Source organism: Mycobacterium celatum (genome assembly GCF_002101595.1).
GTDB lineage: Bacteria > Actinomycetota > Actinomycetes > Mycobacteriales > Mycobacteriaceae > Mycobacterium > Mycobacterium celatum.
The window spans coordinates 1-57109 of record NZ_LQOM01000030.1 but is presented as its reverse complement, the minus strand read 5'-3'; the positions used below and the strand labels follow the sequence as shown (position 1 = coordinate 57109).

Genomic DNA, 57109 nt, shown 5'->3' with positions numbered 1-57109 from the left:
CGAAGGCCCTGGTAAGAAGTCATAATGACCCGACGTGCGTGTTGGGCGGAGCGACGCCCTGAGGACAGCGCTCGGCCCGATTTATTGACTGACCGTACGGTCTAATGCCATAGTGGGCGTGTGGCACGGACGAGGGCGACACGGATCAACGGCGCGGGTACCGCAACTGCCCGCCTGGAATATGACGATGTGCCATGCCGCAGATCGCACCGAGACCCGTTGCACCGCAACAGTGATCGAAGAAATTGGGATGATCCCGCACTGGTCGAAAGCTCCAAGCACGCTGTGGCGCAACTGGGTTCGAGGTGCCGATGACCACCGCGGATGTGGTCGCCGTCCGCGTACTCAACCGGATCCGGCCAGGCGCCGAAGTGGTCGGCGGGTTCTTCCGGATGTGCGTGCTGACCGGCAAAGCCCTGATGAGGCCGTTCGAATGGCGTGAGTTCATCTGGAACGGCTGGTTTCTCATGCGGGTGTCGCTGTTGCCGACCATCGCGGTGTCGATCCCGGAAACCGTGCTGCTCATCTTCACGCTCAACGTCTTGCTGGCCGAGTTCGGCGCCGCCGACGTTTCGGGTGCCGGCGCCGCGATCGGTGCTGTCACCCAGCTCGGACCGATCGTGACCGTCCTGGTGGTCGCCGGTGCCGGCGCCACCGCGATCTGCGCCGACCTCGGTGCCCGCACCATCCGGGAAGAGATCGACGCAATGGAGGTGCTGGGCATCGAGCCGATCCAACGGCTGGTGGTCCCCCGCGTCGTCGCCTCGATTGTCGTCGCCGTTTTGCTCAACGGTCTCGTGGTCGCCGTCGGACTGGGGGGCGGCTACCTCTTCAGCGTGTACCTGCAGAACGTCTCGAGCGGTGCCTACCTCTCCACGCTGACGGCGCTCACCGGGCTGCCCGAGGTGGTGATCGCGAACATCAAGGCAGCGATGTTCGGCCTGATCGCCGGTCTGGTCGGCTGCTACCGGGGGCTGATCGTCCGCGGCGGGTCCAAAGGCCTGGGCACTGCTGTCAACGAGACCGTGGTGCTGTGCTTCATCGCGTTGTTCGCGGTCAATGCGGCGTTGACCACGATCGGCGTGCGATTCGGAACAGGGCGCTGACATGTCGACGGCTGTCGCACCGTTTGCCCGCTTCCCGCAGGCAGCGGCCACCTTTCGCCGATACCGACGCGCTCCGGCGGACCAACTGACCGAGCTCGGGCAGATCGTCTGGTTCGCGCTGACCGCGGTGGGGCAAATCCCCTTCGCTCTGCAGCGCTACCGCAGAGAGCTGCTGCGCCTGATTGCCCAGATGGGCATGGGTACCGGCGCGATGGCGGTGGTCGGCGGAACCGCCGCCATCGTCGGCTTCATCACCTTGTCCGCCGGTTCGCTGGTCGCCATCCAGGGTTTTGCGTCGCTGGGCAACATCGGTGTCGAGGCTTTCACCGGATTTCTGGCCGCGATGGTCAATGTGCGGTTCGTGGCGCCGGTGGCCGCCGGTCAGGCGCTGGCCGCCACGGTCGGCGCCGGGGCCACCGCCGAGTTGGGCGCGATGCGCATCAGCGAGGAGATCGACGCGCTCGAGGTGATGAGCGTCAGGTCGATCGCCTACCTGGTGTCCACCCGGGTGGTGGCGGGTTTCGTCGTCATCATCCCGCTCTACGGGCTGGCGATAACCCTGGCCTTCCTGTCCGCACAAATCACCACGGTCTTGTTCTACGGACAGTCCATCGGCACCTACGACCACTACTTCCACACGTTCCTGCGCCCCAACGACGTGGCGTGGTCGTTCGCCGAGGTGATCCTCGTCGCGCTGGTCGTGATGACCACCCACTGCTACTACGGCTACACCGCCAGCGGCGGGCCGGTCGGGGTCGGTGAAGCGGTGGGTCGGTCGATGCGGCTGTCGCTGATCACGATCGTTGTCGTGGTCGTGCTGACAGCCATGTCGGTCTACGGCAAGAACCCGAACTTCAACCTCACGGTGTAGTCGTGATGACGACGCGGGTCCAGGGCAAGGTCAACAAGCCGCGTATCCCTCCGTACAAGACGGCCGCGGTGGTCTTCTTGTTGGTCGCTGCGATGGTTCTGACGTTCGTGTGGTTGCAGTTTCGCGGCTTGCTCACACCGAAGACCAAGTTGACCATGGTGGCTCCCCGGGCGGGCCTGGTGATGGATCCGGGGTCGAAGGTCACCTACAACGGGGTGGAAATCGGCCGGGTGGCCCGTATTTCGGAGGTCCAGCGCGACGGAGCGCCAGCGGCCGAAGTCGTGATGGATGTGAATCCGAAATACCTCCCGCTGATTCCGGCCAATGTGGCCGCCAGCATCAGGGCGACGACAGTGTTCGGCAACAAGTACGTGTCGTTGACATCGCCGAAACACCCTGTGCCGCAGCGCATCAACCCACGGCGCGTGATCGATGCCATATCGGTGACGACGGAGTTCAATACCTTGTTCGAGACGCTCACCTCGATCACGGAGAAGGTGGACCCGGTCAAGGTGAACCTGACCCTGGCCGCCGCCGCGGAGGCGCTGAACGGGCTGGGCGACAAGTTCGGCCAGTCGATCGTCAACGCCAACGCCATCCTCGACGACATCAATCCTCGAATGCCGCAGGTCCGCCACGACATTGCGCAGCTGGCAGCGCTCGGCGACACGTACGCCAACGCCGCACCGGATCTGTTCGACGCCCTCAACAACGCCGTGATTACGGCGCGCACGCTGCACCGGCAGGAAGCCGACCTCGATGCAACGTTGCTGGCCGCCGCCGGGGTGGGCAACACCGGCCAAGACATCGTCGCCCGCGGCGGACCTTACCTGCAACGGGGGATCGCCGATCTGGTGCCCACCGCCGAGCTCCTCGACACCTACAGCCCCGAGATCTTTTGCATGATCCGCAATTACCACGACGCCGAACCCAAGACCTATGAGACGACGGGCGGCGGCAACGGCTACGCGCTGAAAACCATGACCGAGCTGATGTCGGGGCTGGGAGGCATCCTGACTCTTCCCGGGCTGGCCGGCGCATCAGCTACGATGGGCGCCCTCGGGCTAGCCGGGCTGGTCGGCGGAGCGCCGAATCCCTATGTCTACCCGGACAATCTGCCGAGAGTTAACGCTCGCGGCGGTCCGGGAGGCGCGCCGGGTTGCTGGCAGCCCATCACCCGGGATCTGTGGCCGGCGCCCTGGCTGGTGATGGACACCGGCGCCAGCCTTGCGCCGTATAACCACATCGAAACCGGCTCACCGTACGCAATCGAATACGTCTGGGGCCGCCAAGTGGGAGACAACACGATCAATCCATGAAAACTACCGGCAACGCAATCAAACTCGGCATCGTCTCGTTGGTGCTGCTGCTGATCACCGTGTCGATCGTCGTGGTGTTCGGTCAGATGCGGTTCAACCGCACCAACAGCTACACCGCGGAGTTCAGCAACGCAAGCGGCCTGCGCAACGGTCAGTTCGTCCGTGCCTTCGGCGTGGAGATCGGCAAGGTCAAAAAGGTGCGGCTGGTCGAGGGCGGCACGCGGGTGCGGGTGGACTTCGACGTCGACCGCTCGGTGCCGCTCTACCAGTCCACGACAGCGCAAATCCGCTACCTCAACCTGATCGGCGACCGCTACGTGGAACTCAAACGCGGCGACGGCGAGGGCGCGGACCGGATCCTGCCGGCCGGTGGATTCATCCCGCTGTCTCGGACGTCGCCTGCACTTGATCTCGACGCTCTGATTGGTGGTTTCAAGCCCCTGTTCCGTGCCCTCGATCCGGAGAAGGTCAACACCATCGCGTCGGCCATCATCACCGTGTTCCAGGGCCAGGGCGGCACTATCAACAACATCTTGGACCAAACCGCCCAAGCCACTTCGCATATCGCGCAGCGAGATCATGCGATCGGCGAGGTGATCAAGAACCTGAACGTCGTGCTCGACACCACCGTCAAGCACCGCAAGGAGTTCGACCAGACCGTCGACAACCTCGAGCGACTGATCACCGGACTGCGCAATCGCGCTGATCCGCTGGCCGCCGGCACCGCCCACATCAGCGACGCCGCCGGCACGGTCGCAGACCTGCTGGCCGACAACCGCGCCCTGCTCCACAAAGAAATCGACTACCTGCAGACTTTCCAGCAGCCCCTGATCGACCAAAGTGATCAGCTCAGCGATCTGATCCACAACTGGCCGATCGCACTCAACCTGATCGGACGCAGCATCGGCCTCTACGGCGACTGGGTCAACTTCTACGTCTGCGATGTCACGATCAATTGGAACGGACTGCAACCCGGCGGCCCGGTCCGCACCGTCAGGATCTGGCAGCAGCCCACGGGCAGGTGTACGCCGCAATGAGAACGCTCACCGAATTCAACCGCTTCCGTGCAGGGCTTACGGGCGTGGTCGTGCTGGTGCTCGTAGCCGTTGTGGGCCAAAGCTTCACCAGCGTGCCGATGCTGTTCGCCAGCCCGAGCTACTACGGGCAGTTCGCCAACACCGGTCAACTGAACAAGAACGACAAGGTGCGCATCAGCGGCGTGGACGTCGGCACGGTGCAGGCGCTCAACATCGAAGGCGACCACGTCGTGATCAAGTTCTCGATCGGCGCCAACACCATCGGCACCGAGAGCCGGCTGGCGATCAAGACCGACACCATCCTGGGCAAGAAGGTGCTCGAGATCGAACCGCGGGGAACCGAAACATTAAAAGCAGGAAGCGTTTTGCCGCTAGGTCAAAGCACCACCCCGTACCAGATCTACGACGCGGTCTTCGACGTCACCAAGGCGGCAACCGGCTGGGACGTCGACACTGTCAAGCGGTCGCTGAACGTCTTGTCGCAGACCATCGACCAGACCTACTCGCACCTGAGTCCCACCCTCGACGGGCTGACCAAACTTTCCGACACCATCGGCAAACGCGACGAAGAGGTCAAACATCTGCTGACGCAGGCCAACAAAGTTGCCAATGTGCTCGGTGACCGCAGCGAGCAGATCAACCGGCTGCTGGTCAACGCCAAGACGCTGCTGGCCGCGTTCAACGAACGCGGACGGGCCATCGACGCGCTGCTGGGCAACATTTCCGCGTTCTCGCGCCAGGTGCAGGGCGTCATCAACGACAACCCGAATCTCAATACCGTGCTGGAGCAGTTGCGCACCCTCAGCGACGTGCTGGTGGCACGCAAAGCCGATCTCGCGGAAGGCCTCAAGACCGTCGGTCAATTCGCCGCATCGCTGGGAGAATCCGTCGCGTCAGGCCCTTACTTCAAGATCGTGCTGGCCAATTTGCTGCCGTACTGGATCTTGCAGCCGTGGGTGGATGCCGCATTCAAGAAGCGCGGGATCGATCCCGAACACTTCTGGGAGACTGCGGGATTGCCCGCGTTCCGCTTCCCCGACCCCAATGGCGCCCGGTTCCCCAACGGCGCGCCGCCGCCCGCGCCGCCGGTGGCCGAGGGTACGCCCGATCACCCCGGGCCGGCCGTCCCGCCGGGATCGGCGTGTTCGTACACCCCGCCGCCGGACGCGCTGCCGCGGCCGTGGAACCCGCTGCCGTGTGCGGCCGTCGACGTTGGACCGTTCGGGGGTAGTTTCCCGTCGCCGATCGACGTCGCGACGTCGCCGCCGACCGCGAACGGTCTGCCGCCGACGCCGGGGATCCCGATCGCAGGGCGGCCAGGTGAGCCGCCTCCGGACGTTCCCGGCATACCGGTGCCGTTGCCCGCCAACGCCCCACCGGGGGCGCGCACGGAGAACCTGCAACCGGCAGGTCCGACCCCGCCGCCGTCGACGTTCGCGCCGGGGCTGCCCCCGGGGCCGCCCGCCCGTCCTGGGCCGGGGGAGCAGTTACCGGCACCGTTCATCACGCCGGGTGGAACCGGGGGCAGCGGAATCACGGGAGGTAGCCAGAATTGAGCAACATCTTCCGGACCCGCAACGCGCGGATGGCCTCGGTGATCACCGGATCGCTTGCGGCCGTGGCGATTTTGGCCGTCGGCTTCGCCGGTGTGCGGCTCTACCACAAGTTGACCAGCAACACCGTCGTCGCGTACTTCCCGGAGGCCAATGCGCTCTATTCCGGGGACAAGGTCCAGATCATGGGGATTCGCGTCGGCTCAGTCGACAAGATCGAGCCTGCCGGCGACAAGATGAAGGTGACCTTCCACTACAGCAACAAATACAAAGTGCCCGCCGACGCGTCCGCGGTGATCGTGAACCCCACCGTGGTGGCGTCGCGCAGCATCCAGTTGGAGCCTCCCTACAAAGGTGGCCCCGTGCTGACCGACAACGCGGTGATTCCGATCGAGCGCACCGCGGTGCCGACGGAATGGGACCAGCTGCGCAACGGCGTCGCCAACATCATCGACAAGCTCGGCCCGACGCCCGAGCAGCCCAAGGGGCCGTTCGGTGATCTCATCGAATCGTCCGCCGACGGGTTGGCCGGCAAGGGCAAGCAGATCAACGCCACGCTGGAGAGCCTGTCGCGGTCGCTGAACGCACTGAACGAGGGCCGCGGCGACTTCTTCGCGGTGGCACGCAGTCTTGCGATGTTCGTCAACGCGCTGCACAAAGACGACCGCCAGTTCGTCGCATTGAACGACAACCTGGCCCAGTTCACCGACAGGCTGACCGGATCCGACCGCGACCTGGCCAATGCGATACAACAATTCGACAGCCTGCTCTCCACGCTGCGCCCGTTCCTGGCCAAGAACCGCGAGGTGCTCGCGCACGACGTCGACAACCTCGCCAACCTGACCAACACCCTGGTCCAGCCCGAGCCGCTGAATGGGTTGGAGACCGGCCTGCACGTGCTGCCCACGCTGCAAGCGAACCTGGGCGGGATCTACCACCCGTCGCACGGCGCGGTCATGTCCATTCCGGCAATCCCGAACTTCACCAACCCAATGCAGTTCATTTGCAGCATGATTCAGGCCGGCAGCCGGCTCGGCTATCAAGATTCCGCCGAACTGTGTGCGCAGTACCTGGCGCCGATCCTGGATGCGATCAAGTTCAACTACTTGCCGTTCGGCCTCAACCCGTTCAGTACCGCCGAGACGCTGCCCAAGGAAGTCGCCTATTCCGAGCCGCGGCTGCAGCCGCCGCCCGGCTACAAGGACACCACGGTTCCAGGCATCTGGGTGCCCGATACCCCGTTGTCGCACCGCAACACTCAGCCCGGCTGGGTTGTGGCGCCGGGGATGCAGGGCACGCAGGTAGGTCCGGTCACGGCGAGCCTGCTGACCCCCGAATCGCTGGCCGAGCTGATGGGCGGACCCGATGCCCCGCCGCCGGCCCCGGGGTTACAAACCCCGCCGGGACCGCCGAACGCCTACGACGAGTACCCGGTGGTGCCACCCATCGGCGTGCAGGCTCCGCAGGTACCGGTCCCACCGCCACCGCCCGCACCGGGTGTGGTGGCGGGACCGGTCGCGCCGGCGCCCGCGCCGGGCCCTGCCGGGGCGCCGCTACCCGCCGAGGCCGGCTCATGAGGCGCGGGCTGGCCCTGTTGGTGGCTGCGGTCGCACTGACGTCGTGCGCGAATTGGCATGGCATTGCGAATGTTCCGATGCCCGGCGGGCCCGGCACCGGAGCCGACGCCTACACCGTCTACGTGCAGATGCCCGACACACTCGCCCTGAACGACAACAGCCGGGTGCGGGTGGCCGATGTCTTTGTCGGCACGGTCCGCGCGATCAAGCTGAAGAACTGGGTCGCCACGCTGACGCTGGGTCTGAACAAGAACGTCAAGCTCCCCAAGAACGCCACGGCCAAGATCGGGCAGACCAGCCTCCTCGGCTCTCAGCATGTGGAGTTGGCCGCCCCGCCCAACCCGTCGCCGGAGCTGCTGAAGGACGGCGACACCATCCCGCTGAAGAACTCGTCGGCGTATCCCACGACCGAACAGACGCTGGCCAGTATCGCAATCATCTTGCGCGGCGGCCACATTCCGAACCTCGAAGTGCTGCAGGACGAGATCTACAACATCGTCAACGGGCGGGCCGAGCAGATCCGTGCCTTCCTCGGCAAGCTGGACACCTTCACGGCCCGGCTCAACGAGCAACGAGATGACATCACCCATGCCATCGATTCGACCAACCGGCTGTTGGCGTACGTGCGTTCCCGCTCGGACGTCCTGGATCGCGTTCTCACCGAATTCCCGCCGCTGGTCGAACATTTCGCAGACAAACAGAACCTGCTGATCAACGCAGTCGACTCGGTGGGGCGGCTCAGCGAGCTCACCGACCAGTACCTGTCCCCTTCGCGGGGCAACCTGCACCAGGATCTGGTGTCGCTGCAGTGCCCGTTGCGGGAACTCGGCCGTGGCTCACCCTATTTGATCCGCGCGCTCAAACTGATCCTCGCCCAGCCGTTCGACGTCGACTCCGTGCCGAAATCGTTCCGCGGTGACTACTTCAACTTGTCGCTGACGGCCGACCTGACCCTCAGCGCCGTCGACAACGCGATGCTCACCGGCACCGGATTCTCCGGAGCGCTGCGAGCGCTCGAGCAGTCGTGGGGCCGTGATCCCGACACGATGATCCCCGACGTGCGCTACACGTCCAACCCGAACGACGCTCCCGGCGGGCCGCTGGTCGAAAGGGCGGACCGGCAATGCTGACTCGCTTCGAGAGGCGCCAGCTGATCCTGTTCGGCATCCTGACCGCGATCATGGCCGTCGTGCTGGGCGGGTACTACCTGCGGCTTCCCAGCGTGGTGGGAATCGGTCAGTACACGTTGAAGGCGAACCTGCCCGCGTCGGGCGGTCTGTATCCCACGGCCAACGTGACGTACCGCGGCGAAACCATCGGCAAGGTCACCGCCGTCAAACCGACCGAAACCGGTGTGCAGGCGACACTGAGTATCGCCGGCCGGTACAAGATCCCCGTCGACGCAACCGCGAACGTGCATTCCGTGTCTGCGGTCGGTGAGCAGTATCTGGACCTGGTGTCGGCGGGCCGCGCCGGCACGTACTTCTCGCCGGGACAGACGATCACCGAGGGAAGCGTGCCGACCGAGATCGGGCCGGCTCTGGACGCCGCCAACCGCGGGCTGGCCGTGCTGCCCAAGGACAAGATCGCCGCACTGCTCGACGAGACAGCCCAAGCCGTCGGCGGACTGGGGCCCGCGCTGCAACGGCTGGTCGACGCGACCCAGGCCATTGCCGGCGACTTCAAGACCAACATCGGCGACATCGACGACATCATCGAAAACTCCGCGCCAATCCTTGACAGCCAAGTCAATTCGAGCGGCGCCATCCAACGCTGGTCGCACAACCTCGACATCCTGGCCGCGCAGACGGCCGACAACGACCAGCATGTGCAAAGCATTCTGAACCAGGGACCCGCCACCGCGGATCAAGTCAACGCGGTGTTCAACGACGTCCGCGAATCACTGCCGCAGACACTGGCGAATTTCGAAATCGTGCTCGACATGCTCAAGCGCTACCACAAGAACGTCGAGCAACTGCTGGTGGCATATCCGCAGGGCGCCGCGGCCGCCCAGACGGTGACGACAGCGTTCCCGGGCTACGCCTCGCTCGACAACGCGCTGACGATCAACCAGCCGCCGCCGTGTCTGACCGGGTTCCTCCCGCCATCTCAGTGGCGATCCCCGGCGGACACCAGCCCGGCGCCGCTGCCGTCGGGAACATATTGCAAGATCCCGCAGGACACACCCGCCAACGCTGTGCGCGGGGCGCGCAACATTCCGTGCGTCGACGTCCCCGGCAAGCGCGCCGCGACGCCACGGGAGTGCCGTGACCCCAAACCCTATGTCCCACTGGGAACCAACCCGTGGTACGGCGACCCCAACCAGATCCTCAACTGCCCGGCGCCGGGGGTGCGCTGCGACCAGCCGGTGAACCCGGGTCAGGTGATACCTGCGCCGTCGGTGAACAACGGACTCAACCCGGCGCCGGCAGACAAGGTGACGGGGACGCCGCCTCCCGTCAGCGATCCGCTGCAGCGGCCGGGGTCGGGGACCGTGGAGTGCAATGGTCAGCAGCCGAACCCCTGCGTCTACATCCCCAGCTGGCCTCCCACGGCTCTCTACAGTCCGCAGAGCGGCGAGTTGACCGGGCCCGACGGGGTCAAATACGCGGTGGAAAACTCGACCAGGACAGGAGACGAGGGATGGAAGGCGATGCTGGCACCGGGCCGCTAGGTGCGTTTCGCGGAATGGTGCTGCCTGCCCGCGTGGGGGCGTTACTGTCTGCGATGGGGAACTAGCCAACCGGGCGGGGAGGGCAAATGACGGCCTATCAGACCGTGGTGGTCGGTACCGACGGCTCGCAGTCGTCGCTGCGGGCAGTCGAGCGTGCGGCGCGGATCGCCGCCGAGGCGAACGCGAAGCTGATCATTGCGACCGGGTATCTCCCGCATGAGGACGATCCGCGCGCGGCCGACATCCTCGGCGACGAGGCCTACAAGGTGCGTGGCAACGCCCCGATCTATGCGATCCTGCGCGACGCCCGTGAGCGGGCCAAGGCGGCTGGGGCGAAGAACATCGAAGAGCGGCCGATTCAGGGTGCCGCGGTAGAGGCACTGGTTGACGCTGCCGGGGCGGCTAAGGCCGACCTGCTGGTCGTCGGCAATGTGGGACTCGACGCTCGTTCTGCGATCATCGGGCGCGTGTTCTCCATCCCCGGCAGCGTCGCCAGCAAGGCCAAGGTCGACGTGCTGATCGTGCACACCACGGGCTGACCCGGCTGAGGCCTGCGGGCCAGCTTCATCGTCGCAGCGAGGCATCACGCCGTCGACCGTCACGACGACGCCAAGAAACGTCTAGACGCCTATTTGCGTGACGAGTCGGCTAGCGGGAGTAATCCCCTGGAACCGAACGAGACACCGCCGCGTCACAACCGCTATGGAAGACGTGGAATGCACCATCGCCACCGTGGTACTTGACCTGACGACGCGGCCGCCCCGATGTGCGAGCGCCGCGCCGGCTGAACAGGAACTGCTGAATGGGCGGGCCTGCCTGTGGCCCCCGTCGCCGCGTCGTCCCTGATGGGGTTCCCAGGGGAGAGTCAGCAGGTTTTGTTGTAGAAACGCAATAGGTCTGTGTTAAATCGCCTGCTCAGGCGCGTTGGGATTTTCCCAACGCCTGGATACACTGGCTCTGTGGAGGCCGACATTGGCGAACGAGTTCGCGCATGTATTCAGGCGCTACAACCGCCACGTAGTCACCGTGCCATCGCCCAGTCGGTCAACATGACGCCTGACGCCTGACGCCTTCTCGCGGTCGCTTAGGGGTGAGCGATCCTTCTCGTCGATCGAGATAGCACGGCTCGCGGATGAGCTTGGTCAGGACGTGCATTGGTTAATCACCGGTGAACCTGATCCGATGCGCCCGCGTCTAGCTGCCCGGCACTTCTACGACCAAGATGCCCGCTGCGACGCCGTGCCGGACCACGAGCAAGACGAAGCAGTACTCCTCGATATTGCGCTTGCCTACCGGCAGGCGTTTCCGGATGACACAGGCTCTGACCGATGGAAGCTACCCGCGACAGTCGAAGAGATGCGTGGCTGGTTACAGCCGTCATTTGTTCGCCTATTCATCGATCGCGTCGAGCAGAATCTCGGCGTAGACGTGGTGCGCTTGAAGGAGATAACGACCTCCTACACGATGACGATTGGCAGCCACACCGTGATTGTGATCCCTGCATCCGGGAGTTGGTTTTACGAAAATTGGTCTATCGCACATGAATTGGGACACATTGCTGCTCAAGATATGGACGTCGACCTGCCGACCACAAAGCAGCGCGAACACGAGACCCGCGCAAATGCCTTCGCGGCTGAATTGCTCCTGCCGGCTCTCGACGTGAGGTCGGTAGCCTGGTCGACAATCACCGAATATGAGCTTGCGACTTTCATCTGGAACTACGGCGTTTCCGTTGTGGCGTTGCAGAATCGCCTTGCTGCTCTTCGCCTTCGGACACCCAAACTGATCGCGCAATGGGCGGCGGCGGGTACGTTCCGCCTTCTGCGAGCGGCGGGCAAGAACCTCGACGGCAAAGACACAGACCCCGAACATCTGGTAGCAAAACGGAGCCGGGACGCGAGTGAACGACGCTTCCCAATCGGCCTGCAAGAGGCCCATATGAAGCGCATCGCCGAAGGCCAGCTCGGCAACGAGACGCTCGCGTGGATGCTCGGCGTCGACGCGGATCGGCTCGATGAGATCGAAGCACCACCCGAACCGCCAACGGTGGATGCTGGTGCGCTCGCGAAGTTGCTGGACTTCTAAGCTTGCAGAGCCGAGAGCTGTGGTCGACTTCTTCTTCGCCGACAACACCGTACTGGTGTCCTTTGCGACCATAGGCCGGATGGATCTGCTTGAACGCTGTTTCGCGGTAAGGGCCGCTGGTGCCCAACCGTGCGCGATGAATGCTTCCGGTCGGCCCGGGAGCCCGAACTTGAATCCATCGTGCAGGCGGCGGATTTCCTCGGCGATCCGGTAGCGCCAACCAAATCAGAATTACAACTGACGCGACGATTTCGTGACCAGCTCGCCAGTCCGCAAGAACGCGACCCGACAAAGCACCTTGGCGAAGCGGAGACGTTGGCGGTCATGGTGCAGCGGCACCAGTTCGACATCTTCGTCACCGACTACCGCTCGGCAAGGCGGCTGGCGGCTAGGCACAACGTCGAGGTCGTCACCACGTTGACGCTGTTGCAGATGGTTGTCAGAGTGGGGCTCGCCGCGCCGGAGGATGTGTTGCAGTACCTGCGCCTGCTGCGTCCGCGCGGCGCCCCGATCGTCCGAGACGTTACCGACCTGCGTGCTTGGGCAGGTTGTTAGCGATTCGACATTCATCCATCGGCGCGGCCCACGGCGTTGGTGCGCCTAGAGTCGCACCGCTCGCTTCCGCAAAGCAGTCAGCAACCGTCCAAAATGGTCTGCCAATTGTTCGCCGTTGTGTCGTCGAGAGGTTAGTCGAACGCAGGTTCAGCGCAGCCGACATGTATTTGTGCAGGGAGGCATCGCGTACGTACCCCCGCGTGCGGAGCCTCCTGTCAGGATTGAACTGACGACCTACGCTTTACAAGAGCGTTGCTCTACCACTGAGCTAAGGAGGCCTATCTGACGGCAGCCAGCCTAACGGGTTATTCGTCGCCTTCGACGATGCGCTCGGAACGGATCGGCTGAGGCGGATAACGGCGTGGCGTGCGCCGCCGCATCGGAATGCGCTCGGCGATGTTGCTGAGCGGGTTGACCACCATCGTCAGGGCGACGACCGCGTCCTGCAGCGTGGCGATGGCCGGCTCCAGCGCCTCCATCCCCGGCGCCAGCCGGGCGAGGGTGTCGGCGACGTCGGTCAGCTGATCGAGCGGCCCGTGCCGCGCCGTCAGCTTGTCGATCAGGCCGCCCTCGGCGAGCAGCCGGTCGGCCAGCCCGTCCTCGGCGAGCACCCGTTCGATCAGCCCGTCGTCGGCGACCAGCTGATCCACCAGCCCGCCGGGCTTCAACGCGCGCTCCAGCCCGCCGCCCTCCTCGGTCAGCCTGTCGAGCAGGCCGCCGGGCGCGGTCAGCAGGTCGACGATCCCGCCCGGCCGCAGCAACCGGTCCACCGGACCGTCGGGTGCCAGGGCACGCCCCAGCGGGGCGTCGTCGTCCAATAGCCTGGCCAGCCGGTTGGCCCTGGTGATCGCATCGTCGATGCCGAACATGTGCGCGACCGCGTTGGGCCCGGTTTGCCCGCCCGCTTCACCGAGCGTTCGGTGCGCCACGCCGAGGGCCGCGGTCGCAACACCCAATCCCGCGTCGGCCGCCGCCAAGCCGACCCGCATGGGCGTGGTTGCCAGGGTCGCCAGGCTCTTGCCGAGGTTCATTCCCCGAGTCTATGCATTCAGTCGCGCGGTTAATGCAGGTAAGACCGGACATGCCAGGTATTGGATTCACAGGAACTCCACAGGTGCTCTGGAGGTAACGTTCAACCAAGTGCGAGGGAATGAGCACATGGCATCGGCAACCAGTGACGGAAACACCCCCGAGGCGCGGATCCTCGTCGTCGACGACGAGGACAACATCGTCGAGCTGCTCTCGGTCAGCCTCAAGTTCCAGGGCTTCGAGGTCTTCACCGCGACCAACGGCCCGGCCGCCTTGGACTTGGCGCGCGAGGTCAAACCGGACGCGGTAATCCTCGACGTGATGATGCCGGGGATGGACGGCTTCGGGGTGTTGCGCCGGCTGCGCGCCGACGGCATCGATGCGCCCGCGCTGTTCCTGACCGCCCGGGACTCGCTGCAGGACAAGATCGCCGGGCTGACTCTCGGCGGCGACGACTACGTGACCAAACCGTTCAGCCTTGAAGAAGTGGTCGCGCGGTTGCGGGTGATCCTGCGACGCGCCGGTAAGGGCGTCACCGAGCACCGCAACTCCCGGCTGACCTTCGCCGACATCGAACTCGACGAGGACACCCACGAGGTGTGGAAGGCGGGCGAGCCGGTGTCGCTGTCGCCGACCGAGTTCACGCTGTTGCGCTACTTCGTGATCAACGCCGGCACGGTGCTGAGCAAGCCGAAAATCCTCGACCACGTCTGGCGGTACGACTTCGGCGGCGACGTCAACGTCGTCGAGTCCTATGTGTCGTATCTGCGGCGCAAGATCGACACCGGGGAAAAGCGGCTGCTGCACACGCTGCGCGGCGTGGGATACGTGCTGCGAGAACCCCGATGACCGATGGGTAGACACCGTCGAGGAGCCCTGCCGCTGCGGGTGAGCCTCGTCGCCGCCACCTTGGTCCTGGTGGCATGCGGGCTGGCGACGTCGGGGGTCGCCGTCACTTCCATCTTGCGGCACAGCCTGATCAACCGCGTCGACCAGAACCTGGAAGACGCGTCGCGCGGCTGGGCGCAGGCGCCGCGGCGGATCTCGCCGCACGCCAACGAGCGGCCGAACGCCGACCGGCCGCCGACCAACTTCTACGTGCGCAGCATCGGCCGCGACGGGCGCACCTGGACCGTGGTCAACGATCGCAACGCCGAGCCTGCGATCCCGGAGAACAACGACGTGGGCCCGGAGCCCACTACGGTCGGATCGGTCGATAACTCGGGTGTGCAGTGGCGGGCGGTGTCGGTGCGCGGGCCCCTGGGCCGGCTGATCACGGTCGCCTATGACCTTTCCGATGTGCAGCACACGGTGCGCGCACTGGTGTGGTTGCAGGTGGGCATCGGCGCGGCGGTGCTGCTCGTCATCGGCGTTGCGGGTTACGCGGTGGTGCACCGGAGCCTGCGGCCGCTGATCGAAGTCGAACAGATTGCGGCGGCGATCGCCGGCGGACAACTCGATCGCCGCATCCCGGAGCGGGATCCCCGCACCGAGGTGGGCCGACTTTCGTTGGCGCTCAACGGAATGCTGGCGCGACTCCAGCAAGCGGTGGCGTCGTCGGAGTCCTCGGCGGAGCAGGCGCGCACGTCGGAGGAACGGATGCGACGGTTCATCACCGACGCCAGCCACGAGCTGCGGACACCGCTGACCACGATCCGCGGCTTCGCCGAGTTGTATCGCCAGGGCGCTGCCCGCGACGTGGAGATGCTGATGTCACGGATCGAGAGCGAATCGCGCCGGATAGGCCTGTTGGTCGACGACTTGCTGCTGCTGGCCCGCCTCGACGCGCAACGACCCCTCGAGCAGCGCCGGGTCGACCTGTTGGCGCTGGCCAGCGACGCCGTGCACGACGCGCAGGCGATCGCGCCGGAACGCAGCATCGCGATGGACGTGCTCGACGGCCCCGGCACGCCGGAGGTGCTCGGCGACGAGGCCCGGCTGCGCCAGGTGTTGAGCAACCTGATGGCCAACGCGCTGCAGCACACCCCGGAAAGCGCCGACATCACCGTGCGCGTCGGCACCGACGGCGACAACGCCGTGCTCGAGGTCGCCGACGAGGGTCCCGGCATGAGCCAGGAGGACGCGGCCCGCGTATTCGAGCGGTTCTATCGCACCGACTCGTCGCGGACGCGGTCCAGCGGCGGCACCGGACTGGGGCTGTCCATCGTCGACTCGCTGGTGCACGCGCACGGCGGCACCGTCTCGGTGACCACCGCGCCGGGCGAGGGCTGCCGCTTCCGGGTCAGCCTGCCGCGGGTGGCCGAAGTGCCCGCGCATGTCGGCTGAGCGGGACAAATAAGCCGGTTCGCGGAGATACAGTCACGCAATGGCCGGTTCGATGCCGAATGACGACGACCGCGACTCGACGGCCGCACTCGCGGCGTTGTATGCGGCAGAGCGAACCGACGTGCAAAACATTCTCGGCCACGCACTGACCTTGGTGAGCGTCCTGGTGGCCTACGCCACGGTCATTGGTGCGGTCTGGGCGACGCGGCCCGATACCGTCCCGCACTATTTGATCCCGGTGATTCCGCTACCTGCATTGCTGGTCATCGCGTGGCACTCGCAGCTGAACAGTCGGGTGTGGGCGCACAATCAGGTCATCTTCATTCTCGAGCAGCGGCTCTTGGACCAGATCCCCAGCATCAAGAACCCCACCCGGCTCTGGATCGGGCACACCAGCGGACGGCTGGTCAACGAGATCCCAATCTTGTTGAAAGAGCGGCGTTTTGGGATGGCCGCAGCGAGCATTATCACCTACGGTGGCGTCCTGACAATCGTGTTGGCCCTCACGGTGTCGAGTCTGATGTTGCCTATTGTCGTCTACCAGGATTGGCAGTGGCTGGCGTGGACAATGGCGGCTGTTTACGCGATCGCACTGGTCCTATTGGCCGCCTCGTACAAGTCCACGTTCGGCGTCAACATCGAGACGATGGACGAGTGGGCGAAATCGGCCCACGCCACCTTTCCCGATCAATTCAAAACGACGCACGGCTACCGGGAAGGCAGCTGATCAGGTCAGCTCTGCCAGCGCGGCTTTGATCTTGGCCTGCGCCTCGTCGAGCGACGCCGGCGACGGGTTGCGGTCGACGTTGGCGAAGCCGAAGTCGCTGAGGCTGCGGGTGGGGAAGACGTGCACGTGCAGGTGCGGCACTTCGAGCCCGGCGATGATGACGCCGGACCGCTTCGTGTTGAAGGCGCGGCAGACCGCCCTGCCGATCAGTTGCGCCACCGTCATGATCCGGCCGAACGTCTCGCGGTCGACGTCTTGCCAGTTGTCGATCTCGGCGCGCGGCACCACCAGTGTGTGCCCCTGGGTCATCGGCTCGATGGTCAGGAACGCGACGATCTCGTCGTCCTCGTAGACGAACCGCCCGGGGATTTCGCGGTTGATGATCTTGGTGAAGACAGTGGCCATGCACCACAGCATATGAGGCGTGGATCATTACGTCGCGGTCGCGCAAGCCCCAGATCGTCATATCAAGTGATATACTCGCGGAGTGAACGACGTGCGCGACCTTCGGCTCGCGGCGGGGCTGACCCAAGACGAGTTGGCGGCACGATCCGGTGTCGCGCAACCGAACATCGCGGCATACGAAACTGGGCAGCGCACTCCGTCCGCGGCGATGCTCACGCGTCTACGCGACGCCGCCAAGCCTCGGCCGTCGGCGCTGCTCGCCAAACACCGCCATGAAATCATTGCTCTGGCTCGGCGGCACAAGGCAAGTCACGTGCGCGTGTTCGGCTCTGCGGCGCGCGGAGAGGATGTATCCGGCAGCGACATCGACTTGGTTGTGCGGTTCTCACCCGATGCCGACGTCTTCGACCTCGCCGACCTGACAGCCGCTTTGGAAGAGCTGACTGGACTGCACGTGGACGTAGTGTCGGATCGTGGACTTCGTGCGGGGCCAAACGCGATTACCGCCGAGGCGCGGCCCTTGTGAGGAAATCTTCTGAGCCACAACGAGATCGCACGGTCGCGATACTCGAGGACCTCATCCGGTTCACGGACACCGCCGCTCGGCTTGTGACGCGAGGGAAGAGCGTCTACGACTCCGACGAGGCGGTGCGGCTAGCTGCCGAGGCTATCTTGCACAAGATCGGTGAGGCGGTCGCCCGCCTGCCTGACGAATTCGTCGGCACGCACCCGGATGTGGCCTGGCGAAGCATGAAGGCCACGCGCAATATCGTTGCCCACCGATACGACCAGGTTGACTACGAAATCATCTGGAATGCGCTGGCGCGTCGGCTACCCGTCGAAGCCGACCGGATCAGGCTGATCCTCGAGAATCGCTAGCTTCGACGGTCTTGAATTAAGTCGTGCACCTCCTGCACCGACCAAGGCGGCGAGTCGTGGTGGTCCCGGTACGCGATGACGGCGGGTGCGGGCCGCGGGAATCGTCCCACGAAACCGCCTGACGCGACGAAGATTTCACCGGTCACCTGTGCGGCGAGGTCGCTGGCCAGGTACGCGTACAGCGGCGCCACGTAATCCGGTGGTGCGACGTCAAGCGACCCGTGCATGCTGACCTCGTCCAGCAGGCCTCGCCGGTGCAGGTCTTTGATGTGGGCTTCGTAGTCCGGCCCGGTCGACAGCCTGGTCCTCGCGCCGGGGCACACCACGTTGGCCCGTACCTTGTGTTGCTTGAGTTCCGCGGCGATCGCCAGTGTGAGGCTGTTGACGCCGCCCTTGCCGGCCGGATAGCCGGTGCCGCCGTAATCGCCGAGGAACGCCGACGAGCTGGTGTTGACGATGCTGCCACCGCCCTGCGCGACCATCTTTGGCGCGGCCGCCCGGCAGGTGGCGAACACGGTGCCCAGGTGTGCGTCGAGCAGTTCGCGGAACTGTGCCGGGGCGATGTCGAGAATCGACGAACCTGCCGGCTCGGCGATGCCCGCGCAGTTCACCAGGATATGGATGGCATCGAATTCGTCAATGCACCTGTCCACCAAGGCTTCTGCGACCGATTGGTCGGTCGGTGAGCCCGCGTGGGCCGCCGCGCGGCCGCCCGACTCGGTGATGGCTGCGGCGGTTTTGCGTGCCGCGTCGGGATCTCGGCCGTTGACCACCACGCCGGCGCCGTGTTGAGCCAGTAACGCTGCCACCGCCGCGCCGATCCCGCGCGACCCGCCGACCACGACCGCGCCGCGGCCGGCCAGCAGCGAACTCACTCGGCGTTGCCGAATGTCATCATGTCGAGGTTCCAGTAGCCGCGCATGTTGGTGATCAGGCCGGCGTCGTTGACCCGGTAGGTGAACACGCCACGCACACTGCTGGTGATGCCATTGTCGAACTTGCTGTCCAGCACGAGGATGTGCGCGATCTCGTTGGGGGAGCTGGACGGAAAGGTCTCCTCGCAGGTGATGGTCAGCCGGTTGGCGGCGATGTTGGTGTCGTAGAACTCCGCGACGCCGTCCTTGCCCCGCACGCCGGTGCCGTCGGGGTTGGTGACGGCCTTGCCGATCGGGTCCTCGATCACGACGTCGCTGGCCATCAGTGCAAGCCAGCCCTCCCGGTCGTGGGCCTGCACGCACCGCCACGACGCTTGTGAGGCGGCCAATGCGGGGGATTGCTGTACGGTTTCTTGCGACATCTCCAACTCCTATCTCTAGATGGCGCAGGCGGCGCGGGCGCCGTCTTCGGTGGCTTTGCGGATCAGTCCCAAACCGGTGCAGTCGCCGGCTGCGTGTATTTCGGTGTCGGGCAGGGCGGTTACCAACGCGTCGAACAACGCGGTGTCGGGTTGCGGGGTGCCGGCGACGACGACGGTGTCGGCCTGCAGGTGGCGCGTTGTCCCGCAGTCCGGCGTGAAAATTACGGCGTCGTCGGTGATTCGTTCGACGGCCGCCCGGACGTGGACCGTGACCCCGAGGCGGTCGAGACGATCCATGTGCTCGGTTCTGCGCTTGAGGCCCACTTCGGGGGCAATCGCTTTGCCGGACTCCAGGATTGCCACCAAGCGGCCGCGGGCCGCGAGAAACTCGGCCAGCTCGAGCGCGACCAGGTCGCCGCCGATGATCGCGACGCGCCGGCCGATCGGCATCCAGGCGCGGGTGGCTTTGCGCATGAGTGTCGGGCGGATCAGCCGCTGCCTGCGTCCCGCGAACAGCTCACGCAGCGCGGGTCCGGTGCGGACGTGCGGAAGTTCGGCGCCGGGTATCTCGGGGACCGCGACCTTGCCGCCGGTTGCCACGATGACGCTCTGCGGCGACAGGCCCACGACATCCTGGGCCGAAACGGCGTGATTCAGCACGACTTTCGCGTGGCTGCGGGCGATCTCATCGCGCAGGTAGCTCAGGAACGGCTCGTTCTCCGGATGCAGGACCGCGGCCCAGAGCAGCGCTCCCCCCAACTGGCCGTGGCGTTCGAACAACGTCACTCGATGCCCGCGGCCGGCTGCGACGCGGGCCGCTTCGAGACCGGCGGGCCCACCGCCGATCACCACCACCTGTTTGGGGCGCTTGGCGTGCGATGGGGTCAGTTCGCGCTCCTTGCCGGTGCGCGGGTTGACCGCGCAGTCGACGGAGAACCGCTGTTCCATTGCGTCGATGCAGTTTTCGCAGGAGATGCATTTGCGGATCCGGTGCGCCTGGCCGGTCAACAGCTTGCGTGGCAGCTCGGCGTCGGCGAGCAGCGGGCGTCCCATCGCGATGAAATCGGCGCGCCCCTCGGCCAGGATCGTTTCCGCCCGGGCCGGATCGTGGATACGCCCGACGGCGATCACCGGCACGTCGACCACTTCTTTGACCGCGGCCGCAGCGCCCACGTTGAGAGCGTCGCCGTCGTCGGCGCCGTTGACCATCTGGGTGACCAGCCGGTCGATCACTCCGCCGCTGACGTGGAAGGCATCCACTCCGGCCTTAACCAGTTCCGGTGCGACCTGGGCGGTCTCGTAGATCGGACGGCCGCCGGCGACCCGCTCGTATCCGGAAATCCGCAGGGTGATCGGCAGCGCGTCGCCGATCTCGGCGCGGATCGCGGCCAGCGTCTCCAACACGATCCGGAGGCGGCCCCGCACCGAGTCGCCGCGATAGTCGTCGGTGCGCCGGTTGCGTTGCGGGGCAAGGAAAGAGCCGAGCAGCATGTAGCCGTGCGCGGCATGCAGCTCGATGCCGTCATAGCCGGCTTCGGCGGCCCGCCGCACCGCAGCCTTGAACAAGTCGAGCACCTCGGTGAGCTGCTCGGTGGTGATCTCCGCCGACGGCCGCCCGGTCAGATACGACGGGATCACCGACGGTCCCAGCGACGTCACGCCGTGCATCTCCGGGCCCAGGCCGTCGGGTCCGGCGTGCACGATCTGCGGCTGGATCTTGGCGCCGTGCTCATGGACTGCCTCCACCAGCCTGCGGTGTGCGTCGACTGCGGCGTCGGTGCCGAGATGCAGCCCGCCGGGTGTTTCGGGGTGCCGATGGTCAATGCCGGTGGCGCCCACCGTGATCAGCCCGACCCCACCTTGGGCGCGGGCGGCGAAGTAGTCGCAGGTGCGCTGCGACGGCAGACCTTCCGGGGTGCCGTACATCGTCTCCATCGGCGACATCACTAGCCGGTTGCGCACAGTCATGGCGCCGATGCACCCGGGTTGTAGGAGGTGTGCGAACCTCTCCTGCCGAGCGGCCACTTATTGCACGCTTACTGCGAAAAGCCGTGTCATAACTGGCCACTCGGCGAGAAAAGGATCAGCGGTCGTCGTCGGTGTAGCGGATGACGCCGCGAATGTTCTTGCCGTCCAGCATGTCCTGGTAGCCGTCGTTGATCTGCTCCAGCTTGTATTGGCGGGTGATCATGTCGTCGAGGTTGAGCTTGCCCGCCTTGTACATCGCCAGCAGCTGCGGGATGTCGTACTGCGGGTTGCCGCCGCCGAAGATGGTGCCCTGCAGGTTCTTCTGCATCAGGGTGAGCATCGCGAGGTTCAGCGTGACCTGGTTGTCGATCAGGCTGCCGATGGCGGTCAGCACGCAGGTGCCGCCCTTGGCGGTCATGATCATGTAGTTCTCGACATCGGCGCCGTGGAGTTCGCCGACGGTGACGATCACCTTCTTGGCCATCAGGCCGTAGGTGACCTCCATGATGCCCGCCAGTGCGGAGTTGATGTCCGGATAGACGTGTGTGGCACCGAATTTCAACGCCTGGTCGCGCTTCCACTCCACCGGGTCGATGGCGAAGATGTAGCGGGCACCGGCGCTGACTGCGCCCTGCAGCGCGGCCATGCCGACGCCGCCGATGCCGACGATGGCCACGTCGTCGCCGGGGCGGATGTCGGCGGTCCGGGTGGCCGAGCCGTAGCCGGTGGTGACGCCGCAACCCACCAGGGCCGCCACCTCGAACGGCACCGACGGATCGATCTTCACCACCGAACTCTTGTGCACCACCATGTACGGCGAGAATGTGCCCAACAGGGTCATCGGGTAGACGTTTTGGCCGCGGGCCTGGATGCGGAAGCTGCCGTCGGAGACCGACGCGCCGTTGAGCAGCCCGGCCCCCAGATCACAGAGGTTGCGCATGCCCGCCTGACACGTCTGACATTTGCCGCAGGACGGGATGAACGACAGCACGACGTGATCGCCCACCGCGATGTCCTCGACGCCGGGGCCGACCTCCGTGACGATGCCCGCACCCTCGTGGCCACCAAGCACGGGAAAACCCGCCATGGGGATACCGCCGGTGACCAGGTGATGGTCGGAGTGGCACATCCCGGCCGCTTCCATTTGGATCTTGACCTCGTCCTTGCGCGGGTCACCGATCTCGATCTCCTCGACCGACCACGGCTGGTTGAACTCCCAGAGCAGCGCGCCCTTTGTCTTCACCGCGAACCTGCTTTCAACTAGTTGGTAGGGACCTGTGCGACAGCGTAGTGACGTGGGTCACCACAACGGAACGGGGGCCTTACCTAGCGGGTAGTAGCCCGGCAGCTTCTCACCGGCCAGGCTGCGCTCGATTCGCTTCTGCATGCCCGCCGAAAGCTTGCCGGCCTTCATCAAATCCATGTACAGCGTCTGGACGTGGCCGAAGTCGAAGAAGTCGCGTTGCCACTCGATGAGCTTGTCGGCGTTCAGCCGAAACCAGCTGCCGCCGATGCCGTAGATCTCCTGCCGCCCGCCGTCGCCGTCGACAACCACCTGCTTCCAGAAGCCGACGATCTCGCCTTGCCGGTCGTCGATGATGACCTTCTGATACGGGTACTGCCAGTTCTCCAGGCCCTGCATCTCCAAGCCGAGTGCGATCTCGCGGATCTCGTCGATCCCGACGCACATCACGTCTTCCTTGGGCCCGATGTTCCAGCCGTAGGTGGCCTCGGGGGCGTAGAAGTCGGCCAGCGGCTTCCAGTCGCCGGCCTTCTCGCACCCCTTGTTGGCCGCAAGCCAGCGCTGCACCCAGTCGTCGAGCTCTGCGCGGGGAAATGACGCCATTGTCAGTCTTCTTTCTCTTCGATGGACAGAGCCTGGGTGGGACAGGCCCACACGGCTTGCTCGATTTCTTTGCGGGCCTCTTCGGGCGGTTGGTCGTCGAGGATTTCGACCTGGCCGCGCTTGGGCACCCGGAAGTAGTCGGGCGCTTCCAGTTCGCACATCGCGTGTCCCTGGCAGAGATCCAGGTCGGCTTTCACCTTGTAACCCATCTCAGCTCCTGCGGCGGTAGCGCACCTTGGCCGGCTGGGCCAGCTGCACCACCATCTTGGAATGGTCGTTGCGGTAGCTCTCCGACGGCTGGGTCATCTCGAATTCATACTCGCGCAACAACACCGAAAAGATCGCCTTGATCTGCATGGTGGCGAACGCCGCTCCCACGCACCGATGCCGGCCCGCACCGAACGGAATCCAGGTCCACCGGTTGACCAGGTCTTCTTGCCGCGGCTCTTCGTAGCGCTCCGGCACGAAGTTGTCCGGGTCGGGAAAGTCCTCGGGGATGCGGTTGGAAATCGCCGGTGAGGCGGCGACGAAGTCGCCTTCGTGAATCGGGTAACCGCATACTTCGAATTCACCTTTGGCCACCCGCATCAGGATGATCAGCGGCGGATGCAGCCGCAGCGTCTCCTTCAGGACGTTCTCCAGCCGCGGAATCTGGCGCAGCGCATGGAAACTCACCGACTGGCCGTCGGCGTAGAGCTCTGCGAGCTCCTCGATCACCCCGGCATAGACGTCGGGGTGGCGCATCAGCTCGATCAGCGTCCACGACGCGGTGCCGGAGCTGGTGTGGTGGCCGGCGAACATCAGCGAGATGAACATGCCGGTGACCTCGTCGGCCGAGAACCGGGCGTTGCCGTCTTCGTCCTTGATCGACACCAGCACGTCGAGCATGTCGCGGTCGCTCTTGTCGGCCGGCGGGTTGGCGATGCGCTGGTTCATGATCTCCTGGACCAACGCCACCAACCCTTTTCGGGCCTCGTCGCGGCGACGGAAGCTTTCGATCGGCAGGTAGGGATCGACATAGCACAACGGGTCGGTGCCGCGCTCGAGCTCGTGGTAGAGCTGTGCGAACCGGTGGTCGAGCTGCTCACGGAATTTCGGGCCGATCAGACACGCAGTCGAGGTGTAGATGGTCAGTTCGGCGAAGAAGTCAAGCAGGTCAATTTCGCCTGTCTCGCCCCAGTTTTCGATCATTCGCCGCACTTCGCGCTCGATCGTGACGGCATGGCTTTTCATGTGCTCGCCGCGCAGCGCGGAGTTGTGCAGCATCTCCTTGCGCCGCTCCGGGCTGGCGTCGAACACCACGCCCTTGCCGAAGATCGGCGTCATGAACGGGTAGGCTTCGGCCTGGTCGAGGTCGTCGTCGCTGGACCGGAAGAAGAACTCGTTGGCTTGCGCACCGGACAGCAACACAACCTGCTTGCCGGCGAGCTGGAACCAGCCGACGTCGCCGCACTCGTCGCGGACGCGTTTCATCAGCCCGATCGGGTCGGTGCGGAATTCCTCGAGGTGGCCGTGCTCCTGCTCGCCACCGGATACCCGCGGAACTTCTTTGAGCTCTTGGCTTGTCACGATTCCTCCGGAAACTTCAGTTGCTTGCGTTCGGCGGGCGCGTTGGCCAGCGGCGCCTCGGGTTGGATCTCCATCGACGTGATGAACCCGCCGCGCGGGGTTTCGGCGACGAACGCGATCGCCCGGGCGAGGTCAGACGCGCGCAGAAAGTAGTCGTGGCGGGCCTGGCCCCATTTGGCCCAGTCCTCGAGCATCGGGCCGATGGACTCCGGCGGCAGGCTCCAGCCCATCCCGGTCTTGGTGGGGCCCGGGTGCACGATCGAGGCGCGCACACCGGTGCCTTCGAGTTCCATTTGCAGGTTTGTGACCATCGCCGTCAGCGCCGCCTTGGCCGCGCCGTAGGCACCCATGTGCGGGCGCTGGCGCAGCGCGACGTCGGACCCGACGAAGATCAGGTCGCCGCGTTGACGTTCCAGCATGCCCGGCAGCACCGCGGTGGCCAGTCGGTTAGCGCCGATCAGGTGGATCTGCACTTGCGATTCGAAGACGTCGGTGCTGATCTCGTGCAGGCGACCGAAGAACGTGTCGCCGGCGCCGGTGATCAGCAGTTCGATGTCGCCGAGTTGCTTGGTCGCTTGGTGCACAAACGATTTGACCGACTCGGGTTCGGTGACGTCGAGATGCAGCGCGACGGCCTCGCCGCCGTCGGCTTTGATTTTGTCGACCAACTCCTGGCATTTCTCGACACGGCGTGCGCCCAGTGCGACCGGGAAGCCGCGACCGGCGAGCTCGACGGCGGTCGCGGCGCCGATGCCCGACGACGCGCCGGCGACGATGGCGGGACGACGGGCCGGATGTGGTTCGAAGCGGGGCATTTACACGGTCTCCACGGTGATCGGCAGGCGGGCGAATCCGCGTACGTTGCTGGAGTGGACGCGGACGGCGTTGTCCTCGTCGACTTCGTAGCCGCGGATCCGTTGGAACAATTCGGTGAGCGCCACTCGCGCCTCCATCCGGGCAAGGTGCGCGCCCAGGCAGAAGTGTGCGCCGCTGCCGAAACTGACCAGATTCGAGCCGATGTCGCGGCCGATGCGGTACTCGTCGGGGTCGTCGAACACCCGATCGTCGCGGTTGGCCGAGCCCGGAAGCAGCAGCAGCACATCGCCTTCGGGAAGCGTGGTGCCATACAGCGTGAATTCCTGTGCGACCGAGCGGGCCAGGATCTGGCTCGACGTGTCGTAGCGCAGCGTCTCCTCCACCCACAGCGGGATCCTCGAGTGGTCGGCGTATACGGTCGCCAACTGGTCGGGATTCTTGAAGCCCCAATATGCCGCGTTGGCAAGCAGTTTGGTAGTGGTCTCGTTGCCGGCGACCACCATCAGGAACAGGAACGCCATGATTTCCTCGTCGGTGAGGCGGTCCCCGTCGATCTCGGCTTCCAGCAGCGCCGACGTCAGGTCGTCGCTGGGCTTTTTGCGGCGCTGGCTGACCATGTCGGCGTAATACACCATCAAATCGGCCGACGCCTGGATCGCGGTGGGCGGCACATCCGCCAGCCCGTCTTCGCGGTGCATGACGCCGTCGGCCAGTTCCCGGATGCGGGCCCGGTCGGGTTCGGGTACACCCATCAGCTCGGAAATGACGTCCATTGGCAGCTTGCCGGCGAATTCGGAGATGAAGTCGAAACTTTCGGATTGCAGCGCGTTGTCGAGGTGCCGGCGCGCCAGTTCGACCACCCGCGGCTCGAGTTCGCGGATCCGCCGCGGCGTGAAGCCCTTGGAGACAAGCGTGCGTAGCCGCAGATGCCCCGGGTCGTCCATCGCGAGAAACGACATCACCTTGTGCGCGTCGGGGGTGCGCGACACCGGATCCAGCGATACCCCATACGCATTGGACAGCGCGGTGCTGTTGCGGAAGCCCTGCAGCACATCGTGATGGCGCGACAAGGCCCAGAAGCTCAGCTCGTCGTTGCGGTACAGCGGAGCCTCGTCACGCAGCCGCCGGTAGTACGGGTAGGGATCTTCGTGGAAGTCGTAATCGTAAGGGTCGAGCACCAATTCGGGCGTCTCTACACTCATTTGCCTTCTCCCAGTATTAGCCCCACCACGTAGCCCAGCCGGTCGGCAATCTGGTGGTAGCTGAACGCGCCGCTGCCGGCCTGGACCAGCGCACCGAAGAACGTCATCTCGAGTGCGGCTACGGTGCGGGGATCGGCATCCGGGCCGATCGCCGACGTGACGCGGCGATGGATCTCCGCCCCGATCCGGTCGCGGACCTTGCGAACCGCCGCATCGGCGCCCCCGCCGAGCAGCGCCGTCGTGCAGGCCGCGGCGACTTCCGGTTCGTCGGCGACCACCAGCGCCAGATGCCGAAGCGCCTTGTCGACCCGGAGCGGCATCGGGTCGTTGACGTCGGTGAAGTAAGGCACCTGGCGGACCAGGTCCAGATAGACCTCGGCGATCAGGTGGTTCTTCGACGAGAAGTAGGTGTAGGCCGTCGCCGGCGCCACCTTGGCGCGGGCGGCCACCGCGCGCACGGTCAGGTCCGCGTACGACTTCTCCCGCAGGACCTGGATGCCGGCGGCCAGCACCTTGCGGAAAGTCTCTTCCTGCCTGCGGTTGCGCGGCGCCTCTCCGGTGTGGCGATCGGCGTCAGACGTGATCGCGGCCACTGCATCACTGGACACGTGTCCAGGCTAACGGAAGTCGACGAGGGCAGGCAAGCCCGCAGGAAAAATGTGGGTCACTTGCTCCGCCGACGGCCAGGCGGCTATGGTTCAACTGGACTATTCCGGACAAGTGTCCATCGCAATGAGGCGGGAGCGGAAGATGGCGTTACTGGCCGACGGGGTGAGCACGTTGCTCATTGACGGGAAGCTGGTGCCCGGCAGCGCGGGTACCTTCCCGACCGTCAACCCGGCCACCGAAGAGGTGCTCGGAACGGCCGCCGAGGGCACCGCCGACGACATGGGCCGCGCCATCGAGGCGGCGCGCCGGGCCTTCGACGAGACCGACTGGTCACGCGACACCGAGTTGCGGGTGCGCTGCGTGCGGCAGCTGCGCACCGCGATGCGCGACCATATTGAAGAACTCCGGGAACTGACAATTTCGGAAGTGGGCGCGCCGCGGATGCTCACCGCCAGCGCGCAGTTGGAAGGACCGGTCGACGACCTGGCGTTCAGCGCCGACACCGCCGAGACCTATTCGTGGAACAAGGATCTTGGCGAGGCCGCCCCACTGGGCATCCCGACTCGCCGCACGCTCGCCCGCGAAGCCGTCGGCGTCGTCGGCGCTATTACGCCATGGAACTTCCCGCATCAGATCAACCTGGCCAAGCTTGGGCCCGCGCTGGCCGCCGGCAACACCGTCGTGCTGAAACCGGCACCGGACACGCCGTGGTGCGCAGCCGTGCTCGGCGAGCTGATCGTCGAGCACACCGACTTCCCGCCCGGTGTGGTCAACATCGTCACCTCCAGCGACCACAGCGTCGGCGCGCTATTGGCCAAAGACCCTCGGGTGGACATGATTACGTTCACCGGGTCGACGGCCACCGGCCGCGCGGTGATGGCCGACGCCGCCGCCACGATCAAGAAGGTCTTCTTGGAGTTGGGCGGCAAGTCGGCATTCCTGGTGCTCGACGACGCCGACCTGAACGGCGCGGTGTCGGTATCAGCGTTCTCGGCGTGCATGCACGCCGGGCAGGGCTGCGCGATCACCACCCGGCTGGTGGTGCCGCGCTCGCGTTACGACGAAGCGGTCGACATCGCGGCGGCCACCATGTCGTCGATCAAGCCGGGCGACCCGACCGACCCGGGTACGGTGTGCGGTCCGCTGATCTCCGAGCGCCAGCGCGACCGCGTCCAGGGCTACCTGGATCTGGCTGTGGCAGAAGGTGGTTCGTTGGCATGTGGCGGCGGCCGACCGGCGGATAGGCCCTCCGGGTTTTTCATCGAGCCGACGGTGATCGCCGGGCTGGGGAACGACGCCCGCGTCGCCCGCGAGGAGATCTTCGGACCGGTGCTCACCGTGATCGCCCACGACGGCGACGACGACGCGGTGCGGATCGCCAACGACTCGCCGTATGGCTTGTCGGGCACCGTGTTTGGCGATCCGGAGCGCGCGGCAGCGGTGGCGTCGCGGTTGCGGGTGGGCACGGTCAACGTCAACGGCGGCGTGTGGTATTCGGCCGATGCGCCGTTCGGTGGTTACAAACAGTCCGGCATCGGCCGGGAGATGGGATTGCTCGGCTTCGAGGAGTATCTCGAGACGAAGGTCATCGCGACTGGCCAGTTATGACACGGCTTTTCGCTAGAAGCGTGCAATAAGTGGCCACTCGCTTGGAGAGGAAGACATGAGATTCGAAAACAAGGTCGCCGTCGTCACCGGGTCCGGCGGCGGCATCGGCCAGGCGTATGCCGAGGCGCTGGCCCGTGAAGGCGCCGCGGTGGTGGTGGCCGATATCAACGCCGAGGCGGCGGAGGGAGTGGCCAAGCAGATCACCGCCGACGGCGGCACCGCGATCAGCATTCCCGTCGACGTATCCGACCCGGCTTCCGCCAAGGCGATGGCCGACCGCACGCTGTCCGAGTTCGGCGGCATCGACTACCTGGTGAACAACGCGGCGATATTCGGCGGCATGAAGCTGGATTTCCTGCTCACCGTCGACCCCGAGTACTACAAGAAGTTCATGAGCGTCAACCTCGACGGCGCACTCTGGTGTACCCGTGCGGTGTACAAGAAGATGGCCAAGCGCGGCGGCGGCGCGATCGTCAACCAGTCCTCCACCGCGGCGTGGCTGTACGCGAACTTCTATGGACTGGCCAAGGTCGGCATCAACGGCCTGACCCAACAACTCTCGCGTGAACTGGGTGGTCAGAACATCCGGATCAACGCGATAGCGCCGGGCCCCATCGACACCGAAGCAAACCGGACCACCACCCCCAAAGAGATCGTCGACGACATCGTCAAGGATCTTCCGTTGTCCCGGATGGGAACTCCCGAAGACCTGGTCGGCATGTGCCTGTTCCTGTTGTCCGACGAGGCGTCGTGGATCACCGGCCAGATCTTCAATGTCGACGGCGGACAGATCATCCGGTCATGAGCAATGACGTGAAGCTCGGCTACGTCGGGCTGGGCAACATGGGTGCACCGATGGCCAAGCGGCTGGTCGACTGGCCGGGCGGGGTCACGGTGTTCGACGTGCGCACCGAGGCGATGACGCCGCTGGCCGAGGCCGGCGCCACCCTCGCCGACAGCGTGGCCGACGTCGCGGTCGCCGACGTCATCAGCGTCACCGTGCTCGACGACGCGCAGGTGCGCGAGGTTGTGGGCGCGTTGGCTGCTCACGCGAAACCCGGTACCGTCATCGCGATCCACTCCACGATCAGCGACACCACCGCCGTCGAACTCCCCGACGAGTGGAAACCCCAAGGCATTCACATCGTCGACGCACCTGTCAGTGGGGGCGCGGCTGCTGCCGAGAAAGGTGAACTCGCCACCATGGTCGGCGCCGAGCGGGAGGTCTACGAGAAGATCAAGCCGGCGTTCAAACAGTGGGCGTCGATGGTCATCCATGCCGGCGAGCCGGGCGCCGGTACGCGAATGAAGCTGGCGCGCAACATGTTGACGTTCACCTCGTACGTCGCGGCATGTGAAGCGATGAAGCTGGCCGAGGCGGCGGGCCTTGACCTGCAAGCGTTGGGCAGGGTGGTGCGTCACACCGATGCCCTCACCGGCGGGCCGGGGGCGATCATGGTGCGCGACGACATGAAACCCCTTGACCCGGACCACTTCCTGTACCAGCCATTCCTGCACACCCGCGAGCTGGGCGAGAAGGATCTGAGCCTGGCGCTGGCATTGGGCAAGGCGGTATCGGTGGAATTGCCGCTCGCCGAGCTCGCCAGGCAAAACCTTGCCGCCGGCCTCGGCTTGCCGCGCTCGAACGAATAGGAGAAGCCATGGACGAGTTGCGCCGCAAAGGCTTGGCGAAGATGAACGAGGTCTATGGCTGGGAGATGCCCAACGTCGAGGGCGATGCGTTCTTCGACCTGACAGTCGATCACCTGTTCGGCTCCATCTGGACCCGACCGGGGCTGTCGATGCGGGACAAGCGCATCATGACGCTGACCGCGGTGACCGCGATCGGCAATCGCGACCTGGCCGAGATCCAAATCAACGCCGCGCTTCTCAACGGCGAACTCAGCGAGACCGAACTGAAGGAGATGGCCGTCTTCCTCACCCACTATCTGGGCTTCCCGTTGGGCTCGGCGCTCAACGGCGCCGTCGACGCCGTCGTGGCAAAGCGCAAAAAGGGTGCAGGAGAAGACAAGAAGGCCAACGTCGACGCCGCTTTGAAGATGCACAGCGGTAAGGAGCGGGACTAGCCGGCCACCGCCGAGGCCACCCAGCGACGCAGATAGCGGCGCAGCTCCGCGCCTCGCCGGGGCGGGCGGCCGGGGTCGATGACGAACGACTGGATGATGCGCAACAAGTGCTCACCCAGCTCGCTCAAATCGTCGTCGGTCAAACCTGCTGTGGCCCAATCGACATCGAATCGCCGCAACATCGCGCCGGCGAATTGCAGGGCCACGTCTGATGTCACGTCCGCGGTGAACGCATTGTGGCGGTCGGGAGCAAGCAGCAGGCCGATGTGTTTGTCGTGCGGCAGCCATTCCAGCGCAGTTGCGATGCCTTCGGTCACGGCCTCCACGGGATCGGTGATCCCCGACAGGTGCACCGCCAACCGGTCGAGAAAGCCGGTCGCCGACTCGGTCGCCGCCGCGACCAGCAGGGCGTCGGTGCTGGGGAAGTAGCGGTAGACGGTCTGCCGGGTAACGCCAAGCGCGCGTGCCACGTCAGCGATGCTGATGTCGGCGCCGCGTTCGTCGATGGCCTTGCCGGCCGCGGCGAGGATGCGGGCGACGGCCTCCTCGTCGGATGCCGGGGTTGCGCCGGCCCAGCCGTGGGTGCGCACTAGCCGTGATAGGAGACTTGCAGGTCTTTGATGCCGTTGATCCAGCCGGACCGAAGTCGTTCGGGTTCCGCGAGTTTGGTGATGCTCGGCAGCTGGTCGGCGATCTCGTTGAAGATCAGCTTGATCTCCATGCGGGCCAGGTTGGCGCCGATGCAGTAGTGGGCGCCGTTGCCGCCGAAGCCCAGGTGCGGGTTCGGGTCGCGCAGAATGTTGAAGTCGAACGGCCGGTCGAAGACTTCCTCGTCGAAGTTGGCCGAGCTGTAGAACAGGCCCGCCCGCTGGCCTTCCCGGATCGTCACGCCACCGATCTCGACGTCTTTGCGGGCCGTCCGCTGGAAGCAGTGCACCGGTGTTGCCCAGCGGACGATTTCGTCGACGGCGGTCTCCGGGCGCTCGCGCTTGTAGAGCTCCCACTGGTCGGGATAGTTGGAGAACGCGTTGATGCCGTGCGTCATCGCGTTGCGGGTGGTCTCGTTGCCCGCCACGGCCAAAAGGATGACGAAGAACGCGAATTCGGTTTCGCCCAAAGATTCTCCGTCGATGTCCGCCTGCACCAGCTTGGTGACGATGTCGTCGGCCGGGCAGCGGCGACGCTCTTCGGCCATGGTGTAGGCGTAGCCCATCAATTCGGCATTGGCCGTCGTGGGGTCACTGTCGAAGTCCGGGTCGTCGGTGTTCATGATCGCGTTGGTCCACCCGAACAGCCGCTCACGGTCGGCCTCCGGTACCCCGATCAGGTCGGCGATCGCCAGCAGCGGCAGCCGCATCGCGATGTCGTCGACGAAGTTGCCGGTGTCCTTCTCTGCCGCGGCTCGCACGATGTCGCGGGCGGCCGACGCCAGCTTCTCCTCCAGGGACGCGACGGAGCGCGGTGTGAACAGCCGGGAGACCAGTTTGCGCAGCCGGGTGTGCTCGGGCGGGTCGTGGTTGATCAGCAGCGCCTTGGTGAGTTCCAGCTGCTCGGTGGTCACGCCGTCGGGCAGGCGCATCACAGCGCCCTTGGCGTTGGTGGACCACAGGTCGTTGTCCCGGGAGATCTCTTTGATGTCGCGGTGGCGGCTGATCACCCAGTATCCGCCGTCGTCGAAAATGTTGGAGCCCGGCGGCTGCTCGTTCCACCAGACTGGCGCGGTCCTGCGCAGCTGAGCGAACTCCGCCACGGGCATTCCGCGTTTGAGCAGGTCGGGGTCGGTGAAGTCGAAGCCCGCTCCGAACGGACAGGCACGCTCGGTTGTCGTCATGTGTCGCAGCCTCCCTGAGTGATCTGACACACACCTCAGTGTCTAGACCATACACCGAGCTGTCAAGTGTATGGCCGTGGGAGGCGCTATAGGCTCAGGCACGTGCGCGTCCTGGTGATCGGTTCCGGTGCCCGTGAACATGCGCTGCTGTTAGCGCTGGCCAAGGACCCGCAGGTCGATGCACTGGCCATCGCGCCGGGCAACGCCGGCACCCCGGCAGTGGCCGACCAGCATCAGGTGGACATCACGTCGGGGGACGAAGTGGTGGCCCTGGCCCGAAAGGTAAATGCAGATCTGGTCGTCATCGGCCCCGAGGTTCCGTTGGTGCTCGGGGTGGCCGATGCGGTGCGCGACGCCGGCATTGCCTGCTTCGGGCCGGGCAAGGACGCCGCCCGCATCGAAGGCTCCAAGGCATTCGCCAAGGACGTGATGGCCGCGGCCGGTGTGCGCACCGCCTCCAGCGAAATCGTCGACAGCCCGGCGCATTTGGATGCCGCACTGGATCGGTTCGGGCAGTCCGCCGGCGAGGCGGCCTGGGTGGTCAAAGACGACCGACTGGCGGCGGGCAAGGGTGTGGTGGTGACGCCGGACCGGGCTGTCGCACGTTCGCACGCCGCCGGGCTGCTGGAGGCCGGGCATCCGGTGCTCTTGGAGTCTTACCTCGACGGCCCCGAGGTGTCGTTGTTCTGTGTAGTCGACGGCAAGACGGTCGTCCCGATGCTGGCGGCCCAGGACTTCAAGCGGGTCGGCGACGGCGACACCGGTCCCAACACCGGTGGCATGGGAGCCTACGCTCCGCTGCCGTGGCTACCTGCCGACATTTACCGCGACATCGTCGGTCAGATCGTGGAACCCGTTGCGGCCGAACTAGTTCAGCGCGGCTGCCCGTTTTCCGGGCTGCTGTACTCCGGGCTGGCGATCACCTCCAACGGGCCGGCGGTCATCGAATTCAATTGCCGCTTCGGTGATCCGGAGACGCAGTCGGTGCTGGCATTGCTGGAATCGCCGCTGGGGCAGCTGCTGCACGCGGCAGCCACCGGCCGGCTGGCAGACTTCGGGGAACTGCAATGGCGCGACGGCGCCGCGGTCACTGTGGTGCTCGCGGCGGAGAACTATCCGAGTCGGCCGCGGTTGGGTGATGTCGTCGTCGGCGCCGACGCCGACGGCGTGCTCCATGCCGGGACCGCGCGTCGCGACGACGGCGCGATCGTGTCGTCGGGTGGCCGCGTGCTCTCGGTGGTGGGGACGGGCGCGGATCTGGCCTCCGCACGCGAGGCCGCATACCGCACGCTGAGTTCGATCCGCTTACCGGGCGGGCACTTTCGCAGCGATATCGCTCAGGCCGCCGCTGAAGGGAAGGTCCGGGTCTAGTCGACGTTGATTCTGCGTGTACCACGGAGTCTCCTCGAACTTTTGCGTGGTGGACGCAGAATCAGCGCGCGAAAACAACCCCGGGTCTAGAACCCTGCGGCTTGGCCGTCGCGGCGTGGGTCGCTGACCGCAAGGTAGCCCTCGTCGAGGCGCCAGATCGCCTGGCAGCTGCCGAATTGGTTATAGTCGTCGACGGCGAGCAACTCGTGGCCGCGCCGGCGGAGCTCGTCGAGCGTCGACGGCGGAAATCCTTGCTCGAAAGCGATCTGGTTGCCGTGCACCCACCGAAACCGCGGGCCGTCGCAGGCCGCCTGCGGGTTCTGCCCGTAGTCGACGACGCGCACCACCACCTGCACATGGCCCTGTGGCTGCATCGGGCCGCCCATCACGCCGAAGCTCATCACTGGCGCTCCGTCCTTGGTGATGAATCCCGGGATGATCGTGTGGTACGGCCGCTTGTTCGGTCCGACCTGGTTCGGATGACCCGGTGTCGCAACGAATTCCGCGCCGCGGTTCTGCAATGCGATCCCGGTGCCGGGCACCACCACACCGGAGCCGAATCCCCCCATGGAGTTCGACTGGATCATCGACACCATGACGCCCGACGCGTCGGCGGCGGTGAGATACACGGTGCCCCCGCGGGGTGTTCCCGCGCGGGCGGGCCTTGCCCGCTTCGGGTCGATCAGCATTGCCCGTTGCTTCAAATACCCCGCGTCGAGCAGGTGCTCCGCTGACACAGTCATGTGCCCGGCGTCGCCGACGTAGGCCGCGGCGTCGGCGAAAGCGAGCTTCAGTGCCTCGATCTGCAGGTGCACGCTATCGGCGGAATCCACTGGGAGCGAAGACATATCGAAGTGCCCGAGAATGCCGAGCGCAATCAACGCGACGATTCCCTGGCCGTTGGGCGGAATCTCGTGGATGCTATAGCTGCGGTAGTCGTGGTCGATCGTGCCAACCCAGTCGGCGCGGTGCGCGGCCAGGTCGCTGGCGCGCATGGCGCCCCCATTGGCCGCCGCATGCGCCTCAAGCTTCGTGGCTAGTTCGCCGCGATAGAACGCCTCACCGTTGGTGGCGGCGATCTCTTCCAACGTGGCTGCATGGTCGGGAAAGACCACCAGCTCACCGGGTTTGGGTGCTCGGCCGCCGGGCATGAACGTGTCGGCGAACCCGGGCTGGGATTGGAGCACTGGCACCAGCGCCGCCCATTGCTCTGCGATCGTCGGCGAGACCAGAAACCCGTTGCGGGCGTAAGTAACAGCAGGCTCGAAGAGTCGTTCGAACGGCAGCTTGCCAAACTTGGCATGCAGTTCGACCCAAGAGGACACCGCACCAGGCACGGTGACCGAATTCCAGCCCAGCGCGGGAACGTTGTTCCCGCCGAAGTAGTCCGGCGTCCACGCGGCGGGAGAGCGACCCGACGCATTCAAACCGTGCAGTTCCCGGCCATCCCAGATGACGGCGAACGCGTCGGCCCCGATGCCGTTGGAAACCGGTTCCACCACGGTGAGCGCGATGGCGGTGGCGATGGCCGCATCGACCGCGTTGCCGCCGTTGGCGAGCATCCGCAGACCTGCCTGGGCGGCAAGCGGCTGTGACGTGCAGACAACATTGCTCGCCAAAACGGGCGTCCGCGGCCAAGCGTAAGGCAGGTCCCAGGCGAACGGCGCGGTCACCGGTTGATGATAAGCCCTCCGGTTATCGTCGCCGTTACGGTAGTTGTTACTATTACTGGCCATGCCCAAGCCCGTCATCGTCAGTGCCGTCCGAACCGCAATCGGGACATCGTTCAAAGGCTCACTGGTCAACATACCGGCCGAGGTGCTGGCGACCACCGTGCTGCAGGAAGTGGTCCGGCGATCCGGTCTGGAGCCGGACGCCGTCGATGACGTGATCTTTGCCGAATCCCATTACGGCGGAGGCGATTTGGCCCGTTACGCGGCGGCCGCATCGAACATGGTGTCAGTGCCCGGGCAGGCAGTCAACCGGCATTGCGCCGGCAGCCTCACCGCCGTTGCCAATGCCGCCGCCCAGATCGGGTCCGGCGTCGAGCGCGTCGTGGTGGGTGGGGGAGTGCAGTCGCTGTCCACGGGCCCGTTGATGAACTGGCGCATCCCCGGGCCGAAGCTGGAGTTCGAAGAACGCTGGATGCCGCCCACCCATGTGGAAACCGTCGATGCGCCGACTCGCGACATGTCCATCACGGTGGGCTGGAACACCGCCCAAGCGGTCGGCATCACCCGCGAGGAGATGGACGCATGGGCGCTGCGGTCACATCAACGTGCGATCGGGGCGATCGACGCCGGCAAGTTCGTCGACGAGATCGTCCCGCTGAAAATCCAAACGCCCGACGGCGCAGTGGTGGAGTTCAGCGTCGACGAGCATCCGCGCCGCGACACCAGCATGGAGAAGCTGGCGTCACTCAAAGTGCTGCATCCCGAAATCGAGGGCTTCTCGATCACCGCCGGCAACAGCAGCGGCACCAACGACGCGGCCGCGGCGCTGACGCTGGCCGACGAGGAGTTCGCCCGCTCCGCCGGGCTCACCGTGCTGGGCGCCGTCAAGACCTGGGCATCCGTCGGCGTCGAACCGAGAGACACCGGCCTGGGCGCGGTCCGGGTGATCGGCAAGGTGCTGGAGCGGGCCGGCCTGTCGCCCGCCGACGTCGCCCTGTGGGAGATCAACGAGGCCTTCGCCTCGGTGCCGATCGCCGCGTGCCGCGAGTACGGGCTCGACGAGGATCGGGTCAACATCTACGGCAGCGGGTGCAGCCTGGGCCATCCGATCGCGGCCACCGGGGCGCGGATGCTGACCACGCTGGTGCACGAGTTGGGTCGTCGCGGCGGCGGGATCGGGGTCGCCGCGATGTGTGCCGGCGGCGGTCAGGGCGGCGCCGTCGTCGTCGAGGTCTGACCCCGCGCGCCGAGCGTGCACGTGGGGCGAAATTTTGGCCGCTTTGTCGCCCTGATTGCACGTTGGCCGAACGCGGGCTAAGCCGTGAGCAGCGGCGCCATCCAGGTCAGCTCGGCCGGCAGCTGCGAGCTCCAGAACCCTGGGTCGTGCCCGCCTGGCGGGAACCCGCCGGCCGGCGGGTGGGGCAGCTGCGCCACGAACTGCTTCGTCGCGCCGTAGAACGGGTCACCGGTGCCGCAATCCACCCGGATCGGGATGGACGCCAGCGCAGGCATGCCGAACACCGAGTTGGCCGACCAGTCGTCGGGCCCGTCGAATGCGCCGGGCGCCGCCGCCCCGGGCGAGAGCCACAGCGCCGGGCTCACCGCGCAGATCGCGGCGGTGTGGGCCGGTCCGAGCCGGCCGCCCAGCAGCAATGCGCCGTAGCCGCCCATCGACCAGCCCAGAAACGCCACCCGGGACGTGTCCAGGTTCTGCCCGCCGAGCATCGGGATGAGCTCGTCGAGCACCATCGCACCCGAGTCCTCGCCGGAAGCTCTTTTGTGCCAATAACTTCCGCCGCCGTCGACGGCAACCACCGCGAACGGCGGCAGCCCGGCGTTGACGGCCTGGGCCAGGCCCTGCTCGACACCGCCGGCCATCACCGTGGACGCGTCAGAGCCCTTGCCGTGCAGGGCGATCACCGGCCGCAGCGCCTTGGTCTGGCCGGGCGGGCGGGCGATCGCCCAGTTGGTCGTCACACCGCCGCGGGCCGCCGACACAAACGAACCGGTGGACATCGTCGGCGCCGCAGCAGGGGCCGGCTCCAGCGGTGCGGGTGGAGCCAGGGGCACGCCGGTGGCGGTCATCGTCACCGGCGTCGCCGCCGACGGCCGGACGGGAAGCAGCGTGTCCAGTGCGTAGGCGCCGACTGCTCCCGCCGCCGCGCTGGCGCCAAGGCGCAGCACAGCGCGACGGCTCAAATTCGGCATGCGGCTCATGATAAAGCGCGCCGCTCCTCCTCATCGCTGCGCTCTGCATCGTCGCTGGCGCGATAAGGCGCTGGTCCCCGGGGCGTTTGTCCGAAAGGGCAATGCGGCCCCTGCCCGACTGGCAGCATGACTATGCGTGACAGCAGCTGTCACTCCCAAGGGAGAACGTCGGCGGTACGCGCTGGTCAGCGCGGCCGCTGAGCTGTTGTGCGAAGGCGGGTTCGAAGCAGTGCGGCACCGCGCGGTCGCGCGCCGGGCGGGCCTGCCGCTGGCGTCGACCACCTACTACTTCTCCTGTCTTGACGACCTGATCGCCAGCGCCGTATCGCATGTCGGGATGCTGGAAGTGGCGCAGCTGCGGGCCCGCGTGGCAGGGCTGTCCCGCCGCCGCCGCGGCCCGGAGACAACCGCCGACGTACTCGTCGACCTGCTCGTCGGCGACGAATCCGGTCCCCGCCTCACCGAGCAGCTGATCTCGCGCTACGAGCGCTATATCGCCTGCGCCAGGCTGCCCGCGCTACGCGACATTCAGCGCCGGAATCTGCGCCAGCGCGTCGACGCCGTCGCCGAAGCGATCGAGCGGTCGGGCCGCTCGGTGCGGCTCGAGCTGGTGTCGGCGTTGATTTGCGCCGTCGATGGCGCGGTAGTCTCGGCGCTGGTCGACGACCGGCAGAGTGCGCGGGATGTCGCGCGGGCCACGGTGATCGACATCATCGACGCGCTGGCGCCGTTCGACCAGCGGCCCGTGCAGATTTGAGCCCACGCCCGTCTCGTTGGCGGGCAATTCCGGGGAGGCGCGATGGATTCGGGGGTCGTCGCGGAGCAGCCCCGGCTGCGCCGGGTGATGGGCCCGGGGCTGCTGCTGTTGTTCATCCTCGGCGACATCTTGGGCACCGGCGTATACGCGCTGATCGGCGATGTGGCCGCCGAAGTGGGGGGTGCGGCGTGGGTCGCGTTTCTGCTGGCGTTTTTGATCGCCGCGATGACTGCGTTGAGCTACCTGGAATTGGTGACCAAATACCCGCAGGCGGCCGGAGCGGCACTGTATGCCCAAAAGGCGTTCGGCAATCAGTTCGTGACGTTTCTGGTGGCGTTCGTCGTGATGTGCGCGGCCATCACGTCGGCGTCGACGGCATCGCGATTCTTCGCGGCCAACTTCGTCGTCGCATTCCACTTCGGCTGGGGCACGGTCGGGGTCACCGCGATCGCGCTGCTGTTCATGGCGGTGCTGGCCGCGGTGAACCTGCGCGGGGTCGGCGAGAGCGTCAAGCTCAACGTCGTGCTGTCCGGCATCGAGATCACCGGGTTGTGCCTGGTGATCTTCGCCGGGTTGTGGGCCTTCGTCGGCAGTCAGCACGTCGACTACTCGAGGGTGATGGCGTTCGACACCGGCGGCGACAAAAGCGTTTTCGTGGCGCTGACCACCGCGACATCGCTGGCGTTTTTCGCAATGACCGGTTTCGAGGACTCGGTCAACATGGCCGAGGAGACCAAGAACCCGGTCCGGATTTTCCCGAGGGTCCTGCTGGCCGGGTTGAGCATTGCGGCCGCGGTCTACATCGTCGTGGCGATCGTGTCGGTGACGTTGGTGCCGATCGGTGAGCTGAAGACCAGCGACACCCCGCTGCTCGACGTCGTGCGGCTCGGGGCGCCGGGCTTGCCGATCAAGGATGTGCTGCCGTTCATCTCGATGGTCGCGGTGTCCAACACCGCGCTGATCAGCATGCTGATGGCCAGCCGATTGATTTACGGAATGTCTCGCCAGCGGGTGTTGCCAACGGTGCTCGGCGCAGTGAGCCGGGCCCGGCGGGCGCCGTGGGTGGCGATCCTATTCACCACGGCGATCGCGTTCGCGGTGATCCTCTATGTCACCGCGTTCGCCAACACCGACGCGATCGAGGTGCTCGGCGGGACGACGTCGCTGCTATTGTTGGCGGTTTTCACGATGGTCAATGTCGCCGTGCTGGTGCTGCGCCGCGACTCACGGGCCGGTCGGCGTCACTTCAGGACGCCGGCCCCGCTGCCGGCCATCGGGTGTGTGGCCTCCCTGTATCTGGTCACGCCGCTATCGGGCCGGCCTTCGCAGCAATATCTGCTGGCCGGCATCTTGGTGATGAGCGGAGTGGTGCTGTCGCTGCTCACCGTCGTGCTCAAGCGCCGCCGCGACCGCGGCATCACCGACGCGGCGGCTCTGGGCGACGCTCCGGGTTGACGGACAGCTCGCGTAGCGCAGCCAACTCCAGCTGGGCCTCCTCAAGCAGTGCGGCGAGGCGGGACAGCCGCTGCTCTACTTCGTCGGGGTCGCGTTCGGGCTCTTGTGGCGCGGACCGATCGAGCGGAAGCGACGGCGTGAGTATGTACCCCGTCGCGTAGTCGCCGTAGACCGTCACGTCGTCGGGTCGGTGATGCCAAAACAGCGCGACATACGCGCACAGCACGGCGTCGACGGGATCTTCGTCCAGGTCGAGCTGTCCGGGCCGGGTCGCGGCGGCGACCCGCTTTCGCAGCTCCACCCAGGACACGTTGCGGTTGACCCGGAGCCGCGGTGTCGCCGTGTCGAGCTCCTCGATCAGCGTCATCAGCTGCAGCAGCGCCCGCTGCCGATCCCCGAACGCACCCCGCTTGTATTTCAGGGTCTTCGGTAAACCGAACAACGCAACGGTCGCCGGGTGCGGGTACACCTCGATCGCCCGTCGGGTCGCGGTCGATGCAGGGTCCATGTCGAGGCCGAGCGCGGCGACGATGCGGGCGCCACGCGGATCCTTGAATTCGGGCCGTTCGGCGAACGCCGGACGGGCTCCCGCCTCGAAGCGTCCGAAGTCGCGATTGAGGGCCGCCTCGCAGGGCCGGTACCCGGTCGGGTTCTTCACGATCAGCGGCGCGTCGATGGCGACCACACAGTCGTCTCCGACATACGGCGCCACTGCCTCCTCGATGCTCGCGTCGTCCTGCGCGGTCCCGACGTGCAGCAGCCGCCCGTCGGCGTCGACGACGGCGATACCGCTCTGGTTGATTTCTCCCCAGGCAAGGTCGACGCCGACGAAGTGCATCTGCTCAGCTTGCCGCATCTTCGACCGTAAGCTGTGACGTTGTGAGCATTCCGAATGTGCTGGCCAACCGCTACGCCAGCGCCGAGATGGTGGCGATCTGGTCACCGGAGGCCAAGGTGGTCGCCGAGCGGCGGCTGTGGCTGGCGGTGCTGAGGGCGCAGGCGCAGCTCGGTGTCGAGGTGCCGTCGTCGGTGCTTTCCGACTACGAGCGGGTGCTCGACGACGTAGACCTGGCCTCGATCGCGGCTCGCGAGCGGATGCTGCGCCACGACGTCAAGGCCCGCATCGAGGAATTCAACGCGCTGGCCGGCCACGAACACGTGCACAAGGGCATGACCAGCCGCGACCTGACCGAGAACGTCGAGCAGCTACAGGTCCGCCGCTCGCTGGAGCTGGTGTTCTCCCATGGCGTGGCGGTGGCGGCACGGCTGGCCGAGCGGGCGGTGACCTACCGGGACCTGGTGATGGCCGGGCGCAGCCACAATGTCGCCGCACAGGCCACCACGCTGGGCAAGCGGTTCGCCTCCGCGGCGCAGGAGATCCTGCTGGCGTTGACCCGGCTGCGGGAGCTGATCGACCGCTACCCGCTGCGCGGCATCAAAGGCCCGATGGGCACCGCGCAGGACATGCTCGACCTGCTCGGCGGCGACAAAGCCAAGCTGGCCGAGCTGGAACGCCTGGTCGCTGAATTCTTGGGATTCTCAACGGTTTTGACCAGCGTGGGACAGGTGTATCCGCGGTCGCTGGACCACGACGTGGTCTCGGCGCTGGTGCAGTTCGGCGCGGGCCCGTCGTCGCTGGCGCACACCATCCGGTTGATGGCCGGCCACGACCTGGTCACCGAGGGGTTCGCGCCCGGCCAGGTCGGCTCGTCGGCAATGCCGCACAAGATGAACACCCGCAGCTGCGAGCGGATCAACGGCCTGCAGGTGGTGCTGCGCGGCTACGCTTCGATGGCCGCCGAGTTGGCCGGCGCGCAGTGGAACGAGGGCGACGTGTTCTGCTCGGTGGTACGCCGAGTCGCGTTGCCGGACAGCTTCTTTGCCGTCGACGGGCAGACCGAGACGACGCTGACCGTGCTCGACGAGTTCGGCGCCTACCCGGCGGTGATCCAGCGTGAGCTCGACCGGTATCTGCCGTTCTTGGCGACCACCAAGGTGTTGATGGCCGCGGTGCGCGCCGGGATGGGCCGTGAAGCCGCCCACGAGGTGATCCGCGAGCACGCTGTGGCGGCCGCGCTGGCGATGCGCGAGGGCGCAGACCCCGATCTGCTGGACCGGCTGGCCGGCGACTCGCGGCTGCCGCTGGACCGGACCGCGCTGGACGCCGCGCTCGCCGACAAGCAGGCGTTCATCGGCGCGGCGGGCGATCAGGTGGACGCGGTGGCCGCGGCGGTGGACGCGCTGGTCGCCCGCTATCCGGACGCGGCCAAGTACACGCCGGGTGCCATCCTGTAATCGTCATGACCGTCTGCGACTTCGATCTCACCGATCTGGACAACTTCGCCGACGGATTCCCGCACGACCTGTTCGCCATCCATCGCCGCGAGGCGCCGGTGTTCTGGCACGAGCCCACCGAGCACACCCCCGACGGCGAAGGGTTCTGGTCGGTGGCCACCTACGCCGAAACCCTTGCAGTGCTTCGCGATCCGACGACGTACTCCTCGGTCACCGGCGGGCAGCGGCCGTTCGGCGGCACGCTGCTGCAGGATCTGTCCATCGCGGGCCAGGTGCTCAACATGATGGACGACCCACGGCATTCGCAAATCCGGCGGCTCGTCAGCTCCGGGCTGACGCCGCGGATGATCCGTCTGGTCGAGGACGATCTTCGGGCCCGCGCACGCCGGCTGCTGGACGCGGTGGCGCCCGGCGAACCGGTCGACTTTCTGGTCGACATCGCCGCCGAGCTGCCCATGCAGATGATCTGCATCCTGCTGGGAGTGCCGGAATCCGAACGACATTGGCTGTTCGAGGCTATCGAGCCGCAGTTCGACTTCGGCGGGTCCCGCAAGGCGTCCCTCTCGCAGCTCTCGGTCGAAGAGGCCGGGTCGCGGATGTACACCTACGGCCAGGAGTTGATCGCGTCCAAGCGCGCCCAGCCGACCGACGACATGTTGTCGGTGGTCGCCAACGCGACGCTCGACGACGCGCCGGCTTTGTCGGATCTCGAGCTGTATCTGTTCTTCAGCCTGCTGTTCAGCGCCGGCGCGGAGACGACGCGCAACGCGGTAGCCGGTGGGCTGCTGGCGTTGGCCCAACATCCGGATCAATTGCGGGTGTTGCGTGAGGATCTCGACATGCTGCCGACAGCCGTCGAGGAAATGGTGCGCTGGACATCGCCGTCGCCGTCCAAGCGGCGCACCGCCACCCGCGACGTCACACTCGGCGGGCAGTCGATCCGGACGGGACAGAAGGTGCAGATCTGGGAAGGCTCGGCCAACCGCGACGAGACAGTCTTCGACCACGCCGACGAGTTCGACATCAGTCGAAAACCCAACCCGCACTTGGGTTTCGGGCAGGGCGTGCACTACTGTCTGGGCGCCAACCTGGCCCGGCTGGAACTGCGGGTGCTGTTCGAGGAGCTGCTCTCCCGGTTCGACGGTGCGCGGGTTGTGCAGCCCGTCGAATGGACGCGCAGTAACCGGCACACCGGCATCCGGCACCTGGTCGTGGAACTGCTTGAGTGACGATTCGGCTGAGCGCTCTCACGCTGACGCCGGACGTGTTCTCGGCGGTGATGGCGACGGGGATCTTGTCGATCGCTGCACGCAACCACCATTACGGGCGGATCAGCGGCACACTGGGCATCCTCGCGTCGGTCAGCCTGCTGGTTCTCGTCGCACTCGTGGTCTTCAGCGTCGCAGCCAAACGTCGACTGGTGACCTGGGACCTGAGCGATCCCGACGTCACGCTGCGACTGTTCACGTTCGTCGCGGCATGTGCGGTGCTGGACAGCCGGCTGGCGTCGGACCCGCTGGTGGCGTGGGTGCTCGGGCTGACAGCGCTGTCTGCCTGGCTGGTCTTGATGGCACTGACCGCACGCAACATGTCGACGCGACAGTGGACGGCGTTGCGCGATCAAGCCCACGGGGCATGGGAGCTGGCCAGCGTGGGCACGTCCGGTTTGGCGATCGTCAGCAGTCAGGACGCGCGGTACACCGGTCACCACTGGTGGCTCGGGGTCGCGGTGCCCATCTGGATCGTGGCGATCGTCCTCTACGGTCTGATGACCTGGCTGATCCTGTGGCGGGCGGTCGCCGAACGGCAGGACCGCGACGGCTTCGAACCGGACACCTGGATTCTCATGGGCGCGTTGGCCATTGCCACGCTGGCTGGCGACGACGTCCATCAACTGGCGCCCGGCTGGCTGGCCGCAACCGTGCGCACCGTGACGATAGTGACCTGGGCGGCGGCCACGCTGTGGATACCGCCGCTCATCTACGTCGGGCTGCACCGGATCACCCGGCGTCCTGACGTGCTGCAACTGACCGGCGCATGGTGGACGCTGGTGTTCCCGCTGGGCATGTACTCGGTGGCCACCCACGCGATGGCCTTCGAGCTCGGTGTGCGGTCGATGCGGACCATCTCACTGGTGTTCTTCTGGAATGCGTTGGTGGCGTGGGTGATTGTGGCCGTCGGCGGGTTACTGCGATTTCGGCGCGATTCCTTGCGCTGAACGACGATTATCGCGTCGAAATCGCCGGATTCCGGCCGAGCGCAGCTCGAGGGCGGCCAGGCCACGGATGGCGGCGGGATCCTCGCGGCGCCAGGCGCCGACGGGATCGGCGTTGACCGACGAGAGTCTGCGCAGCGGCCGATTCGCCAACGCCCGCAACGCCAGCAGCTGTTCGCCGGCCGGGGTGGCCGCCAACGCCGTCACCGTCCATTTACGGCGGAAGAACCGCACCCGCAGCACCAGCCACGGCATTACCACCGCGAGAATCGGCGGCGCCGCGACCGCCCCGGCCAGCACCAGCGCCAGCCAGGTCGCCGTGGTGTCCAGGTTGTGTCCGGCGCCGGCGATATCGAGAGCCGCCTTGCTGGCCGCGGTCAGCGGCTTACTGACCGCATCGCCGACCAGCGGGATGCGATCGGCACTGTGCCCCGCCGACGCCAGGTTGCCGGCCACGCCATGCGCGCCGCCTTCGACCTGCCGGCCGACCTCGGCGATCGTCGACACCGCGCTGTGCACTGCCAGGCCGACGAGCACCCAGCCGAACGTCCATGCCGCGACGACGGCATCGCTGAAGAGTTGGGCCAGCAGTCGGCCCGGAGTAGTGGCGTAGGGCAGGAAGCGCGACTTCATAGCCCCGATCCCAGCACAGTGTGGCGCCGCAGCCGACTGAGGCGGAATGGCGGCGACCCGATGCGCCCGGCTGCGCCGCGCTTGCGATCGCCGCTTAAGCTGGCCCGATGCGTCCCGCGCTGTCCGACTACCAGCACTTGGCCAGCGGCAAGGTACGCGAGTTGTACCGCGTCGACGATGAGCACCTGCTGTTCGTCGCGACCGACCGGATTTCGGCGTTCGACTATGTCCTCGACAGCACGATCCCGGACAAGGGCCGCATCCTGACCGCAATGAGCGTGTTCTTCTTCGACTTCGTCGACGCTCCCAACCACCTGGCCGGCCCCCCGGACGACCCGCGGATCCCCGACGAGGTCCTGGGCCGCGCGCTGGTGGTGCGGCAGCTCGAGATGCTTCCGGTCGAGTGCGTGGCCCGCGGCTACCTGACCGGCTCCGGGCTGTTGGACTACCAGCGGACCGGCAAACTGTGCGGTATCCCGTTGCCGCCCGGCCTGGTCGAGGCCAGCCGGTTCCCCACTCCGCTGTTCACCCCGGCGACGAAAGCCGAACTGGGACAACATGACGAGAACATTCCGTTTGCGCGGGTGATCGAGATGGTGGGCGCGGTGCGGGCCAACCAGCTGCGCGATCGCACGCTGCAGACCTACGTGCAGGCCGCCGACCACGCGCTGAGGAGGGGAATCATCATCGCCGACACCAAATTCGAGTTCGGCCTCGACAACCACGGCAATCTAGTGCTGGCCGACGAGGTCTTCACTCCCGACTCGTCGCGGTACTGGCCCGCCGACGGCTACCGGGCCGGCGTCGTGCAGACCAGCTTCGACAAGCAGTTCGTCCGCAACTGGCTCACCAGCCCCGAGTCCGGCTGGGACCGCTCCGGATCCGAACCGCCACCGCCGCTGCCCGGCGACATCATCGACGCCACCCGGGCCCGCTACATCGAGGCCTACGAACGGATTTCCGGACTGCGGTTCGGCGACTGGATCGGGCCCGGGGCGTGACGCCCACGCCGCCCGTCGCCAAGCGGGTCGATACCCGGCGCGAATTCCATGGCGACGTGTTCGTCGACCCTTACGAATGGCTGCGGGACAAATCCGACCCCGAGGTGATCGCCTACCTGGAGGCCGAGAACGACTACGCCGAGCAGACCACTGCGAAATTGGAGCCGTTGCGGCAGCGGATTTTCGACGAGATCAAGGCGCGTACCAAAGAAACCGACCTGTCGGTGCCCACCCGGCGGGGTGAATGGTGGTACTACGCACGCAGTTTCGAAGGAAAGCAGTACGGCGTCCAATGCCGTTGCCCGGTAGCCGATCCGGACGACTGGTCGCCGCCCACACTGGACGAGCACACCGAGATCCCGGGCGAACAAGTGCTGCTCGACGAGAACGTCGAAGCCGAGGGTCACGACTTCTTCTCGCTGGGCGCGGCCAGCGTCAGTCCGGACGGCAACGTGCTGGCCTATTCGGTCGACGTCGTCGGCGACGAACGGTACACCTTGCGGTTCAAGGACTTACGGACTGGGGAGCGGTATCCCGACGAGATCGTCGGCATCGGCGCGGGAGCAACGTGGGCGACGGACAACCGTACCGTGTACTACGTGACGCTGGACGCGGCCTGGCGTCCCGATACGGTGTGGCGACACCGGCTGGGCTCGGGGCTACCCGCGGAAAAGGTCTACCACGAGCCCGACGAACGGTTCTGGCTGGCGCTGGGCCGCACGCGGAGCGACGCGTACATGCTGATCGCGTCCGGATCGGCGATCACTTCCGAGGTGCGCTACGCCGACGCCGCCGATCCGCAGGCTGAGTTCACCGTGGTGTGGCCGCGCCGCGATGGCGTCGAATACTCGGTGGAGCATGCGATTGTCGGCGGCCAGGACCGGTTTTTGATCCTGCACAACGACAATGCGGTGAACTTCACCCTGGTAGAGGCGCCGGTCGGCGACCCGACAACCCAGCGCACGCTGATCGAGCACCGCGACGATGTCCGGCTCGACGCCGTCGACGCCTTCCGGCGCCATCTGGTGGTCAGCTACCGGCGCGAGGCGCTGCCGCGGATTCAGTTGTGGCCAATCGCGGATGATTACGGTGAGCCTGAAGAGATTTCATTCCAGTCCGAACTGATGTCGAGCGGGCTGGGCGCCAACCCAACCTGGGATTCACCCAAACTGCGGATCGGCGCCGGGTCGTTCGTCACCCCGGTCCAGATTTACGACATGGACCTTGCCAGCGGTGAGCGCACCTTGCTGCGCGAAGAGCCGGTAATCGGCGACTACCGCCGCGAGGACTACGTCGAGCGGCGCGACTGGGCGTACGCCGAGGACGGCACCCGGATCCCGGTGTCGATCGTGTACCGAGACGGCATCGAATTCCCGGCGGCGACAGCGCTTTACGGCTACGGCGCGTACGAGATCTGTGAAGACCCGCGATTCTCCATCGCTCGTTTGTCGCTGCTGGACCGCGGCATGGTGTTCGCCATCGCCCATGTCCGCGGCGGCGGCGAGATGGGCCGGCTGTGGTACGAGCAAGGCAAGCTGCTGAACAAGAAGAACACGTTCACCGACTTCGTCGCGGTGGCAAGGCATTTGGTGGACTCCGGACTGACCCGGCCGGAGAAGTTGGTGGCGCTGGGCGGCAGCGCGGGCGGGCTGCTGATGGGGGCCGTCGCCAACCTGGCCCCGGAACTGTTCGCCGGCATCTGGGCACAGGTGCCCTTCGTCGACCCGCTGACCACCATCTTGGACCCGTCGCTGCCGCTGACCGTCACCGAGTGGGACGAGTGGGGAAACCCCTTGCAGGACAAGGACGTGTACTACTACATGAAGTCCTACTCGCCGTACGAGAACGTCGCCCCCAGGAACTATCCACCGATCTTCGCGATGACGTCGCTCAACGACACCAGGGTCTACTATGTGGAGCCGGCGAAATGGGTTGCGGCACTTCGGCACACCAAGCCCGACGGGAATCAGGTGCTGCTGAAAACCCAGATGAGTGCTGGCCACGGCGGTATCAGCGGCCGCTACGAGCGCTGGAAAGAGACCGCCTACCAGTACGCGTGGCTGCTAGCGGCTGCTGACAATGACCACTATGGCAGCGGCCAAGTAGACGACCTCTTCAGCGGTGCGCAAGGGTAGCCGCGTCGTCATCGACTTGGGCGGGTTGGGCATCCGGGCGGCGTTCACGTTGGCCGGGAACATCAACAGCATCAGCAGCAGCAGGCAAATGGCGGCCGCCGGCCGGGTGGGCGGCAGCAATAGGCCGGCAGCGCCGAGGAACTCCAGCAGGCCGGTGACGGTGACCAACAGGCCGGGCGCCGGCAGACGTGGCGGCACGATCGCGATCAGGTCGCGGCGCAAGGGCGGCGCAAAATGCGCCACGCCGGTCAGGATGAACATCGCCGCCAACCCGACGGCAATGGCTTTGGGCCAGTTGCCGACATAGTCGACCCCGAGCCAGCCGACGATGCGGGCGGCGATGCTGCCCACCAGCAGAGTGATCAGCGGAGCCACGGTCGGGCCTCCTATCTAGACACTGACAAGTTGATTGATTGATGCGAGCATATGCCCGACGTCTAGCCACTGTCAAGATTCCGGCTTAGACTATTCGCTGTGGCCCGGTCCACCTATCACCACGGCGATCTGCGAGCGGCGATCCTGACCGAGGCCGCGCGCCAGGTCGCCGAGCGGGGCGCCGACCGGGTCTCGCTCCGCGAACTGGCGCGCGGGGCCGGGGTGTCGCATGCTGCCCCGGCGCACCACTTCACCGATCGACGCGGGCTGTTCACCGCGCTGGCCGCCGAGGGGTTCCGGCGGTTGGCTGCCGTGCTGGCCGAGGCCAGGCCCCGCTTCATTGACGCGGCACTGGCCTACGTACGGTTCGCCATCGAGCACCCGGGCCACTACGAGGTGATGTTCGACAAGTCGCTGCTGAATACCTCGGACGCCGAGCTTTCCGCGGCCGAAGCCGCCGCCGGTGCGGAGTTATCAAGGGGTGTAGCGACTTTGCGCGATCCCAACGCGCAGGCTGATCCGGGCGGTGCCGAGCTGGCGGCATGGTCACTGGTGCACGGGTTTTCGACCCTGTGGCTCAACGATGCGGTCGATTCCCGGGTAAAGGCGACCGATCCGATGCGAACAGTCGAACGGATCGCCAGGATGCTCTTCGAGGCCTGATCAGGGGGCCAGCAACGGCGGTTGGTTCGAGACCGGGGCCACCGTCCTCTTCGGTAGAAAAGCCGCGGGAATGTACGTCAACACCAATAGGACGAGCGCCGCCACGAACACTGCGGTGTAGGCGTGTGACAAATCGTGCAGCACGTTGCTCATGAAATCGGGCGCAAGGGCACGACGAGGTATCGCCGCGGGATTGGGCGTCACACCGTTGCGCGCTGCTTCCTGCTTGAGAATCGCGAGTTTGTCAGCGGCGGAAATGTCTTTGCTGCGGTTGAACTGGCCGGTCAGGATCACCGACATCAACGCGATGCTGATGGAGTTCGCCACTTGGAGATTGACGTGGATCAGCGCCGAACCGCGCGCAACCTGATGCGGTGCCAGCGACTGCACCGACGCCGCTATCAGCGGCATCGCAATGCAACCCAGGCCCATGCCCATCAACACCAGCCCCACCAGCAGGAGCGGCAGATAGTTGACCTGCGTCGAGACACCATAGGCGAACGTGGCCATGCCCGCACCGATCAGCGTGATGCCCACCAGAACGATCTTGTCGGGGCCGCGCCTGTCCAGTAGCCATCCGGCAATCGGCATGGTCAGCAGCGCGCCGACCCGCTCGGGCATCATGTGCACCCCGGATTGCAGTGGTGTTTGGTTGAGCAACTGCTGGAAACAGCTCGGGATGAGCAGCACAGCGCCGAAAAACGCCGCGGAGAAAAGCAGCATCGCCGAGTTGGCGGCGGTGACTTCCCGGTTTTTGAACAGCCGCAAGTCGATCAGCGGGTGATCGGTGCGGTACAACGCGTGCCACACGAACCCGCTGACCAGCACCACGCCAACAACTGCCGGTATCCAGACGTGCCGGTCGGTAACTGTCCCGCGACCGGGGATGGACGACACCCCGTACAGCAGGGCTGCCAGCCCGGGCGACAGCAGCAGCATGCCGACGAGGTCGAACGGCTCGGACGACGTCGCCCGATCCGGCGGGAAAATGACCGCCGCCAAGACGAAGGCCGCGATGCCGATCGGCAGGTTGATGCCGAAGATCCACTCCCAGCCGTAGGCGTCGATCAGCCAGCCGCCCAGGACCGGTCCGGCAATCGGGCCGAGCAGCATCGGGATGCCCAGCACTGCCATCAAACGGCCGATCCGCTTCGGACCCGCTTCGCGCGTCAAGATCGTGACGGCCAACGGCATCAGCATGCCGCCACCGATGCCCTGCACCACGCGAAACGCGATGAGCAGGCTGATGTTTGGCGCCGTCGCGCATAGCACCGAGCCGGCCGTGAAGGCCAGCACCGAGGCCATGAACAACCGCTTGGTGCCGAACCGGTCGGCGGCCCAGCCGGCCAGCGGGATCACGGTGGCCAACGCGAGTGTGTAGCCGGTCATCGTCCAGGCGACGACCGCCTGGGTGGAGTGAAATTCGGCGACAAAGGTGCGCTGAGCGACGGCGACGACCGTGGAGTCCATGATCGCCATCAGCACGGCCAGGGCGCAGACGCCGGCTATCCGGAGCAGGCGCGCGTCGAGCTTGTCCGAATAGCCCAGTTTCAGGCTGGCGGCAGATGGCGGCACGGGCACCAGCGTACGACTAGCTAGGTGATCAAGCTACTTTGCGGCCGCTCGCGTAGGCTCCCGGTATGACTCTCACCGACATCCCGCTGACCACTCTCGACGGCAGCCCGACGTCGCTGGCCGATTACGCCGACCGCGCGGTGCTGCTGGTGAATGTCGCGTCGAAATGTGGCCTGACGCCCCAATACAGCGCGCTGCAACAGCTGGCGCAGAACTATGCCGAGCGGGGGCTGGCCGTGATCGGGGTGCCATGCAACCAGTTCATGGGTCAAGAGCCCGGCACTGCCGAGGAAATTCAGACGTTTTGCTCCACCACCTACGGTGTGACGTTTCCGCTGCTGGCGAAAACCGAGGTCAATGGGCCGGGCCGGCATCCGCTCTACGCCGAACTGACAAAAACGCCCGACCCCGGCGGCGAGGCCGGGGACGTGCAGTGGAACTTCGAGAAGTTCCTGATCGCCCCGGGCGGCGCCGTGGTCAACCGGTTCCGGCCGCGGACGGAGCCCGACGCACCGGAAGTGATCTCCGCCATTGAAGCCGTGCTGCCGAGTTAGCTGAGACCACGGATCGACGTCCGCTATCCGCATAGATTTCACCGTCTGTAAACCTGGCACCGGCACACTAGTGGTGTGTCTGGAAAGCTGATCGTCTCGGTTTCCGGGATCGGCGAGCGAACGTTGGCCGACGTCGAAGCGTTCTGCGCGGAGATGGACGCCCGGCAGGTGCCGGTCTCGTTGCTGGTGGCTCCGCGCCTCAAGGGCGGTTACCGGCTCGACCGTGACGCGGAAACGGTGGAGTGGTTGACCGCTCGGCGTGCCGGCGGTGACGCGATTCTGTTGCACGGCTACGACGAGGCGGCCACCAAAAAGCGCCGCGGCGAGTTCGCGACGCTGCCGGCCCACGAAGCCAACCTGCGGCTGATGGCGGCTGATCGGGTGCTCGAGCACCTCGGACTGCGCACCCGGCTGTTCGCCGCGCCGGGGTGGACGGTGTCGCCCGGAGCAGTGACTGCGTTGCCCCGCAACGGCTTTCGCCTGCTAGCCGATCTGCACGGCATCACCGACCTGGTCCGGCACACCACCGTGCGTGCCCGGGTGCTCGGGATCGGAGAAGGATTCCTCGCCGAGCCGTGGTGGTGCCGGATGCTGGTGCTGTCGGCCGAGCGCATCGCCCGCCGCGACGGGATAGTGCGGGTGGCGGTCGCTGCCCGCCAACTGCGCAAGCCGGGTCCGCTGCAGGCGATGCTGGATGCCGTGGACCTCGCGTTGCTGCACCGCTGCGAGCCGACGGTGTATCGGTGGCAGGCGGATCGGGCACTGCCTGACGCAGCTTAGGCGATCGCAAGGCGGGCGCTGGGGTCGCCGGCGCAGCCTGATCACTAGTCTTTAGCGTCATGAGCCGCGCCGACGACGATGAGGCCGGCGCAGCCGGGATCGAGGAGTGGCGCAATGACTGACGCTGACGTCATCGTTGTCGGAGCGGGGTTGGCCGGGCTGGTGGCCGCGTGCGAGGTGGTCGACCGCGGCATGCGGGTGCTGATCCTCGACCAGGAGAACAGCGCCAACCTGGGTGGGCAGGCATTCTGGTCGTTCGGCGGCCTGTTCTTCGTCGACAGCCCCGAACAACGCCGACTCGGTGTGCGCGACAGCCACGAACTGGCGCTGCAGGATTGGCTCGGCACTGCCGGGTTCGACAGGCCCGAAGACTACTGGCCGAGGCAATGGGCGCACGCCTACGTCGATTTCGCGGCCGGCGAGAAGCGCAGCTGGCTGCGTGCCCGCGGCCTGCAGGTTTTTCCGCTGGTGGGGTGGGCCGAGCGCGGGGGATATGACGCTCGCGGGCACGGCAACTCGGTGCCGCGTTTCCACATCACCTGGGGTACCGGTCCGGCGCTGGTCGAGATCTTTGCGCGCCGGCTGCGCGACCGCTCGACCGTGCGGTTCGCGCATCGCCACCAAGTCGACGAGCTGATTGTCGACAACGGCGCGGTGATCGGGGTGCGGGGCAGCGTCCTGGAGCCCTCTTCCGAACCGCGCGGTGTGCCGTCGTCGCGGAAAGTGGTGTCGCAGTTCGAGTTCCGCGCCTCAGCGGTGATTGTCACCAGTGGTGGTATCGGCGGCAACCACGACATGGTGCGGGCGAACTGGCCGAAGCGGATGGGCCGGGTTCCCGAGCAGCTGGTGAGCGGGGTGCCGGCCCACGTGGACGGGCGGATGATCGGCATCTCCGAGAAGGCCGGCGCACGCGTGATCAACCGCGACCGGATGTGGCATTACACCGAAGGCATCACCAACTACGACCCGATTTGGCCGCTGCACGGCATCCGGATCATCCCCGGCCCGTCGTCGCTGTGGCTGGACGCCAAGGGCAAGCGTTTGCCGGCGCCGTTGTATCCGGGCTTCGACACCCTGGGCACGCTGGAGCACATCGCACAGTCCGGCTACGACTACACCTGGTTTATCTTGAACGCCAAGATCATTGAGAAGGAATTCGCGCTGTCGGGTCAGGAGCAGAACCCGGATCTGACCGGGCGCAGCGTGCGCGAACTGCTGCGCAACCGGGCCAGCTCGGGCCCGCCCGGCCCGGTGCAGGCCTTCGTCGATCGGGGCGTGGACTTCGTCAGCGCGAACTCGTTGCGGGACTTGGTGTCTGCGATGAACAAGCTGCCCGACGTGCTGCCGCTCGACTACGCCACGGTAGCCGAGGAGGTCACCGCGCGAGACCGCGAGGTGGCCAACCGGTTCAGCAAGGACAGCCAGATCACGGCGATCCGCGCCGCCCGCACCTACCTGGGCGACCGGTTGGGGCGGGTGGTGGCTCCGCACCGCTTGACCGATCCGAAGGCCGGGCCGCTGATTGCGGTCAAGCTGCACATCCTGACCCGAAAGACGTTGGGCGGCTTGGAAACCGACCTTGACTCGCGGGTGCTCAAAGCCGACGGCACTCCGTTCGACGGGCTGTACGCCGCCGGCGAGGTGGCCGGTTTCGGCGGCGGTGGCGTGCACGGCTACCGGGCGCTGGAGGGCACGTTTTTGGGCGGGTGCATCTTCTCGGGTCGCGCCGCGGGGCGCGGCGCCGCGGGCGACATCGCCTAGGTTCTGCTCGCGCGCTAGAAGGTGACCGAGCTTTCTTCGGGTAGCACCTGGAAATCGGTGTCCGTCATTTCGCTGAGCCGGCCGTAGAAGATGCCGCGCGCGTCGGGCGCGATGATGCCCTGGTGGATGGGCACCGCGCGGGCAGGCGCGACGGCGCGTAGATAGTCCACCGCCTCGGAGATCTTCATCCACGGCGCGGCCGCCGGGGTCGCCAGGACGTCCACCGGCTCGTCGGGAACGAAGAGCGCGTCGCCGGGATGCATGAACCGCGCGGGGTGGTCGCCGTCACCCACGAGATACGAGATGTTGTCAATAACCGGGATTTCGGGGTGGATGACCGCGTGCCGGCCGCCGACGGCGCGGATAGTCAGTTCGCCGACAGACAACTCGTCGCCGACATTGACCACCTTGCAGGGCTCGCCGAGTTGGGCGGCAGTTTGCGGGTCTGCATACAGCTCGGCGTCCGGGTTGGCTTCACACAGCGCGGGCAGGCGTGCGGTGTCCACGTGGTCGGGGTGCTGGTGCGTGATCACAATCGCCGAAAGCCCGGTGATTCCCTCAAAACCGTGCGAGAAATTGCCCGGGTCGAATAACACAGTGGTATGGCCGAAGTCGGCAAGCAGACAGGAATGGCCGAAATGCGTGAGTTCCATGTCTACGATTGTGCGCTCAGGGGGTCGGCGCTGTGCGGGTGATCCTGGCGACGATGCTGCTCGCAGGTGGGTTGGTGGTCGCGCCGCTGTCACTCGCGCACGCCGACGCCGAGACGTGTCCGCCGGTGTGCGACAAGATCCCGGACAGCGCATGGGTTGGTGCGCGGGCGATCCCGCTGAACTCGACGTACCGCTGGCCGTCGCTTGCCGGCATCGCGGTATCGGTGACCGGGACGACGCCACGGTTCCGGTTCGAAGAGTTGTGTGCCACTCCGGAGTTCCCGCAGGACACTCGTCAGTCCGCCGTCGCCAGCCGGGCAACGGTCGTCAATCCGCCAGGACAGTGGCAGCTGCAGGCCCAGGTACTGCACTGGCGAGGTGACACTGCGCGCGGCGGCCAGAACGCCTCGTCGGTGTTCAACATCGCCGCGGTCGCGTTGCGCGGTTGTCAGCTGGGGTCGCCCGCACAGTCGCCGTCGGTCGCCGCCGATGGCGCCAACCGGCTGGCGGTGGTGATCAGCGGGCCCGTGATCATGCACACCTACCTGGTCGCGCAGCCACAGAGCAGCACGATCAGCGAACTGACCCTGTGGTCGTCGGCGCCGCCGCAGGTGCCGTGGTCGGTGATGTCCGACGACCAGGTCCTGGACGCGATGACCGGCGCGATATGCGACGCCTACATCGCCTCCTGCCCCTGATCCCGGGCACCGGTAGAGTTGGCGCCGAGCAAACAGATTTGAGGAGGAGCGCCGGTGGCGCGGGTGGTTGTACACGTGATGCCCAAGGCCGAGATTCTCGACCCGCAGGGCCAGGCGATCGTCGGCGCGTTGGGACGGCTCGGGCACAGCGGAATCTCAGATGTGCGCCAGGGCAAGCGATTTGAGCTTGAGGTCGACGACAGCGTCGACGATTCCGAGCTTGCCCAGATTGCCGAATCGCTGTTGGCCAACACGGTGATCGAGGACTGGACCGTGAGCCGGGAAGCGACGTGACGGCGCGCATCGGGGTCATCACCTTTCCCGGGTCGCTCGACGACGTCGACGCAGCGCGGGCGGTCCGGTTCGTGGGCGCCGACGTGGTCAACCTATGGCACGCCGACGCCGACCTCAAGAGCGTCGACGCGGTCGTGGTGCCGGGCGGGTTCTCCTACGGCGACTATCTGCGGGCTGGCGCCATCGCCCGGTTCGCGCCGGTGATGGGCGAAGTCGTGACAGCTGCTGCGCGTGGACTGCCAGTCCTAGGGATTTGCAACGGGTTTCAGGTCCTCTGCGAAGCTGGCCTGTTGCCAGGCGCGCTAACTCGCAATGCCGGCTTGCATTTCGTCTGCCGCGATGTGTGGTTGCGGGTGGAGTCGACGACAACGGCATGGACCTCGCGTTTCGCGCCGAACGCCGACCTGCTGGTGCCGCTGAAATCGGGTGAGGGCCGCTACGTGGCGTCGGAGAAGGTGCTCGACGAGCTGGAAGGCGAAGGGCGAGTGGTGTTTCGCTACCACGACAACATCAACGGCTCGCTGCGCAATATCGCCGGAGTCAGTTCAACCAATGGTCGGGTTGTCGGGCTGATGCCACACCCCGAGCATGCAATCGAAGCATTGACCGGGCCGTCTGACGACGGGCTGGGCCTGTTCTACTCTGCGCTGGATTCCGTTCTGTCTGTTTAGTTCGCCGGTGCCATGGACGAGCCGGCCCATTTGCAGCAATTTCGGATTGCCCTTGAGCTGGAACGGCTTGGACATCAGCGCGGCGCGCCATTCTGAGTGCCGCTACATGCACGGTACGGACGCGCGACCCCAACTGCGCACGGATATCTAGATTTTGCCGGTGGTCGACTTCGCGCACCGCCTCGAATCTCAATCGAACAAGGTTGAATTCATCGCCGTGCATCGATCACCGTCGGGTCCGGCGGCACTGAAATTTGTGACCAGACGCGCAGTTTGGGGGTGTTATCGTCATTGCGTTATACAGCATTAGTTGGAGAATCCGGAGGCTTAGTGGTCTGGGTCGGAATTTCGGTGACGTATTTGCGTGTGGCGTTTAGGCGGCTGGCGTCAGCTGAGCGTTCTCGTG

General features: G+C 66.1%; 57 protein-coding genes and 1 tRNA gene. 36 read left to right on the top strand and 22 right to left on the bottom strand.

Annotated elements, in window-relative coordinates:
• The first annotated feature begins 311 nt into the window (after window positions 1-311).
• From AWB95_RS12890 to AWB95_RS12840, 11 genes are all read left to right on the top strand, one after another.
• Window positions 312-1106 carry an MlaE family ABC transporter permease gene (locus AWB95_RS12890; RefSeq protein WP_062539637.1) on the top strand — a complete coding sequence of 265 codons (795 nt, stop codon included), beginning with the start codon at window positions 312-314 and terminating at the stop codon, window positions 1104-1106.
• A 1-nt stretch (window position 1107) separates the two neighbouring features.
• Window positions 1108-1977, top strand: a complete 870-nt coding sequence (locus AWB95_RS12885; RefSeq protein WP_062539636.1) for an MlaE family ABC transporter permease — start codon at window positions 1108-1110, stop codon at window positions 1975-1977.
• Between the two features lie 5 nt (window positions 1978-1982).
• Window positions 1983-3296, top strand: a complete 1314-nt coding sequence (locus tag AWB95_RS12880) for an MCE family protein (protein WP_062539639.1) — start codon at window positions 1983-1985, stop codon at window positions 3294-3296.
• Window positions 3293-4333 (top strand): virulence factor Mce family protein, encoded by a 1041-nt coding sequence (locus AWB95_RS12875; protein WP_062539635.1) that lies wholly within the window; start codon window positions 3293-3295, stop codon window positions 4331-4333. The genes AWB95_RS12880 and AWB95_RS12875 overlap by 4 nt, the downstream gene beginning before the upstream one ends.
• Window positions 4330-5889, top strand: a complete 1560-nt coding sequence (locus AWB95_RS12870; RefSeq protein ID WP_085168308.1) for an MCE family protein — start codon at window positions 4330-4332, stop codon at window positions 5887-5889. The genes AWB95_RS12875 and AWB95_RS12870 overlap by 4 nt, the downstream gene beginning before the upstream one ends.
• Window positions 5886-7463: a virulence factor Mce family protein gene (locus AWB95_RS12865; RefSeq protein ID WP_085168307.1), complete on the top strand. Its 1578-nt coding sequence runs from the start codon at window positions 5886-5888 to the stop codon at window positions 7461-7463. Before AWB95_RS12870 ends, AWB95_RS12865 begins: the two co-directional genes overlap by 4 nt.
• Complete coding sequence (locus AWB95_RS12860; RefSeq protein WP_085168306.1) at window positions 7460-8593, top strand: virulence factor Mce family protein; 1134 nt, start codon at window positions 7460-7462, stop codon at window positions 8591-8593. The genes AWB95_RS12865 and AWB95_RS12860 overlap by 4 nt, the downstream gene beginning before the upstream one ends.
• Entirely contained in the window at window positions 8587-10137 is a 1551-nt protein-coding gene (locus AWB95_RS12855; RefSeq protein ID WP_062541132.1) for an MCE family protein, read from the top strand. Before AWB95_RS12860 ends, AWB95_RS12855 begins: the two co-directional genes overlap by 7 nt.
• Window positions 10138-10223: 86 nt before the next feature.
• Window positions 10224-10676: a universal stress protein gene (locus tag AWB95_RS12850; RefSeq protein ID WP_062541131.1), complete on the top strand. Its 453-nt coding sequence runs from the start codon at window positions 10224-10226 to the stop codon at window positions 10674-10676.
• A gap of 610 nt (window positions 10677-11286) precedes the next feature.
• Window positions 11287-12222 carry an ImmA/IrrE family metallo-endopeptidase gene (locus tag AWB95_RS12845; protein ID WP_139818496.1) on the top strand — a complete coding sequence of 312 codons (936 nt, stop codon included), beginning with the start codon at window positions 11287-11289 and terminating at the stop codon, window positions 12220-12222.
• Between the two features lie 180 nt (window positions 12223-12402).
• Entirely contained in the window at window positions 12403-12777 is a 375-nt protein-coding gene (locus tag AWB95_RS12840; RefSeq protein ID WP_139818495.1) for a hypothetical protein, read from the top strand.
• Window positions 12778-12983: 206 nt separating this feature from the next.
• Here AWB95_RS12840 and AWB95_RS12835 read toward each other — a convergent pair.
• Together AWB95_RS12835 and AWB95_RS12830 are read right to left on the bottom strand one after the other, a co-directional pair.
• Window positions 12984-13055, bottom strand: a tRNA-Thr gene (locus tag AWB95_RS12835).
• 27 nt (window positions 13056-13082) lie between these two features.
• Window positions 13083-13808: a hypothetical protein gene (locus AWB95_RS12830; RefSeq protein ID WP_085168305.1), complete on the bottom strand. Its 726-nt coding sequence runs from the start codon at window positions 13806-13808 to the stop codon at window positions 13083-13085.
• 127 nt (window positions 13809-13935) lie between these two features.
• Between AWB95_RS12830 and AWB95_RS12825 the strand changes: the two genes are divergently transcribed.
• Genes AWB95_RS12825 through AWB95_RS12815 form a run of 3 tightly spaced genes read left to right on the top strand, consistent with a single transcriptional unit; the run spans window position 13936 to window position 16819 of the window.
• On the top strand, window positions 13936-14655 hold the full coding sequence (locus AWB95_RS12825; protein ID WP_062540761.1) for a response regulator transcription factor: 720 nt from the start codon (window positions 13936-13938) through the stop codon (window positions 14653-14655).
• Between the two features lie 3 nt (window positions 14656-14658).
• Window positions 14659-16092 carry a sensor histidine kinase gene (locus AWB95_RS12820; RefSeq protein WP_062540762.1) on the top strand — a complete coding sequence of 478 codons (1434 nt, stop codon included), beginning with the start codon at window positions 14659-14661 and terminating at the stop codon, window positions 16090-16092.
• A 40-nt stretch (window positions 16093-16132) separates the two neighbouring features.
• On the top strand, window positions 16133-16819 hold the full coding sequence (locus AWB95_RS12815; protein WP_062540763.1) for a hypothetical protein: 687 nt from the start codon (window positions 16133-16135) through the stop codon (window positions 16817-16819).
• On the opposite strand, the gene AWB95_RS12810 is transcribed toward AWB95_RS12815, so the two are convergent.
• A complete protein-coding gene (locus tag AWB95_RS12810) occupies window positions 16820-17224 on the bottom strand; it encodes an HIT family protein (protein WP_062540783.1) in 405 nt (134 codons plus the stop codon).
• Window positions 17225-17306: 82 nt separating this feature from the next.
• On the opposite strand from AWB95_RS12810, the gene AWB95_RS12805 reads away from it, so the two are divergent.
• A complete protein-coding gene (locus AWB95_RS12805; RefSeq protein WP_198157814.1) occupies window positions 17307-17750 on the top strand; it encodes an XRE family transcriptional regulator in 444 nt (147 codons plus the stop codon).
• Between the two features lie 83 nt (window positions 17751-17833).
• Window positions 17834-18103: a HepT-like ribonuclease domain-containing protein gene (locus AWB95_RS12800; protein WP_062540764.1), complete on the top strand. Its 270-nt coding sequence runs from the start codon at window positions 17834-17836 to the stop codon at window positions 18101-18103.
• Here the strand turns inward: AWB95_RS12800 and AWB95_RS12795 are convergent.
• Genes AWB95_RS12795 through AWB95_RS12750 form a run of 10 tightly spaced genes read right to left on the bottom strand, consistent with a single transcriptional unit; the run spans window position 18100 to window position 27409 of the window.
• Window positions 18100-18978, bottom strand: a complete 879-nt coding sequence (locus AWB95_RS12795; RefSeq protein ID WP_062540765.1) for an SDR family NAD(P)-dependent oxidoreductase — start codon at window positions 18976-18978, stop codon at window positions 18100-18102. The genes AWB95_RS12800 and AWB95_RS12795 overlap by 4 nt on opposite strands.
• Window positions 18975-19400 (bottom strand): ketosteroid isomerase family protein, encoded by a 426-nt coding sequence (locus AWB95_RS12790; RefSeq protein WP_062540766.1) that lies wholly within the window; start codon window positions 19398-19400, stop codon window positions 18975-18977. Before AWB95_RS12790 ends, AWB95_RS12795 begins: the two co-directional genes overlap by 4 nt.
• 15 nt (window positions 19401-19415) lie before the next feature.
• Window positions 19416-21425 (bottom strand): NAD(P)/FAD-dependent oxidoreductase, encoded by a 2010-nt coding sequence (locus AWB95_RS12785; RefSeq protein WP_269745751.1) that lies wholly within the window; start codon window positions 21423-21425, stop codon window positions 19416-19418.
• 58 nt (window positions 21426-21483) lie between these two features.
• Window positions 21484-22611, bottom strand: a complete 1128-nt coding sequence (locus tag AWB95_RS12780) for an NDMA-dependent alcohol dehydrogenase (RefSeq protein ID WP_062540768.1) — start codon at window positions 22609-22611, stop codon at window positions 21484-21486.
• Window positions 22612-22668: 57 nt separating this feature from the next.
• Entirely contained in the window at window positions 22669-23214 is a 546-nt protein-coding gene (locus AWB95_RS12775) for a nuclear transport factor 2-like protein (RefSeq protein ID WP_062540769.1), read from the bottom strand.
• 2 nt (window positions 23215-23216) lie between these two features.
• Window positions 23217-23423 carry a ferredoxin gene (locus AWB95_RS12770; RefSeq protein WP_062540770.1) on the bottom strand — a complete coding sequence of 69 codons (207 nt, stop codon included), beginning with the start codon at window positions 23421-23423 and terminating at the stop codon, window positions 23217-23219.
• A gap of 1 nt (window position 23424) precedes the next feature.
• Window positions 23425-24783, bottom strand: coding sequence for a cytochrome P450 (locus AWB95_RS12765; RefSeq protein WP_062540771.1), 1359 nt, complete (start codon window positions 24781-24783; stop codon window positions 23425-23427).
• On the bottom strand, window positions 24780-25598 hold the full coding sequence (locus tag AWB95_RS12760) for an SDR family oxidoreductase (protein ID WP_062540772.1): 819 nt from the start codon (window positions 25596-25598) through the stop codon (window positions 24780-24782). Before AWB95_RS12760 ends, AWB95_RS12765 begins: the two co-directional genes overlap by 4 nt.
• Entirely contained in the window at window positions 25599-26801 is a 1203-nt protein-coding gene (locus AWB95_RS12755) for a cytochrome P450 (RefSeq protein WP_062540773.1), read from the bottom strand.
• Complete coding sequence (locus AWB95_RS12750) at window positions 26798-27409, bottom strand: TetR family transcriptional regulator (protein ID WP_062540774.1); 612 nt, start codon at window positions 27407-27409, stop codon at window positions 26798-26800. Before AWB95_RS12750 ends, AWB95_RS12755 begins: the two co-directional genes overlap by 4 nt.
• Before the next feature lie 142 nt (window positions 27410-27551).
• Between AWB95_RS12750 and AWB95_RS12745 the strand changes: the two genes are divergently transcribed.
• From AWB95_RS12745 to AWB95_RS12730, 4 genes are read left to right on the top strand one after another with little or no spacing between them, the layout of a single operon-like run.
• On the top strand, window positions 27552-29018 hold the full coding sequence (locus AWB95_RS12745; RefSeq protein WP_062540785.1) for an aldehyde dehydrogenase: 1467 nt from the start codon (window positions 27552-27554) through the stop codon (window positions 29016-29018).
• A 55-nt stretch (window positions 29019-29073) separates the two neighbouring features.
• Entirely contained in the window at window positions 29074-29823 is a 750-nt protein-coding gene (locus AWB95_RS12740; protein WP_062540775.1) for an SDR family oxidoreductase, read from the top strand.
• Window positions 29820-30671 carry an NAD(P)-dependent oxidoreductase gene (locus AWB95_RS12735; protein WP_062540776.1) on the top strand — a complete coding sequence of 284 codons (852 nt, stop codon included), beginning with the start codon at window positions 29820-29822 and terminating at the stop codon, window positions 30669-30671. Before AWB95_RS12740 ends, AWB95_RS12735 begins: the two co-directional genes overlap by 4 nt.
• Before the next feature lie 8 nt (window positions 30672-30679).
• Window positions 30680-31105: a carboxymuconolactone decarboxylase family protein gene (locus AWB95_RS12730; RefSeq protein ID WP_062540777.1), complete on the top strand. Its 426-nt coding sequence runs from the start codon at window positions 30680-30682 to the stop codon at window positions 31103-31105.
• On the opposite strand, the gene AWB95_RS12725 is transcribed toward AWB95_RS12730, so the two are convergent.
• Both AWB95_RS12725 and AWB95_RS12720 read right to left on the bottom strand, forming a co-directional pair.
• Window positions 31102-31695 (bottom strand): TetR/AcrR family transcriptional regulator, encoded by a 594-nt coding sequence (locus AWB95_RS12725; RefSeq protein WP_062540778.1) that lies wholly within the window; start codon window positions 31693-31695, stop codon window positions 31102-31104. The genes AWB95_RS12730 and AWB95_RS12725 overlap by 4 nt on opposite strands.
• Window positions 31695-32936, bottom strand: coding sequence for a cytochrome P450 (locus tag AWB95_RS12720; RefSeq protein ID WP_062540779.1), 1242 nt, complete (start codon window positions 32934-32936; stop codon window positions 31695-31697). The genes AWB95_RS12725 and AWB95_RS12720 overlap by 1 nt, the downstream gene beginning before the upstream one ends.
• Before the next feature lie 102 nt (window positions 32937-33038).
• Between AWB95_RS12720 and purD the strand changes: the two genes are divergently transcribed.
• Window positions 33039-34307 (top strand): phosphoribosylamine--glycine ligase, encoded by a 1269-nt coding sequence (gene purD / locus AWB95_RS12715; RefSeq protein WP_062540780.1) that lies wholly within the window; start codon window positions 33039-33041, stop codon window positions 34305-34307.
• Between the two features lie 86 nt (window positions 34308-34393).
• On the opposite strand, the gene ggt is transcribed toward purD, so the two are convergent.
• On the bottom strand, window positions 34394-35980 hold the full coding sequence (gene ggt / locus AWB95_RS12710; RefSeq protein WP_062540781.1) for a gamma-glutamyltransferase: 1587 nt from the start codon (window positions 35978-35980) through the stop codon (window positions 34394-34396).
• A 61-nt stretch (window positions 35981-36041) separates the two neighbouring features.
• Between ggt and AWB95_RS12705 the strand changes: the two genes are divergently transcribed.
• Window positions 36042-37217, top strand: coding sequence for a thiolase family protein (locus AWB95_RS12705; protein ID WP_062540782.1), 1176 nt, complete (start codon window positions 36042-36044; stop codon window positions 37215-37217).
• Window positions 37218-37294: 77 nt separating this feature from the next.
• On the opposite strand, the gene AWB95_RS12700 is transcribed toward AWB95_RS12705, so the two are convergent.
• The gene (locus tag AWB95_RS12700) at window positions 37295-38200 is read right to left on the bottom strand and encodes an alpha/beta hydrolase-fold protein (RefSeq protein ID WP_085168304.1); all 906 of its coding nucleotides are present in this window, start codon (window positions 38198-38200) and stop codon (window positions 37295-37297) included.
• A gap of 124 nt (window positions 38201-38324) precedes the next feature.
• Between AWB95_RS12700 and AWB95_RS12695 the strand changes: the two genes are divergently transcribed.
• Both AWB95_RS12695 and AWB95_RS12690 read left to right on the top strand, forming a co-directional pair.
• Window positions 38325-38945, top strand: coding sequence for a TetR/AcrR family transcriptional regulator (locus AWB95_RS12695; RefSeq protein WP_062538200.1), 621 nt, complete (start codon window positions 38325-38327; stop codon window positions 38943-38945).
• A gap of 42 nt (window positions 38946-38987) precedes the next feature.
• Entirely contained in the window at window positions 38988-40400 is a 1413-nt protein-coding gene (locus tag AWB95_RS12690; protein WP_062538199.1) for an APC family permease, read from the top strand.
• On the opposite strand, the gene AWB95_RS12685 is transcribed toward AWB95_RS12690, so the two are convergent.
• The gene (locus AWB95_RS12685; protein ID WP_269745699.1) at window positions 40363-41256 is read right to left on the bottom strand and encodes a DUF429 domain-containing protein; all 894 of its coding nucleotides are present in this window, start codon (window positions 41254-41256) and stop codon (window positions 40363-40365) included. The two genes, AWB95_RS12690 and AWB95_RS12685, sit on opposite strands and share 38 nt — an antisense overlap.
• A 23-nt stretch (window positions 41257-41279) precedes the next feature.
• On the opposite strand from AWB95_RS12685, the gene purB reads away from it, so the two are divergent.
• The 3 genes from purB to AWB95_RS12670 are packed head-to-tail and all read left to right on the top strand — an operon-like array spanning window position 41280 to window position 44913.
• Window positions 41280-42695, top strand: coding sequence for an adenylosuccinate lyase (purB, locus tag AWB95_RS12680; protein WP_085168303.1), 1416 nt, complete (start codon window positions 41280-41282; stop codon window positions 42693-42695).
• Between the two features lie 5 nt (window positions 42696-42700).
• Entirely contained in the window at window positions 42701-43924 is a 1224-nt protein-coding gene (locus tag AWB95_RS12675; protein WP_062541632.1) for a cytochrome P450, read from the top strand.
• Window positions 43921-44913 (top strand): tellurite resistance/C4-dicarboxylate transporter family protein, encoded by a 993-nt coding sequence (locus AWB95_RS12670; RefSeq protein ID WP_062541633.1) that lies wholly within the window; start codon window positions 43921-43923, stop codon window positions 44911-44913. Before AWB95_RS12675 ends, AWB95_RS12670 begins: the two co-directional genes overlap by 4 nt.
• Here the strand turns inward: AWB95_RS12670 and AWB95_RS12665 are convergent.
• Entirely contained in the window at window positions 44881-45543 is a 663-nt protein-coding gene (locus AWB95_RS12665) for a hypothetical protein (protein WP_062541634.1), read from the bottom strand. The two genes, AWB95_RS12670 and AWB95_RS12665, sit on opposite strands and share 33 nt — an antisense overlap.
• Before the next feature lie 107 nt (window positions 45544-45650).
• On the opposite strand from AWB95_RS12665, the gene AWB95_RS12660 reads away from it, so the two are divergent.
• Window positions 45651-46544, top strand: coding sequence for a phosphoribosylaminoimidazolesuccinocarboxamide synthase (locus AWB95_RS12660; RefSeq protein ID WP_062541635.1), 894 nt, complete (start codon window positions 45651-45653; stop codon window positions 46542-46544).
• Window positions 46541-48679, top strand: coding sequence for a S9 family peptidase (locus AWB95_RS12655; protein ID WP_062541636.1), 2139 nt, complete (start codon window positions 46541-46543; stop codon window positions 48677-48679). The genes AWB95_RS12660 and AWB95_RS12655 overlap by 4 nt, the downstream gene beginning before the upstream one ends.
• Here the strand turns inward: AWB95_RS12655 and AWB95_RS12650 are convergent.
• Window positions 48608-49054, bottom strand: coding sequence for a DoxX family protein (locus tag AWB95_RS12650; protein ID WP_062541637.1), 447 nt, complete (start codon window positions 49052-49054; stop codon window positions 48608-48610). The genes AWB95_RS12655 and AWB95_RS12650 overlap by 72 nt on opposite strands.
• Window positions 49055-49153: 99 nt before the next feature.
• Between AWB95_RS12650 and AWB95_RS12645 the strand changes: the two genes are divergently transcribed.
• Window positions 49154-49717: a TetR/AcrR family transcriptional regulator gene (locus AWB95_RS12645; RefSeq protein ID WP_085168302.1), complete on the top strand. Its 564-nt coding sequence runs from the start codon at window positions 49154-49156 to the stop codon at window positions 49715-49717.
• Here the strand turns inward: AWB95_RS12645 and AWB95_RS12640 are convergent, their stop codons facing one another.
• Window positions 49718-51292: a DHA2 family efflux MFS transporter permease subunit gene (locus tag AWB95_RS12640; RefSeq protein WP_062538766.1), complete on the bottom strand. Its 1575-nt coding sequence runs from the start codon at window positions 51290-51292 to the stop codon at window positions 49718-49720.
• A gap of 65 nt (window positions 51293-51357) precedes the next feature.
• Here AWB95_RS12640 and AWB95_RS12635 point away from each other — a divergent pair, with 65 nt between their 5' ends.
• The 3 genes from AWB95_RS12635 to AWB95_RS12625 all read left to right on the top strand — a co-directional run bounded on the left by AWB95_RS12635 (window position 51358) and on the right by AWB95_RS12625 (window position 54387).
• Window positions 51358-51846: a glutathione peroxidase gene (locus tag AWB95_RS12635; RefSeq protein ID WP_062538760.1), complete on the top strand. Its 489-nt coding sequence runs from the start codon at window positions 51358-51360 to the stop codon at window positions 51844-51846.
• A 75-nt stretch (window positions 51847-51921) separates the two neighbouring features.
• Window positions 51922-52626, top strand: a complete 705-nt coding sequence (locus tag AWB95_RS12630; protein ID WP_062538761.1) for a DUF2334 domain-containing protein — start codon at window positions 51922-51924, stop codon at window positions 52624-52626.
• A 78-nt stretch (window positions 52627-52704) separates the two neighbouring features.
• Window positions 52705-54387, top strand: a complete 1683-nt coding sequence (locus AWB95_RS12625; protein WP_062538762.1) for an FAD-binding dehydrogenase — start codon at window positions 52705-52707, stop codon at window positions 54385-54387.
• A gap of 14 nt (window positions 54388-54401) precedes the next feature.
• Here the strand turns inward: AWB95_RS12625 and AWB95_RS12620 are convergent, their stop codons facing one another.
• On the bottom strand, window positions 54402-55040 hold the full coding sequence (locus tag AWB95_RS12620; RefSeq protein ID WP_062538763.1) for an MBL fold metallo-hydrolase: 639 nt from the start codon (window positions 55038-55040) through the stop codon (window positions 54402-54404).
• Window positions 55041-55072: 32 nt separating this feature from the next.
• Between AWB95_RS12620 and AWB95_RS12615 the strand changes: the two genes are divergently transcribed.
• From AWB95_RS12615 to purQ, 3 genes are read left to right on the top strand one after another with little or no spacing between them, the layout of a single operon-like run.
• On the top strand, window positions 55073-55738 hold the full coding sequence (locus AWB95_RS12615) for an ATPase (protein WP_238600907.1): 666 nt from the start codon (window positions 55073-55075) through the stop codon (window positions 55736-55738).
• Between the two features lie 54 nt (window positions 55739-55792).
• On the top strand, window positions 55793-56032 hold the full coding sequence (purS, locus tag AWB95_RS12610; protein WP_062538764.1) for a phosphoribosylformylglycinamidine synthase subunit PurS: 240 nt from the start codon (window positions 55793-55795) through the stop codon (window positions 56030-56032).
• A complete protein-coding gene (gene purQ, locus AWB95_RS12605; RefSeq protein ID WP_062538765.1) occupies window positions 56029-56703 on the top strand; it encodes a phosphoribosylformylglycinamidine synthase subunit PurQ in 675 nt (224 codons plus the stop codon). The genes purS and purQ overlap by 4 nt, the downstream gene beginning before the upstream one ends.
• Window positions 56704-57109 lie beyond the last annotated feature (406 nt).

Bases quoted from the DNA above. Each gene is read 5' to 3' on its own strand.
- AWB95_RS12890 (WP_062539637.1), top strand. From the start codon at position 312: ATGACCACCGCGGATGTGGTCGCCGTCCGCGTACTCAACCGGATCCGG.
- AWB95_RS12885 (WP_062539636.1), top strand. From the start codon at position 1,108: ATGTCGACGGCTGTCGCACCGTTTGCCCGCTTCCCGCAGGCAGCGGCC.
- AWB95_RS12880 (WP_062539639.1), top strand. From the start codon at position 1,983: ATGACGACGCGGGTCCAGGGCAAGGTCAACAAGCCGCGTATCCCTCCG.
- AWB95_RS12875 (WP_062539635.1), top strand. From the start codon at position 3,293: ATGAAAACTACCGGCAACGCAATCAAACTCGGCATCGTCTCGTTGGTG.
- AWB95_RS12870 (WP_085168308.1), top strand. From the start codon at position 4,330: ATGAGAACGCTCACCGAATTCAACCGCTTCCGTGCAGGGCTTACGGGC.
- AWB95_RS12860 (WP_085168306.1), top strand. From the start codon at position 7,460: ATGAGGCGCGGGCTGGCCCTGTTGGTGGCTGCGGTCGCACTGACGTCG.
- AWB95_RS12855 (WP_062541132.1), top strand. From the start codon at position 8,587: ATGCTGACTCGCTTCGAGAGGCGCCAGCTGATCCTGTTCGGCATCCTG.
- AWB95_RS12850 (WP_062541131.1), top strand. From the start codon at position 10,224: ATGACGGCCTATCAGACCGTGGTGGTCGGTACCGACGGCTCGCAGTCG.
- AWB95_RS12830 (WP_085168305.1), bottom strand. From the start codon at position 13,808: ATGAACCTCGGCAAGAGCCTGGCGACCCTGGCAACCACGCCCATGCGG.
- AWB95_RS12825 (WP_062540761.1), top strand. From the start codon at position 13,936: ATGGCATCGGCAACCAGTGACGGAAACACCCCCGAGGCGCGGATCCTC.
- AWB95_RS12820 (WP_062540762.1), top strand. From the start codon at position 14,659: ATGGGTAGACACCGTCGAGGAGCCCTGCCGCTGCGGGTGAGCCTCGTC.
- AWB95_RS12815 (WP_062540763.1), top strand. From the start codon at position 16,133: ATGGCCGGTTCGATGCCGAATGACGACGACCGCGACTCGACGGCCGCA.
- AWB95_RS12810 (WP_062540783.1), bottom strand. From the start codon at position 17,224: ATGGCCACTGTCTTCACCAAGATCATCAACCGCGAAATCCCCGGGCGG.
- AWB95_RS12790 (WP_062540766.1), bottom strand. From the start codon at position 19,400: ATGTCGCAAGAAACCGTACAGCAATCCCCCGCATTGGCCGCCTCACAA.
- AWB95_RS12775 (WP_062540769.1), bottom strand. From the start codon at position 23,214: ATGGCGTCATTTCCCCGCGCAGAGCTCGACGACTGGGTGCAGCGCTGG.
- AWB95_RS12770 (WP_062540770.1), bottom strand. From the start codon at position 23,423: ATGGGTTACAAGGTGAAAGCCGACCTGGATCTCTGCCAGGGACACGCG.
- AWB95_RS12760 (WP_062540772.1), bottom strand. From the start codon at position 25,598: ATGCCCCGCTTCGAACCACATCCGGCCCGTCGTCCCGCCATCGTCGCC.
- AWB95_RS12755 (WP_062540773.1), bottom strand. From the start codon at position 26,801: ATGAGTGTAGAGACGCCCGAATTGGTGCTCGACCCTTACGATTACGAC.
- AWB95_RS12745 (WP_062540785.1), top strand. From the start codon at position 27,552: ATGGCGTTACTGGCCGACGGGGTGAGCACGTTGCTCATTGACGGGAAG.
- AWB95_RS12740 (WP_062540775.1), top strand. From the start codon at position 29,074: ATGAGATTCGAAAACAAGGTCGCCGTCGTCACCGGGTCCGGCGGCGGC.
- AWB95_RS12735 (WP_062540776.1), top strand. From the start codon at position 29,820: ATGAGCAATGACGTGAAGCTCGGCTACGTCGGGCTGGGCAACATGGGT.
- AWB95_RS12730 (WP_062540777.1), top strand. From the start codon at position 30,680: ATGGACGAGTTGCGCCGCAAAGGCTTGGCGAAGATGAACGAGGTCTAT.
- AWB95_RS12720 (WP_062540779.1), bottom strand. From the start codon at position 32,936: ATGACGACAACCGAGCGTGCCTGTCCGTTCGGAGCGGGCTTCGACTTC.
- AWB95_RS12705 (WP_062540782.1), top strand. From the start codon at position 36,042: ATGCCCAAGCCCGTCATCGTCAGTGCCGTCCGAACCGCAATCGGGACA.
- AWB95_RS12690 (WP_062538199.1), top strand. From the start codon at position 38,988: ATGGATTCGGGGGTCGTCGCGGAGCAGCCCCGGCTGCGCCGGGTGATG.
- AWB95_RS12685 (WP_269745699.1), bottom strand. From the start codon at position 41,256: ATGCGGCAAGCTGAGCAGATGCACTTCGTCGGCGTCGACCTTGCCTGG.
- AWB95_RS12675 (WP_062541632.1), top strand. From the start codon at position 42,701: ATGACCGTCTGCGACTTCGATCTCACCGATCTGGACAACTTCGCCGAC.
- AWB95_RS12665 (WP_062541634.1), bottom strand. From the start codon at position 45,543: ATGAAGTCGCGCTTCCTGCCCTACGCCACTACTCCGGGCCGACTGCTG.
- AWB95_RS12660 (WP_062541635.1), top strand. From the start codon at position 45,651: ATGCGTCCCGCGCTGTCCGACTACCAGCACTTGGCCAGCGGCAAGGTA.
- AWB95_RS12635 (WP_062538760.1), top strand. From the start codon at position 51,358: ATGACTCTCACCGACATCCCGCTGACCACTCTCGACGGCAGCCCGACG.
- AWB95_RS12625 (WP_062538762.1), top strand. From the start codon at position 52,705: ATGAGGCCGGCGCAGCCGGGATCGAGGAGTGGCGCAATGACTGACGCT.
- AWB95_RS12620 (WP_062538763.1), bottom strand. From the start codon at position 55,040: ATGGAACTCACGCATTTCGGCCATTCCTGTCTGCTTGCCGACTTCGGC.